At 70.1% G+C, this 57671-nt stretch carries 36 protein-coding genes; 14 read left to right on the forward strand and 22 right to left on the reverse strand.

Translation table 11 applies throughout. The features are described 5' to 3' along the window. The first annotated feature begins 530 nt into the window (after window positions 1-530). The 4 genes from HHX41_RS38195 (at window position 531) to gap (ending at window position 7135) form a co-directional block, all read left to right on the forward strand. A complete protein-coding gene (locus HHX41_RS38195) occupies window positions 531-4073 on the forward strand; it encodes a glycosyl hydrolase family 95 catalytic domain-containing protein (protein WP_259401645.1) in 3543 nt (1180 codons plus the stop codon). Between the two features lie 146 nt (window positions 4074-4219). Further along, window positions 4220-4846, forward strand: coding sequence for a hypothetical protein (locus HHX41_RS38200; protein WP_182909840.1), 627 nt, complete (start codon window positions 4220-4222; stop codon window positions 4844-4846). A 176-nt stretch (window positions 4847-5022) separates the two neighbouring features. Continuing rightward, entirely contained in the window at window positions 5023-5970 is a 948-nt protein-coding gene (locus tag HHX41_RS38205; RefSeq protein ID WP_182909841.1) for a GlxA family transcriptional regulator, read from the forward strand. A gap of 166 nt (window positions 5971-6136) precedes the next feature. Continuing rightward, on the forward strand, window positions 6137-7135 hold the full coding sequence (gene gap / locus HHX41_RS38210; protein ID WP_182909842.1) for a type I glyceraldehyde-3-phosphate dehydrogenase: 999 nt from the start codon (window positions 6137-6139) through the stop codon (window positions 7133-7135). A gap of 24 nt (window positions 7136-7159) precedes the next feature. On the opposite strand, the gene HHX41_RS38215 is transcribed toward gap, so the two are convergent. Further along, window positions 7160-7459, reverse strand: a complete 300-nt coding sequence (locus tag HHX41_RS38215; RefSeq protein ID WP_182909843.1) for a PP2C family protein-serine/threonine phosphatase — start codon at window positions 7457-7459, stop codon at window positions 7160-7162. Window positions 7460-7697: 238 nt separating this feature from the next. On the opposite strand from HHX41_RS38215, the gene HHX41_RS42130 reads away from it, so the two are divergent. Then, complete coding sequence (locus HHX41_RS42130) at window positions 7698-8312, forward strand: trimeric intracellular cation channel family protein (RefSeq protein WP_182909844.1); 615 nt, start codon at window positions 7698-7700, stop codon at window positions 8310-8312. Between the two features lie 25 nt (window positions 8313-8337). Here the strand turns inward: HHX41_RS42130 and HHX41_RS38225 are convergent, their stop codons facing one another. Continuing rightward, entirely contained in the window at window positions 8338-8913 is a 576-nt protein-coding gene (locus HHX41_RS38225; RefSeq protein WP_182909845.1) for a TetR/AcrR family transcriptional regulator, read from the reverse strand. A gap of 110 nt (window positions 8914-9023) precedes the next feature. On the opposite strand from HHX41_RS38225, the gene HHX41_RS38230 reads away from it, so the two are divergent. After that, window positions 9024-11231 (forward strand): beta-glucosidase, encoded by a 2208-nt coding sequence (locus HHX41_RS38230; protein WP_182909846.1) that lies wholly within the window; start codon window positions 9024-9026, stop codon window positions 11229-11231. A 92-nt stretch (window positions 11232-11323) separates the two neighbouring features. Here the strand turns inward: HHX41_RS38230 and HHX41_RS38235 are convergent, their stop codons facing one another. The 6 genes from HHX41_RS38235 to HHX41_RS38260 form a co-directional block, all read right to left on the reverse strand. Beyond that, window positions 11324-14881: a lectin gene (locus tag HHX41_RS38235; RefSeq protein WP_182909847.1), complete on the reverse strand. Its 3558-nt coding sequence runs from the start codon at window positions 14879-14881 to the stop codon at window positions 11324-11326. 76 nt (window positions 14882-14957) lie between these two features. Then, window positions 14958-15791, reverse strand: coding sequence for a sugar phosphate isomerase/epimerase (locus tag HHX41_RS38240; protein WP_182909848.1), 834 nt, complete (start codon window positions 15789-15791; stop codon window positions 14958-14960). Next, window positions 15788-16999, reverse strand: a complete 1212-nt coding sequence (locus HHX41_RS38245) for a substrate-binding domain-containing protein (RefSeq protein ID WP_182909849.1) — start codon at window positions 16997-16999, stop codon at window positions 15788-15790. Before HHX41_RS38245 ends, HHX41_RS38240 begins: the two co-directional genes overlap by 4 nt. Before the next feature lie 13 nt (window positions 17000-17012). Further along, window positions 17013-17945 (reverse strand): ABC transporter permease, encoded by a 933-nt coding sequence (locus HHX41_RS38250; RefSeq protein ID WP_169985047.1) that lies wholly within the window; start codon window positions 17943-17945, stop codon window positions 17013-17015. Beyond that, complete coding sequence (locus tag HHX41_RS38255) at window positions 17942-18943, reverse strand: ABC transporter permease (protein ID WP_182909850.1); 1002 nt, start codon at window positions 18941-18943, stop codon at window positions 17942-17944. Before HHX41_RS38255 ends, HHX41_RS38250 begins: the two co-directional genes overlap by 4 nt. Beyond that, on the reverse strand, window positions 18940-20364 hold the full coding sequence (locus tag HHX41_RS38260) for a sugar ABC transporter ATP-binding protein (RefSeq protein WP_220504815.1): 1425 nt from the start codon (window positions 20362-20364) through the stop codon (window positions 18940-18942). Before HHX41_RS38260 ends, HHX41_RS38255 begins: the two co-directional genes overlap by 4 nt. Before the next feature lie 903 nt (window positions 20365-21267). Between HHX41_RS38260 and HHX41_RS41505 the strand changes: the two genes are divergently transcribed. Further along, window positions 21268-23067 carry a ricin-type beta-trefoil lectin domain protein gene (locus HHX41_RS41505; protein WP_310742366.1) on the forward strand — a complete coding sequence of 600 codons (1800 nt, stop codon included), beginning with the start codon at window positions 21268-21270 and terminating at the stop codon, window positions 23065-23067. A 94-nt stretch (window positions 23068-23161) separates the two neighbouring features. Here the strand turns inward: HHX41_RS41505 and HHX41_RS38270 are convergent, their stop codons facing one another. The 4 genes from HHX41_RS38270 to HHX41_RS38285 all read right to left on the reverse strand — a co-directional run bounded on the left by HHX41_RS38270 (window position 23162) and on the right by HHX41_RS38285 (window position 28163). Beyond that, window positions 23162-24889 (reverse strand): amylo-alpha-1,6-glucosidase, encoded by a 1728-nt coding sequence (locus HHX41_RS38270; protein WP_182909852.1) that lies wholly within the window; start codon window positions 24887-24889, stop codon window positions 23162-23164. A 20-nt stretch (window positions 24890-24909) separates the two neighbouring features. Beyond that, window positions 24910-25728 carry a carbohydrate ABC transporter permease gene (locus HHX41_RS38275; RefSeq protein WP_182909853.1) on the reverse strand — a complete coding sequence of 273 codons (819 nt, stop codon included), beginning with the start codon at window positions 25726-25728 and terminating at the stop codon, window positions 24910-24912. Window positions 25729-25789: 61 nt separating this feature from the next. Then, entirely contained in the window at window positions 25790-26776 is a 987-nt protein-coding gene (locus HHX41_RS38280; protein ID WP_182909854.1) for a carbohydrate ABC transporter permease, read from the reverse strand. Window positions 26777-26867: 91 nt separating this feature from the next. Next, the gene (locus HHX41_RS38285; protein ID WP_182909855.1) at window positions 26868-28163 is read right to left on the reverse strand and encodes an extracellular solute-binding protein; all 1296 of its coding nucleotides are present in this window, start codon (window positions 28161-28163) and stop codon (window positions 26868-26870) included. Between the two features lie 171 nt (window positions 28164-28334). Between HHX41_RS38285 and HHX41_RS38290 the strand changes: the two genes are divergently transcribed. Continuing rightward, window positions 28335-29348, forward strand: a complete 1014-nt coding sequence (locus HHX41_RS38290) for a LacI family DNA-binding transcriptional regulator (protein ID WP_182909856.1) — start codon at window positions 28335-28337, stop codon at window positions 29346-29348. A 178-nt stretch (window positions 29349-29526) separates the two neighbouring features. On the opposite strand, the gene HHX41_RS38295 is transcribed toward HHX41_RS38290, so the two are convergent. From HHX41_RS38295 to HHX41_RS42135, 4 genes are all read right to left on the reverse strand, one after another. After that, a complete protein-coding gene (locus HHX41_RS38295) occupies window positions 29527-31362 on the reverse strand; it encodes a ThuA domain-containing protein (RefSeq protein ID WP_182909857.1) in 1836 nt (611 codons plus the stop codon). Between the two features lie 118 nt (window positions 31363-31480). After that, a complete protein-coding gene (locus HHX41_RS38300) occupies window positions 31481-34351 on the reverse strand; it encodes a lectin (RefSeq protein WP_182909858.1) in 2871 nt (956 codons plus the stop codon). Between the two features lie 115 nt (window positions 34352-34466). Then, the gene (locus HHX41_RS41510) at window positions 34467-35894 is read right to left on the reverse strand and encodes an RICIN domain-containing protein (protein WP_310742367.1); all 1428 of its coding nucleotides are present in this window, start codon (window positions 35892-35894) and stop codon (window positions 34467-34469) included. Window positions 35895-36080: 186 nt separating this feature from the next. Then, a complete protein-coding gene (locus tag HHX41_RS42135; RefSeq protein WP_182909859.1) occupies window positions 36081-38513 on the reverse strand; it encodes an RICIN domain-containing protein in 2433 nt (810 codons plus the stop codon). A 527-nt stretch (window positions 38514-39040) separates the two neighbouring features. On the opposite strand from HHX41_RS42135, the gene HHX41_RS38315 reads away from it, so the two are divergent. Both HHX41_RS38315 and HHX41_RS38320 read left to right on the forward strand, forming a co-directional pair. Then, on the forward strand, window positions 39041-39781 hold the full coding sequence (locus tag HHX41_RS38315) for a FadR/GntR family transcriptional regulator (protein ID WP_169985068.1): 741 nt from the start codon (window positions 39041-39043) through the stop codon (window positions 39779-39781). Between the two features lie 397 nt (window positions 39782-40178). Beyond that, window positions 40179-41726, forward strand: coding sequence for an arabinofuranosidase catalytic domain-containing protein (locus HHX41_RS38320; protein WP_182909860.1), 1548 nt, complete (start codon window positions 40179-40181; stop codon window positions 41724-41726). Window positions 41727-41872: 146 nt separating this feature from the next. Here the strand turns inward: HHX41_RS38320 and HHX41_RS38325 are convergent, their stop codons facing one another. The 5 genes from HHX41_RS38325 to HHX41_RS38345 all read right to left on the reverse strand — a co-directional run bounded on the left by HHX41_RS38325 (window position 41873) and on the right by HHX41_RS38345 (window position 49190). Continuing rightward, entirely contained in the window at window positions 41873-44752 is a 2880-nt protein-coding gene (locus HHX41_RS38325) for an NEW3 domain-containing protein (RefSeq protein ID WP_182909861.1), read from the reverse strand. 123 nt (window positions 44753-44875) lie between these two features. Beyond that, window positions 44876-46102, reverse strand: coding sequence for a mandelate racemase/muconate lactonizing enzyme family protein (locus tag HHX41_RS38330; protein WP_182909862.1), 1227 nt, complete (start codon window positions 46100-46102; stop codon window positions 44876-44878). A 1-nt stretch (window position 46103) separates the two neighbouring features. Further along, on the reverse strand, window positions 46104-46931 hold the full coding sequence (locus tag HHX41_RS38335) for a carbohydrate ABC transporter permease (protein ID WP_182909863.1): 828 nt from the start codon (window positions 46929-46931) through the stop codon (window positions 46104-46106). After that, entirely contained in the window at window positions 46931-47905 is a 975-nt protein-coding gene (locus HHX41_RS38340; RefSeq protein ID WP_169985079.1) for a carbohydrate ABC transporter permease, read from the reverse strand. The genes HHX41_RS38335 and HHX41_RS38340 overlap by 1 nt, the downstream gene beginning before the upstream one ends. A 4-nt stretch (window positions 47906-47909) precedes the next feature. Beyond that, window positions 47910-49190 carry an ABC transporter substrate-binding protein gene (locus HHX41_RS38345; RefSeq protein ID WP_182909864.1) on the reverse strand — a complete coding sequence of 427 codons (1281 nt, stop codon included), beginning with the start codon at window positions 49188-49190 and terminating at the stop codon, window positions 47910-47912. Window positions 49191-49323: 133 nt separating this feature from the next. Between HHX41_RS38345 and HHX41_RS38350 the strand changes: the two genes are divergently transcribed. From HHX41_RS38350 to HHX41_RS38365, 4 genes are all read left to right on the forward strand, one after another. Beyond that, the gene (locus HHX41_RS38350; protein ID WP_169985083.1) at window positions 49324-50094 is read left to right on the forward strand and encodes a FadR/GntR family transcriptional regulator; all 771 of its coding nucleotides are present in this window, start codon (window positions 49324-49326) and stop codon (window positions 50092-50094) included. 455 nt (window positions 50095-50549) lie between these two features. Further along, window positions 50550-51926: a lectin gene (locus HHX41_RS38355; RefSeq protein ID WP_182909865.1), complete on the forward strand. Its 1377-nt coding sequence runs from the start codon at window positions 50550-50552 to the stop codon at window positions 51924-51926. 244 nt (window positions 51927-52170) lie between these two features. Beyond that, window positions 52171-52875 carry an FCD domain-containing protein gene (locus HHX41_RS38360; RefSeq protein ID WP_182909866.1) on the forward strand — a complete coding sequence of 235 codons (705 nt, stop codon included), beginning with the start codon at window positions 52171-52173 and terminating at the stop codon, window positions 52873-52875. Window positions 52876-53364: 489 nt separating this feature from the next. Further along, window positions 53365-56193, forward strand: a complete 2829-nt coding sequence (locus HHX41_RS38365) for a glycosyl hydrolase family 95 catalytic domain-containing protein (RefSeq protein ID WP_220504811.1) — start codon at window positions 53365-53367, stop codon at window positions 56191-56193. A gap of 190 nt (window positions 56194-56383) precedes the next feature. Here HHX41_RS38365 and HHX41_RS38370 read toward each other — a convergent pair whose 3' ends face one another. Beyond that, window positions 56384-57424, reverse strand: a complete 1041-nt coding sequence (locus HHX41_RS38370; RefSeq protein ID WP_182909868.1) for a LacI family DNA-binding transcriptional regulator — start codon at window positions 57422-57424, stop codon at window positions 56384-56386. Between the last annotated feature and the right edge of the window lie 247 nt (window positions 57425-57671).

A 57671-nucleotide genomic window follows, 5' to 3' on the forward strand; every position in this document is an offset into this window, starting at 1 on the left:
GAGGTCCTTCTCGACGGGCAGGCGGTCACCGGGCCGCAGGACCCCGTCGAGGATCATCCGCTTGATGCTGTCTACTACGTCGTCTGTGCGTGACATGGCAGTGGGTGTCCTCGGTCCCGGCCGGAGCCTCATGCGGGGAGCGCCTTCCCGAGGCTCCGATTGTATTCCGCTCGGCCGTCAGCCCCGGGTAGCGGCGGACGCCGCCGAGGCAGGCGGCGCCATCAACCCAAAGATTAGATGTTTCCCGCTGCGAGCGAGCGAAGATGCGCATTTTCGGGCTGTTTGATACCAACCGTTGACGCATACATCAAATCTTTGTAGCTTTGCGGTCACTCCCCCCACATAGAGCCTCGTTGAGCCGCCGGCCCCCTCGCAACCCGCTCGTCTCGTCGTCCGCGAGCTCGTCGTCCATGCGCAGGTGCCGGTTGTCCGCAAGGCCGCGATGCGCTTGGAGAAGCGAGATGCCAGACCTGTCGCGCAGGCAATTGATGAAGATCGGTACGGTCGGAGCCGGAGCTCTGATGCTGCCGATGCAGTGGACAGCGGTCGCCCGGGCCGGATCGGTGGCGCCCTCGGAGGTACGCGCCGCCAACGACATGGCGCTGTGGTACGACAGGGGCGCCGGCACGGACTGGCTCCGTGCCCTTCCCATCGGCAACGGGCGCCTCGGCGCGATGGTGTTCGGCAACGTCGACGCCGAGCGGCTGCAGCTCAACGAGGACACCGTCTGGGGCGGCGGGCCGTACGACCAGAGCAACCCCAAGGGCGCGTCGGCACTGGCGGAGATCCGGCGCCTGGTCTTCGAGGACCAGTGGAGCCAGGCCCAGACCCTGATCGACCAGAACATGCTGGGCAAGCCCGCGGGCCAGCTCGCCTACCAGACCGTCGGCAACATCAGGCTGACCTTCCCCGGCACCAGCGGGTTCTCCGAGTACAACCGCCAGCTGGACCTCACCACCGCCACCACGTCCGTCACCTACCTCCTGAACGGCGTGCGGTACAAGCGCGAGGTGTTCGCCAGCGCGCCCGACCAGGTCATCGTCATCCGCCTGACCGCCGACAAGCCCGGCTCGATCACGTTCAGCGCGACGTTCGACAGCCCCCAGCGCACGACGCTCACCAGCCCGGACGGCACGACGGTGGCGCTCGACGGCGTCTCGGGCAACTTCGAGGGCATCACCGGCCAGGTCAAGTTCCTCGCGCTGGCCAAGGCCGTCGCCGAAGGCGGCACCGTCACCAGTTCCGGCGGAACGCTCCAAGTGTCCGCCGCCGACAGCGTGACGCTGCTGATCTCCATCGGCTCCAGCTACGTCAACTACAAGGACGTCAGCGGCGACTACCAGGGCATCGCGCGGCGGCACCTCGACGCCGCCCAGGGCAAGGCCTACGACGCGCTGCGCGACCGGCACGTGGCCGACTACCAGGCCCTGTTCAAGCGGACGACGCTCGAACTGGACCGCACCGACGCGGCCGACCAGCCGACCGACGTCCGGATCGCCCAGCACGGGGCCGTCGACGACCCGCAGTTCTCCGCGCTGCTGTTCCAGTTCGGCCGCTACCTGCTGATCAGCTGCTCGCGCCCCGGGACACAGCCGGCCAACCTGCAGGGCATCTGGAACGACTCCCTGAGCCCGTCGTGGGACTCGAAGTACACCATCAACGCCAACCTGCCGATGAACTACTGGCCCGCCGACACCACGAACCTGTCGGAGTGCTACGAGCCGGTGTTCGGCATGATCCAGGACCTCACGGTGACCGGCGCCCGCACGGCCGAGGTCCAGTACGGCGCCGGCGGCTGGGTCACCCACCACAACACCGACGCGTGGCGGGCGACCTCGGTCGTCGACGGCGCGTTCTGGGGCATGTGGCAGACCGGCGGCGCGTGGCTGGCCACCATGATCTGGGACCACTACCTGTTCACCGGCGACGTGGAGTTCCTCCGGAAGAACTACCCGGCGATGAAGGGCGCGGCCCAGTTCTTCCTCGACACGCTCGTGGAGGAGCCGAAGCTCGGATACCTGGTCACGAACCCGTCGAACTCGCCCGAGCTCAGCCACCACGCGAACGCCAGCGTCGCCGCCGGTCCCACCATGGACAACCAGATCCTGCGCGACCTGTTCGACGGCTGCGCCGAGGCGAGTGAGGTTCTCGGCGTGGACGCGAGCTTCCGGGAGAAGGTCCTGGCGGCCCGCGAGCGCCTGGCTCCGATGAAGATCGGCTCCCGCGGCAACATCCAGGAGTGGCTGTACGACTGGGTCGAGACCGAGCGGAACCACCGGCACGTCTCGCACCTGTACGGCCTGCACCCCAGCAACCAGATCACCAAGCGCGGCACCCCGGAGCTGTTCGAGGCCGCGCGGCGGACCCTCGAACTGCGCGGCGACGACGGCACGGGCTGGTCCCTCGCCTGGAAGATCAACTACTGGGCGCGGATGGAGGAGGGCAAGCGGGCGCACGACCTGGTCCGCCTCCTGGTGACGCCGGCCAGGCTCGCCCCGAACATGTTCGACCTGCACCCGCCGTTCCAGATCGACGGCAACTTCGGCGCCACGTCCGGCATCACCGAGATGCTGCTGCAGAGCCACACCGGCGAACTGAACGTGCTGCCGGCGCTTCCGGACGCCTGGCGGAACGGGAAGGTGCAGGGCCTGCGCGGCCGCGGCGGCCACACGATCGGCGCGGCGTGGAGCGACGGGCAGGCCGACGAGTACCTCGTCACGCCTGACCGCGACGGTGTCGTCAAGGTACGCGGCGGCATCTTCACCGGCCGCTACAAGATCCTCGACACCACCGGCGGCGGCACGGTCACGGTGGAGAAGGCCGAGTCCGGCGCCATCAAGATCACGGCGCAGGCCCGGCACACCTACCGGGCGTACGCGCTGCAGAAGGTCACGATGACCGCGCCCGTCGAGGTCTCGCCGGGTCAGGGGGCGAAGGCCACGGTCACCGTCCGGGCGGTGGAGGCGTCGCTGGCGTCGGCGACGGTGTCCCTCAAGGCGCCGGAGGGGTGGACCGTCACCCCCGCGCAGGCCAACGTGGGGCCCCTGGCGCCGGACGCGAAGGCCACGGTGGAGTTCACCGTCACTCCCGCCGCCGGCGCCGCGGCCGGCACCGCGGTCCTCACCGGCGTGGTGAGCGGCACCGAGGCGGGCGAGGACTGGACCGCGTCCGCGAAGGCCCCGGTGCAGGTGTGGGGCGGCGGGGAGAAGCCGCTTGAGGAGCTGTTCAGCAACGTCGGCGTCACCGACGACACCAACACCGCCCCCGGAAACTTCGACGGCAACAACGCCAGCATCTCCGCCCAGGCGCTGGCGTCGGTCGGTGTCACCCCCGGGGCCACCGTCACCAAGAACGGGCTGAACTTCAAGTGGCCCAACGTCGCGGTGGGCACCCCCGACAACGCCATCGCCTCCGGACAGTCCCTCAAGGTGACCGGCACCGGCAAGACGCTCGGCTTCCTGCTGACCGGCACCTACGGCGCGGTGTCCGGACCGGCCACCATCGTCTACAAGGACGGCACGAGGCAGACCTTCACCCTCAGCTCGCCCGACTGGTACGGCGCGCCGCGGCCGGAGGGCGACGCCGCCGTCGTGGCCCCGTACCAGAACCGGCCGAACAACCAGCGGCAGAACACCGCCGCGACCATCTACTACTCGGGCGTGGCACTGCAGAACAAGGAGATCTCCCGCGTCGACCTGCCCAACATCAGCGCGCGGGCGGCGAACGGGGTCGCGACGATGCACATCTTCGCGGTCGCGCTCGATGCCGTCACGCCCCCGCCGGCGGTCAAGCTGACCGTCACCGCCACCACCCGCTGCATCGGCACCTCGGCCTACCTGGCGGTCACGGCCGTCAACGACTCCGACGTGCCGGCCACGATCACGCTCACCACCCCGTACGGCACCAAGACGGTGGCCGACGTGGCCCCGGGCAAGCAGGCCTACCAGTCCTTCAACACCCGAGCTCCCCAGATCGACGCCGGCAAGGTCACCGTGACCGCGACCGCGACGATCGGCGGCAAGCAGGTCACCTCGACCTACGACGCGGCCTACACCGCGGCCAGCTGCGGCTGACCACACCTGGGGCGTCCCCGGCCGGCCGCCGGCCGCACCGGCGGTGACCACGATCCCCACGACGAGGACACCGCCGTAGCTCAACCGAGGCCGGCCGGCCGAACAGCCGGCCGGCCTCGCCCCCCATTTATGGAGCGAATGATCACATGAGAATCAACAGGATCACGCAGGTGCTCGCCGCGTCGGTGCTCGGCCTCACCCTCGCCGGCGTGGCCACTCCCGCGCTGGCCGACGACCCCGGCAGCGGCATCGACGTGTCGGTGAACATCGAGCCCACCACCACCCCCGGTCAGCTGTCGATGACCGTGGCCGACAACAACGGGGTGTCCCTGCAGGAGAACGGCTCCGACGCCGCCGCCCGCCAGTTCACCGGCACCCTGCCCACGGTCACGGTGACCGACACCCGCACCCCCGAGGAGATCCCCGCCGGCGAGTACTGGGCGGTCGTGGGCCAGGCGAGCCAGTTCGTCGCCTCCGACGACCCGGCCAAGACCATCGGCCCCGAATACCTCGGCTGGAAGCCGCGCCTGCTGAGCGACTCCTCCACCGGCGCGGTCTCAGCCGGTGAGCCGGTCTCCAGTGTCGTCTCCGACGGCACCGGAGCCCCCAACGTGGGTCTGGAGGGCCAGGAGCTGCTGGTCTCGACCGCCAACTCCGCCGACGAGATCGGCACCTCGCAGGTCAACGCCGACCTCGCCCTGCGCACCTCCGTCGACGTCGCCGCCGGCGAGTACCACTCCACCCTGACCCTTTCGCTGTTCAACCAGTCCTAACCCGCAGGCGGGGCGCCACCGCTGCTGTTCCGGGTGCGGTCCGGCCGGCGCGCCGGCGGCCCCTGGTGGCGCTGGGGGCTACTGGGGGCCGGTGGCAGGATGCTTGCGGCAGAGGTCGTCGCGGTCACGGCGCGGGGGGATCCCCGGTCGATCGCGGGAGCAGGCGAAGGAGGCCGATGAGCCCGAGGAAGCACCGCGTCGCCGTGCTCGTGCTGGAGGGCGCGAAGCCGCTCGACGTCGGCATCCCGGCGCAGGTGTTCTCCAACCGGCCGAGCATGCCGTACGAGGTCCGGGTGTGCGGCGCCACACCCGGGCTGGTGACCGGCGGCGACGGCCTCTCCTATCACGTGGCCGAGGGCCTGGACGCCTTCGAGCAGGCCGACACCGTCTTCATCCCCGGCTATCGGGAGCCGGCGACCACGGAACCGCCGGCGGCGGTGGTCGGCGCCCTGATGGCCGCCCACGAGCGCGGGACCAGGCTCGCGGCCATCTCGACGGGAGCGTTCGCGCTGGCGGCGACGGGCCTGCTCGACGGCAAACGGGCGACGACCCACTGGCACTACACGAAGGCCCTCGCCGACAAGCATCCGCTCGTGCGCGTGGACGAGAACGTGCTGTTCGTGGACGAGGGGAACGTGCTCACGTCGGCGGGCGCCGCGTCCGGCATCGACCTGTGCCTGCACCTGGTGCGGCGCGACCACGGCGTCGGGCTGTCCAACCACGTGGCGAGACGGCTGGTGGCGGCGCCCTACCGCAGCGGAGGCCAGGCGCAGTACGTCCCCCGGAGCGTGCCCGAACCGCTCGGCGACCTGTTCGCGAGCACGCGCGAGTGGGCCCTGGCGCACCTGTCCGAACGGCTGACCCTGGACACCCTCGCCCGCCACGCGAGGGTGTCGGCCCGCACCTTCTCGCGGCGGTTCGTGGAGGACACCGGTTACACGCCCATGCAGTGGGTGCTCCGGGCGCGCGTGGACCTGGCGCGCGAACTGCTCGAACGGAGCGATCTGGGCGTGGAACAGATCGCCGACCGGGTCGGGCTCGGCACCGGGGCGAACCTGCGCCTGCATTTCCAGCGGATCCTCGGCACCTCCCCGACGGACTACCGCCACACCTTCTCCGCCTGACCTCCCCGGCCGGACGAGCGGCCGCGCCGGTCCTCGGACGGGGTGGCGAGATCCTTGCGGACGGTGGCGAAACTTCTGGCGGGATCCTTGCGCACGGTGTCGTTCGGGCCACTGTCGGCCCGGCGACCACGCGCCGATCATGGAGCGCGGAACGAAAGGAGCCTCCATGACCCGCATCGCCGTCAACGGATTCGGTCGTATCGGGCGCAACACCCTCCGCGCCCTGCTCGAACGCGACAGTCACCTCGACGTGGTCGCCGTCAACGACCTCGCCGCCCCCGAGACCCTCGCGCACCTGCTCAAGTACGACAGCGCGCTCGGCCGCCTCGGCCGCTCCGTCGAGGTCGACGGAACCAGCCTCGTGGTCGACGGCCGCCGTATCGCGGTGCTCGCCGAACGCGAGCCCGCCAAGCTGCCGTGGGCCGATCTCGGCGTCGACATCGTGCTGGAGGCCACCGGCCGCTTCACCGCGGCGCGGGCCGCCCGCGCGCACATCGACGCCGGGGCCGGGCGGGTGCTGGTGAGCGCCCCCTCCGACGGCGCCGACGTGACGCTCGCCTACGGCGTGAACACGGAGGACTACGACCCCGCCGAGCACGTGATCGTCTCGAACGCCTCGTGCACCACGAACGCGCTGGCGCCACTCGCGTCCGTGCTGGACGACCTGGCCGGCATCGAGCACGCCTTCATGACCACCGTGCACGCGTACACGCAGGAGCAGAACCTCCAGGACGGCCCGCACCGCGACCTGCGCCGGGCCCGCGCCGCCGCCGTGAACATCGCACCCACCACCACCGGGGCCGCCAAGGCCATCGGCCTGGTGCTGCCGAACCTGGACGGCAAGCTGTCGGGCGACGCGATCCGCGTGCCGGTCCCGGTGGGTTCGCTCGTGGAGCTGAACACCACGGTCTCCCGCCGGGTCACCCGCGACGAGGTGCTCGCGGCCTACCGCGCCGCCGCCGACGGCCCGCTCAAGGGCATCCTCGAGTACGCCGACGAGCCGCTGGTCTCCAGCGACATCACCGGCCAGGCGGCGTCGTCGATCTTCGACGCCGCCCTCACCCGGGTCGAGGGCGCGCACGTCAAGGTGGTGGCCTGGTACGACAACGAGTGGGGCTTCGCGAACCGCGTCGTCGACACGCTCGAGCTGCTCGCCCGCGGCTGAACTCGGCCCGCGGGTGATGCCGCCTCACAGCACGAGCCGGCGGTGCCGCTCGGTGCGCCACTCGACCAGCATCACCGTGACGTCGTCCTGGAGCTGACCGCGCTGGTAGGAGAGGATCGAGTGGATCAGGCGGCGCAGGGTCTCCGGTGCGGAGACGCCGTCGGCCTCCCGCCGGATGACGAAGTCGGCGAAGCGGTCCAGCTCGAACCTCTCCCCGTCGGGAGTCAGCGCCTCGACGATGCCGTCGGTGTAGAGGAGCAGCCGGTCGCCGGGCTCGAGCTGACGGCGCGCGAGCACGGCGGCCGGGCCCAGGCGAAGACCCATCGTCGCTTGCTCACCACCAGCAGCGCGACCAGGCTGCCCAGCTCGGTCGCGATCCGCTCAATGGTCTCGTCGACCACGGGCACGGTCACCCCGAGCACGCGGTTCAGTCCACGCTGCCCTTGCCCGTGCCGTCCGGACTTCCGCGGCCGGCGGGCGGAGGGTGCGGCCCCCGGCGCGTAGACCTCCGCCGGGCCTGATCGCACGGCGATTTGCGCGGTATGTGGGAGAATGAGCGCCCGTGACCCCCGTGCTCGACCTTGTCGGAATCTTCGTCTTCGCCCTGTCCGGTGCGCTCCAGGGCGTACGCAAACGGCTCGACGTGGTCGGCATCGCGGTGCTCGCGTTCTTCACCGCGGTCGGCGGCGGCATCGTGCGTGACCTGTTCATCGGCGTGCAGCCCGCCGCGCTGCGGGACACCGCATATCTCCTCGTGCCGGTCGTGGCCACCGTCATCGCCTTCTTCTGGCATCCCCAGGTCGAGCGGGCGATGCCCGCGGTGCTCGTCTTCGACGCGGCGGGCCTCGGCCTGTTCTGCGCCGTCGGGACCGCCAAGGCGCTCCACTACGGCGTCGCGCCGATGCACGCCGTGTTCCTCGGGGTCTGTACGGCGGTCGGTGGCGGCGTCATCAGAGACGTCCTGTCCGGCGAGAGGCCGACCCTGCTCTACGACCGGGAGCTTTACGCCGTACCGGCGATGCTCGGCTCGACGGCGATGGTCGCGCTGCACGCGCTGGACGTGCGGGGGTTCGTCGCCACCCTGTCCTCTGCCGTGCTCGCCTTCACGTTCCGCATCCTCGCCATGCGGTATCGCTGGCGCGCGCCTCTGGCCAGGGGCGTCAGCAAGGCGCGGTGACCGGCCGGGTGCCCTCGCGCGGCGGTCAGGAGGCGAAGAACCGGTCGGCGAAGGCCTCCCACTGGGCGAGGAAGTCGATGTCGGCGTCACGCAGCCAGTTGAGCTGCAGGCCGTCGAGGAAGGCGAGCAGGTCCACCGCGGCCCGGTCCGGCCGGGGATGCCAGGCCAGCAGGTAGCGCTCGAGCATGGCGCGGCCCTCGATAAGCCGCGTCCGGAAGTAGGCGTGCGCGGGATGCGCGGGGTCCAGCGCCTCTGCCGACAGCATGGTGTACAGCTGCACGATTGAGCGTTGCGCGAGGTTGCGCCGGACGAATCCGGACATGACGGCGCGGGCGGTCGCCGGGTCGGGCGCCGGTTCGAACGTGTCGACGACGCTCGCGAGGTCGAGCGTGTCCCGGCGTTCGAGGACCGCGATGAGCAGGTCCTCCCGTGAGCGGAAGTGATGCAGCAACCCCGCCTTGGTCATGCCGCAGGCCGCCGCGAACGCCTCGAGGGTGACGCCCTTGAACCCGGAGGCGGCGATCAGCTCGGTGGCCGCCTGGAGGATCTCCTCCCGGCGTTCGGCGAGCGGCAGCCGGCGCCGTCCCGGTGCGGGGGTCATGCCGTCCTGGCTCCTGGGAGACGGGGGGTTGATTCGATCACGATACCAGCCTAGTTTATCTACCGTTTGGTAGATAGCGCTGTCGCGCCTGTTCAGAGAGTTGTGTGCGCATGTCGACGCCCTCCTCCCCGACCGCATTCTCCGCCGCCGTCGCCGCAGTGCGCGCCGGGCGGCCCCTCGACGAGGCGGCGGGCGAACTGCTGTCGCAGATGACCGGTGAAGAACGCCTGTGGCTGCTGGACGGAGACCTGCCGTTCTGGCAGGGCATGGCCGACATGATGACCAACGGGTACAACCTCACCCCTTACCCGATGGGCCGCGTCGAGCGGCTGGGCATCCCCGGCCTGCTGTTCTCCGACGGCCCGCGCGGTGTGGTGATGGGAAAGTCGACCGCTTTCCCGGTCTCCATGGCCCGCGGCGCCACCTGGGACGTCGAGCTCGAGGAGCGCGTCGGCACCGCGATCGGGCTCGAACTGCGCGCCCAGGGCGCCAACTTCTTCGGCGGCGTGTGCGTGAACCTGCCCCGCCACCCGTCGTGGGGCCGGGCCCAGGAGACGTACGGCGAGGACCCGGTCCTGCTCGGCGAGTTCGGTGCGGCGCTGACCCGCGGAGTGCAGCGCAACGCCATGGCCGTCGTCAAGCACTACGCGCTCAACAGCATGGAGAACGCCCGGTTCAAGGTCGACGTCACCGCCGACGACGCGGCGCTGCACGAGGTCTACCTGGCGCACTTCCGGCGGATCGTGGAAGAGGGCGTGTCGGGCGTCATGACCGCCTACAACTCCGTCAACGGAGAGTGGGCCGGGCAGAACGAGCACCTGATGGAAGGCGTGCTCCGCGGGATGTGGGGCTTCGAGGGCGTCACCGTCTCCGACTTCATCTGGGGCCTGCGCGACGCCGCCGCCTCGCTGCGCGCCGGGCTCGACGTGGAGGAGCCCTTCCGCCAGCAGCGCGCCGAGCATCTGCCCGCCGACCTGGAGGCGGGCCGGGCGAGCTGGGACGACGTCGACCGTGCGGCCCGCCGCATCCTCGCCACCCAGCTGCGCCACTACGCCGCCCTCAGCGAGCCCGAGCCCCCGCTCGACGTGGTGTTCGGCTCAGAGCACCGCGCGCTGGCGCGCGAGGTCGCCGCCCGCGGCATGGTGCTGCTCAAGAACGACCCGGTCGGCGACGCGCCCCTGCTGCCGCTGAACCAGGACGCCCTCGCCTCCCTGGCGGTCGTCGGGCGTCTGGCCGACGTGGCCAACACCGGCGACAACGGCTCCTCCGACGTACGCGCCCCGGAGGTGATCACCGCGCTGCGGGGGCTCACCGAGGCGCTCCCGGACACCCGGATCACCCACGTGGCCGACGACGACCCGGCCGCGGCCGCCGCCGCGGCCGCACAGGCCGACGTCGCCGTTGTCGTCGCCGGTTACACCGCGGCCGACGAGGGCGAGTGGATCGGAGGGGACGTGCTGGCCGATGCCGACCTGCTGGCGTTGTTCCCGCCGCCCGGCGACGACCCCGCCGGGCAGTCGTTCGCGGCCTTCCTGGCCGAGCCCGGCGCGGTGGACTCCATGAGCGGCGGAAGCGCCGGCGGCGACCGTGCCAGTCTGCGGCTCCGGCCCGTCGACGCCGAGATCATCCGGGCCGTGGCGGCGGCCAACCCGCGCACCGTCGTGGTGATCGTCACCGCCGGGGCCGTCATCACCGAGGAGTGGCGCGACGCCGTACCCGCCGTGCTTTTCTCCTGGTACTCGGGTTGCGAGGGCGGCCGGGCCCTGGCCGACGTGCTGCTCGGCGAGGTCGACGCGGCCGGGCGGCTGCCGTACTCGATCCCGGCCGCCGAGGAGCACCTGCCGTACTTCGACCGCGACGCCACCGCCATCACCTACGACAAGTGGTTCGGCCAGCGGCTGCTGGACCGGGACGGCCACGCGCCGGCCTTCCCGCTCGGGTTCGGGCTGTCCTACACCGGCTTCGCCCTCGCCGACCTCACCGTCGGCGCACCCGACGGCGACTCCTTCACGGGCGTCGTGACCGTGACCAACACCGGCTCACGCGCGGGCCGCCACGTCGTCCAGCTCTACGGGCGGCCCACCGGCATCGACGCGGCGGCCGACGACTTCCCCACCCGGGTCCTGCTCGGCTTCGCGACCGTCGAGCTTCCGGCCGGGCAATCGGCCCGGGTCACCGTGCCCGCCTCGACCCGGCCCCTGCGGAGGTGGACTCCCGGCGGGTTCGTCCCCGCCTCCCCGACGGCCGTGATCGAAGCCGCTTCCTACGCGGGCGACCCCGGCGCCGTCACCGCACCGGCCGAGCTCACGCTCGCCTGACAGCCGGAAGGTTTGCGCCGCATTCCCAAGTCGTGCGTCCGGAGCCGGTCCGCGGGGGCGGACCGGCTCCGGGGCCGGGCGTCACATCGAGGTCACACCCGGGTCCACTTCTGGTTGTTGCCGCCGGTGCAGGACCAGATCTGCACCTTGGTGCCGTTGGCGGTGCCGCTGCTCGCGACGTCCAGGCACTTGTTCGCCCCGACCGCGGCGATCGTGCCGTCGGAGTTCAGGCGCCACTTCTGGTTGTTCTGGCCGTTGCAGTCCCAGATGATGACCGCGGTGCCGTCCGCCGTGCCCGCGCCGTTCACGTCCAGGCACTTGTTGCCGTAGACGCGCAGCTCGGACGCGCTGGTGGAGGTCCACTTCTGGTTGTTCCCGCCGTTGCAGTCCCAGATCAGCACCGTCGCGCCGTTCGACTGCGACGCGCCGTTGACGTCTAGGCACCGGCCCGACCCCACACCCCGCAGCGCACTCGTGCTCCCCGTGCCGCCCGAGGGCGACGCAGAGGGCGAGGGAGAGGGAGAGGCCGGCGCGGAGGGGGACGGCGAGGGGGACGGCGAGGAGGAGCCGCCGCCCTGCCCGACGCCCCTGCCGCCGAAGGTGAACGAGTCGACGTCGAACGCGTTCGCCGACGGCGCCTTGAACACGACGTACACGTTGTGTGTGCCACCGGGGTCGGTGACCCGCACCGCGGGCAGGGACACGTAGTTGTTCCAGCCACCGGTCGACGGCACCGAGGCGGAGGCGATGAGCGCCCCGGTCGGCGAGTCGGCGTGCAGCTCGATGGACGCCCCGGTGGCGGACGGCGCCGAGACGCGGAAGGACACCGTGTCGATTCCGGAGAGGTTGAACGGGGTGAAGGAGAGCCAGTCGTTGTTGGAGATGTCGCCGATCCGCCTGCCGCCCTCGGCCCCGGCCTCGTCGACGATCCTGATGCCGGACGAGCCGGTGGCGTGCTCGGCCTGCTTGTGCTTGGGCTGCAGCGTGATACCGGCGCTGCCCTTCAGGCCGCCCTTGTCGGTGTAGTCCGCGCCCAGGACGTAGTAGACGTTGGAGGCCTCGTCATGGCCGGAGGCCGTGGTCGTGACCGTCCCCGAGCAGCCGGTGTACTGACCGGTGTCGTGGGCGTGCTGGTCGTGGCCGAGTGCGGTGAACACGTTGACCTTGGAGCAGTCGACGGTGCCGTCCTCGGGGTCGGTGACGTTCAGCGTGTAGGTCACCCGGTCGCCGAAGTCGATGAACCCGCCGTCGGGCGGAGCCGAGAAGACGACCGTGGGACGGGTGTTGCCGACGGCGATGGTCAGCGTGATGCTGCCCGTCTTCCCGCCCGAGTCCCGTACGGTCAGCTTGGCGGTGTAGGTGCCGTTGGCGTTGTAGGTCTTCGTCGGGTTGGCCGCGGTGGAGGTGGTGCCGTCGCCGAAGTCCCAGCTGTAGGTGATCGGGTCGCCGTCGGGGTCGGACGAGCCGGCCGAGGAGAACGCCACGGTCAGCGGCGCGGCGCCCGAGTCGGGGCTGGCGCTCGCCTTGGCGACGGGGGCGCGGTTCCCGACCACGTAGTCGATCCGGTAGATGCTGTCATCGGTGTTCGCGTGGCCGAAGCCGTTGCCCCAGTCGGCCATGTAGAGCGCGCCGTCGGGGCCGAACTTCATGTCGATCGGCGCGTGCGGGGCGATGTTCGCCACGAACGGGCTGATCTTCAGGAGGTTGCCGGAGGAGTCGAGGCGCATCTCCTTGACGAAGTTGCGGCTCCATTCGTACAGGAAGGTCGCGCCGTCGAAGTACTCGGGGAACTTCCGGTCGGAGGCGCTGGCCGCGTCGTAGCGGTAGAACGGGCCGCCCATGGGGGCCGCGCCGCCGCAGCAGTTGATCTCGGGGAACTCGGCCGAGGCGTGGTAGTTGTACCAGACGGTCGCGGGCTTGGCGGCCGGGAGGTTGGTCAGGCCGGTGTTGTTGGGCGAGTCGTTGACCGGCGCCGAGCAGTTGAACTTCGCCCCCGAGGTGTTGGTGGAGAAGTTGAAGTCGTTGAACGGCGTGTTGTTGCCGGTGCAGTACGGCCAGCCGTAGAACCCGGGCTGCTTGATCAGGTTCCACTCGACCGTGCCCTCGGGGCCGCGGTTGGCGTTGGCGCTGCCCGCGTCCGGCCCGTAGTCGCCCACGGAGATCCAGCCGGTGACCTTGTCGACCGAGAAGCGGAACGCGTTGCGGAAGCCCATCGCGTAGATCTCCGGCCGCGTCTTGGCCGTGCCCGGAGCGAACATGTTGCCGGACGGGATCGTGTAGGTGCCGTCGGGCTCGGGGTGGATGCGCAGGATCTTGCCGCGCAGGTCGTTGGTGTTGGCCGCGGACCGCTGGGCGTCGTAGTGCTCCCGGCCCGGCCGCTCGTCGATCGGGGCGTAGCCGCTGGAGGCGTTGGGGTTGGTGTCGTCACCGGGGGCGATGTAGAGGTTGCCGCCCGGGCCGAACGTGATGTAGCCGCCGGTGTGGCCCGGCTCGTCGACGTTGCGGAACGCCGGAACCTCGATGAGCTTCTTCTCGCTGCTCAGGTCGAGGCTGGTGCCGTTGAAGGTGAACCGGGACACCCGGTTCACCTCGCCGCCGTTGAGGGGCGAGTAGTTGATGTAGATCCAGCCGTTGGTGGCGAAGTTCGGGTCCAGCGCGATCCCGATACCGCCGTCCTCACCGCCGTCGTACACCGACAGGGTGCCGATGACGCGCGTGCTGCCGCCGCCCGCGGGGATCAGGTTGACCTTGCCCGAGCGCGAGATGTAGAAGACCCGGCCGTCGGCCGCCACGTCCAGCTCCATCGGCTGGTCCGGCGCGCCGTCGAGGGTCACCTTCTGGAAGCGGGCAGAGATCGTGCCGCCGCAGTCGCCGGGCTCCGCGCCCGCGGCCCACTTCACCGCGCCCAGCAGGTGCTGCTTGAACAGCGGCTCCGAGTAGGAGGACGCGTTGTGGCCCATGGCGGTGGCCCACACCCGGCCGCCCTCCGGGTTGTGGCACCAGGAGATCGGGTGGTCGGCGCCCATCTTGTTCGCGCCCGCGTCATAGGTGGTCTCGTCCGCGGTCACCAGCACGTGCACCGAGCCGCGCATGTTCTTGTCGAAGTTGTACCACTCCTCCGTACGGGTCCACCGGTCCGGCAGGCCCTTCGTCGAGGGGTGGACCTTGTCGGCGACCTTGGCGGTGCCCTGCACGATCGACGAGTGCTGCGTCATGTGCGCGCCGGCCAGCACGGTCTGGTCCCACCAGGGGAACTGCGACTCGATGTTCATGTCGACGGCGTTGTGGATCGCCACGACGCCGCGGCCGCTGCGCACGTATGCCTGCATGGCCTGGCGCTGCGCGTCGTTGTCCCACACCATGCCCGACGTCTGGAGCATGATCACCGCGTCGTAGTTGTTGAGGTTCGACGTGGTGAAGACGGAGGAGTTCTCGCTCGCGTCGAGCTGGAAGTTGTTGTCGGTCGCCAGCTGCTGGAACATCGCGATGCCGGCGGAGATGGAGTCGTGCCGGTAGGCGCCGCTCGCTGTCTTGCTGAACAGCAGCACCTTGAACTGCGGAGCGGCCGCGTGCGCCACCAACGGCACAGCGGACAGCAACAGCCCTAACAGGGCCGCGGCCAGGGCGGGGAGCAATCGTGATCTTCGCATTAGGGATCTCCTGGGGGGGTTACCGGTGACGGCCGGAGTTACGGGGTGCGAAGGGAAGGCATGGGTGATCGGCCGGTCAGGCCATGAGGGTGCGGAGGAAGGCGAGTCCTTCGGTGGCGAGGGCGTCCTGGCTCGGGGCGAGGGGACGCCAGATGGACGCCGCGGTGGCGATGGTCATGTTGTCGGCGGTGAAGGACTCGATCACGAGCGGGCCGCGGTAGCCCACGTCGCGTACGGCCGCGGCGAAGCCCGGCCAGTCGAAGTGGTCGGCGCCCGGGGCGCCGCGGTCGGTCCCGCACACCTGGATGTGCGCGATCCTGTCGCCCGCCAGGCGGACGGCCCGGAGGGGATCCTTCTCCTCGATGTTCATGTGGTAGGTGTCAAGGGCGAGTCCGCACTCCTCGGGGAGGGCGTCGAGCGCCTGCTCGACGGTGTTGACGACGCTGGTCTCGTACCGGTTGAGCGGTTCGACGCCGATCCTGATCCCGCGTTCGGCCGCGTAGGCGACGACCGGTTTCAGGTTCTCCCCCAGCTCGGCGTAGACCTCGCGCCGCTCGTCCGGGCTCATCCGCCAGGCCCGCCCGACGGAGGCGTACGCCGGGCCGCTGACCGCCGGCGCGCCGACGGTCACCGCCACGTCCACGCAGTGCCGCAGGTAGTCCTGGGTCTCCTGCACACATTGGGGCGAGGCGCCGACGAGCTCGCGTCCCGGTGGCATCGTGAGCACGACCGACGCGCCGAGCCCGAGCCCGTCCAGGAGGGCCGCCGCCCTCCCCGGTTCCCAGTCGCCGGGGTGCTCGACCGGCAGTTCGACGACGTCGAAGCCCCATTCCGCGATCCGCGGCGCGAGGGCGGCCAGGGACTCGTCGGTGAGCGGCGAGACCCAGACCCACGTGTTGACGCCGATCACGACGTGCCTCCCCACTTCCCGGGGTAGCCGGGCAGGTCCTCGCACCCGCACAGGGCGTAGTGCAGCGGCGGCATGCCGGGCTTGAGGTAGGTGGCGAGGTTCTCCTGCGTGATCGCCGGTTGCGGGAGGTTCCAGACCTTCGGCACCTGCTCGCCCTTCAGGATCTTGAGCGCCGCGATGATCGGGGTGCGCCACTGGTAGGTCGGATAGGTCGGGGCGATCGCGGTCAGCTTCGCGTCGCTCCACTTCCTCAGGAAGTCCTGCTGATCCTCGCCGTTGATCGGCGGCACGGGCTGGCCCGCGTCCTCGAACGCCTCGACGGCCGCGACGGCGGTGGCGCCCGCGTCCATCCAGACTCCGTCGATCTTGCCGTAGCGCTGGATGTAGTCACTGACGATGCTCTTGGTCTTCGCGGCGTCGCCGTCGGTGAACTCCACGCCGACGACATCGAGGTCGCTCTTGTCGAACGCGACCTTCGCCGCCGACCACCGGGTCTCCAGCACGTCCACACCGGGCAGGATGCGCAGCGCCAGGATCTTCCCGCCGGGCTGCACCTTTTCGACGAGGAACTCGGCCGCCTCGGCGCCGAAGGCGTAGCCGCCGATCGGCTTGATGAAGGTGACCGGGCAGTCGGTCTGGACCCCCCGGTCGAACACGATGACCGGCACCTTCGGGCACGCCCCGGCCACCGCGGGAGTCAGCGTGGCCGTGGTGTTGGGCGAGACGATCAGCGCGTCGCAGCCCTTGCCCTGCAGTTCCGCGATGTCGGAGATCTGCTTGTCGTCCTTGCCCTCGGCGTCCAGGGCGGTGAAGCGCGTGATCTCCTTGTGCAGGGCGACCTCCGCCTGCATGGTCTTCCAGCCGACCTGGCGCCAGGGGTTGTTGACCGCGGCGTTGGAGAAGCACAGGTGGTACGGCCCCGCCTTCTTGTACTCGGCGGTGTCGACGAGCTGCGGGTCGATGCTCTGCTCCCACGGCTTGTCCGGCGAGCCGGTCGGCTGCGCCTGGCGCATCGCCATCTGGGCGTCGTAGTCGGCCTGCACGAAGAACTTCGACTGCGCGCCGGTGCCCTTGTCCTCCTGAGCGGCGGACCCGGCCGGCGCGGCGGACGCGGAGGACACGGGTTTGTCGCTGGTGCACGCGGCCGCCGGCAGCGTCAGCGCGGCCAGCGCGGCGGAGGCGAGGAGCCGCCGCGAATATGAACGCATCGTCTTCCTTCCGTCACGAGACCGCCGCGGCTCTTCTGCGCGGGAGGTTCACGGCCCCCAGCGCCACCGCGGCGATGATGATCACGCCCTGTACGGCCGGCTCCAGCGCCCCCGAGATGCCGTACAGGTTGAGCAGGGTGAACAGCGCCTCCAGGGTGAAGGCGCCCGCCATGGCGGCGACCACGGAGCCGCGGCCGCCCCCGAGGGCCACGCCACCGAGCACGACAGCGGTGATGGCCTGGAACTCCAGGCCCTGGCCGACCTGCGCGGACACCCCGGCGAAGCCGCCGAGCAGGATCGCGGCGACCGCCGCGGACAGCCCGGAGATCATGAACGCCACCGTCCGCACGCGGGCGACGCGGACGCCGGACAGAGCCGCGGCCCGGTCGTTGTCGCCGGCCGCGATCAGCGTGTGGCCAAAACCCGCGCGCATCGCCCAGATCGCGGCCGCCGCCACCGCGACGAGGATGAGGACCGACCAGGGCACCGGGCCCAGGCTCCCCCGCCCCAGCTCGCGGAACTCCGGGGACAGGGCGCCCCGGGGCGCGCCGCCCGTCCAGAGGAAGACCGCCCCGGACAGGATCAGCAGCATGCCGAGTGTCGTGATGAACGAAGGGACCCGGAGCAGGGTGGTGACGATCCCGTTGACCAGCCCGGTGAGCGGCCCGATGACGATCAGCAGGGCCAGCACGGGCCAGGTCGCCTCCGCCGAGCCGTCGATGAGCCGGGCGGCGATCACCACCTCGGCGGTGACGAGCGAGCCGACCGACAGGTCGAACTCGCCGGACACGATGACGAAGTACTGCCCCGCCGCGAGGATCACCAGCGGCGCGGCCCGTTTGACGAAGGCGAGGAAGGCGGGCGGCTCCAGGAAGTACGGGTTGACGACCGCGATGGCGACCAGCAGCCCGGCCAGCACCACGAAGATCGGCAGCGCGCGTCTCATGTGGTCCGCCTCCTGCGGGCGTAGATCGCCAGGGCGGCCACCAGGACCACACCCCGTACGACGTCCTTGGCGAAGGAGTCGACCTCCAGCTGGTTGAAAATGCTGTCGAGGACGGCCAGGAGCAGGACTCCGCCGACGGTCCCGGCGACCCCGCCGCGGCCGCCGGCCAGAGCCGTCCCGCCGAGCACGACCGCGGCGATCGACTCCAGGTCGTACCCGCCGTCGGTTCCCACCGTCGGCGCGCCGGCCCCGAGGCGGGAGGCGAGCAGCAGCCCGGCGATCCCGGCGCAGACCGAGCAGAGCACGTGGGCGGCGACCACGACCCGACCGGTGCGGATACCCGACAGGCGTGCGACCTCGGCGTCCCCGCCCACGGCGTAGATCCGGTATCCCAGCCGCGTCCGGCTGAGCATGAGCCATGCGGACGCCGCCACCGCGGCCCACAGCAGCGCCGACACCGGCAGCGGCCCGATGCGGTCGTACCCGAGATGCTGGAAGGACTCGGGCACGCTGCCCGCGGGCCCGTCGTACCGCTCGTCGAGCAACCCTCGCAGGATCAGCGCGACCCCGAGCGTGGCGATGAAGGCGTGCACCCGGAGCCTGGTGACGATCAGGCCGTTCACCAGCCCGGCCGTCGCGCTGACCGCCAGCACCGCGGCGACCGCGGCCGGCACGCCGCCGTCGGCGCCCGCCATGATCTCGGCCGCGACCAGCGAGGTCAGGCTGATCAGATAGGCCACCGAGAGATCCAAGCTCCCGGCCAGGATCACCAGGGTCTGACCGACCGCGACGATGCCGAGGGCCGCCGATCGCTGCTGGATGCCGACGATGTTCTCCTGGCTGAGGAACTGCCCGCCGTCCAGGGCGAACAGCAGCCAGCCCACCACGACGAGCAGGGCGAGCGCCACGTAGACGGCACGCGCGGGCCGGTCGGCCGACAGCCGGCGGAGGAACGAGCCCCCGACCGCGACGCGCCGGAGCTTCAGCTGCTGGGTCATGACGCGGCCGCCAGGTGCATCACGGCCTCCTCGGAGGAACCGGCGGGCAGTTCCCCCGCGATGCGGCCGTCCCGCAGCACCACGATGCGATCGCTCATGCCGATGAGCTCGGGGAGCTCGGAGGAGATCATCAAGACGGCCACGCCGTCGCCTGCGAGTTCGCGCATCAGCTCGTGGATGGCGGCCTTGGCGCCGACGTCGACACCGCGGGTGGGCTCGTCGAACAGCAGGACGCGCGGCGCGACCGTCATCCACTTGGCCAGCACGACCTTCTGCTGGTTGCCGCCGGACAGCAGCCGGACCTCCTGGGTGGGCCTGGGCGGGTTGAGCCGCACCCGCTCGAGCAGCCGCTCGATCCCGGGCCGGCGCATCCCGGCGGCCCGGGCGACGAGCAGGGCGTTGTCGCGCACCCGCTGGTTCAGCAGGAGCCCTTCGGCCTTGCGGTCCTCGGTGACCAGGCCGATCCCCGCGGCGATACCCTCGCGGACCGAGCGGGGACGGCAGGGCGTCATCTCGCCTCCGGTGAACGGCTCGGCGCCGAACAGCGCCTTGGCCAGCTCGGTGCGGCCCGAGCCCTGCAGCCCGGCCACCCCGACGATCTCCCCCGCGCGCAGGTCGAGGTCGATGCCGTGCAGCCGGGCGTTGCCGCCGCCGCGCACGCTCAGCATCACCTCCCCGGGCGGTTCCGCCGCCCGGGGCGGGTAGTAGAAGTCGAGATCCCGGCCGACCATCAGGCGGACCAGAGCCGCCGTGTCCAGGCTCGACGCCTCCGCGGTGGCGACCCGGGCGCCGTCCTTGAGCACGGTGATCCGGTCGGCGAGATCGAAGATCTCGCGGAGCCGGTGCGAGATGTACAGGACCGCGATGCCACGCCCGGTGAGCCGCCGCACCAGCGCGTAGAGCAGCTCGACCTCGTGGTCGGCCAGAGCGGCGGTCGGCTCGTCCATCACCACGATCCGGGCGTTCAGCGACAACGCCTTGGCGATTTCGACGACCTGTTGCTGCGCCACAGAGAGCCGCCGGACGAGATCGCGCGGCCCGAACGCCTCCTCGCCGAGGGACTCCAGCAGCTCGCCGGTCGCGGACTCCATCGCGGCCCGGTCGACCAGCCCCCGCCGGACGGGTTCCCGGCCGAGGAAGACGTTCTCGGCCACCGTCCGCTCCGGCAGCAGGGTGAGCTCCTGATGGATGATCGCCACCCCGGCCCGCTGCGCCTCGATCGGGTGCCCGAACGCCACGCTCCGGCCGTCGATCTCGATGGTCCCCTCGTCCGGGGTGTGCACGCCGGCCAGGATCTTCATCAACGTCGACTTGCCCGCGCCGTTCTCCCCCACCACCGCGTGGACCTCACCGGCCGCCGCCTCCAGATCGACCCCGCCGAGGACCCGCACGCCCAGGAAGCTCTTGCCGATACCGGTCATCCTCAGCACGCGGCCCACCTGTCGGGGCTTACGGCCGCGCCGGCCATGCCGGGAGCGGCAGGCGGCATCGCAACCGGGAGACCGGCCGGGGCACGTCTCCGCGCCGTCCGGGATGACCAGTCATGCACGGGATCTCCTTGCGGGGGTGGGAGTCGTGCTGCGCCCGATGTCTCGTTCGCCGAACCGGTCGCCGGCGAGGACGCCACAGCGCCGGGCCGACGCAGCCGGAACGGTCTCGACGGTGCCGGAGCGACGGACACCAGGCCTGACCTGCGACAATCTGTCGAATCGATTCGGAACGACGATAGGTCTGCGCCTCATGCCTGTCAAGCATGCTTATCAGCGATCCATTGGATGTCTGTTCACACACAATGGGCATGGCGTCGCCGCCTATATCGAGAATCACCATTTCAGCGTGACATCGATGATGCCGCGCCCTCCTCACTCGATGCCAGCAGAGCGGGAATCAGTAGTACCTTTCAACTGCTCAGCCGGAGATAGGTCTGAAACTTTCACGTTCTGCGCTCACCGTGGCCCGCGTCGCGCGGTGAGTGGACCAACCCGGGCACCCTGAGCTTGTCCACCCATGCTTGACACATGCCGTTGACATCCCTCGCCGACGAGACCTAGGCTGCCAGCGAATCGATTCGATAGTCCCACAACCGGGATCGCGGGCCGGCCGCACCGCCGACTCGATCCCCTCGACGCGTACGGCACCTCAACCAGGCGGGCGGAGTGAGCGATCACCGTGCTGGGATCACCGTTCGGTGGGATCACCGCCGTGCCGGGGTGTGCCGTGCGGCAGCGTCTCGCACGCCCGCGGCGGCAGTCGGGCGCCCTCCCGGGAGACGGCCGCCGGTGGACGGCGTCACTCCCCACCCCCCTCTGTCCAAGGAGTCTTACGTGGACGCGAAAGGCAGAAAGCGGCGAACAGGCCGCCGCGGGATCGCGGCCCTGTTCGCCGTCGGCGCGCTCGTCGCCGGATCCCTCTTCACGACGGCGGCGCCGGCCCAGGCCGCGGACGAGTCGATCACCGTCGACTTCTCGGTCGCCGGCGGCTCTCCGACGTACCGGGCCTCCGGATGGATCTACGGCATGACGGAGGACGGCGCCAATCCCCCGGACCACTTCTTCACCGATGTCAGGTTCCGGTACATGCGGGCCGGCGGCGCCCAGCTCGACGGCCCGGGCGGCTGGGTGTCGGGCAAGTACGACCGCAGGTGGAACGCCACCCGCGCGCAGCTGCTGCGCACCCGGTCGCTGGGCGGTGAGTTCGTCCTGCTGGTGCACGACCTGTGGGGCGCCGACGGTTACCCGATCTCCCGCTTCCCCGGCGACAACGGCAACTGGACCGACTACGACGCCTTCCTCACCCGCCTGATCGCCGACGTGCGGGCCACCGGCGTCCCGGTCCAGTGGGACCTGTGGAACGAGCCCAACATCACCCTGTTCTGGAACCGTCCCATCTCGCAGTACTTCGAGATGTGGAAGCGCGCCTACCAGCGCATCCGCGCCGCCTTCCCGTCCCACCTGATCGTCGGCCCCAGCTGCGCCTGCGTGCCGTCCTCCGGCGGCTTCTGGACCCAGTACCTCGACTACGTGAAGGCCAACAACGTCGTCCCCGACATCGTCAGCTGGCACTCCCTGCCCGGCGACCCGGTGGCCAACGTCGCGACCGCCGACTCCACCCTCGGCTCCCGGGGCATCCCCCACCCCCGCCCGTACCAGATCAACGAGTACGGGGCGTCGAACGAACAGAACCCCGGGGACGGGTCCTGGTACATCGCCCGGCTGGAGCGGGCCGGCGCGGACGGCCTGCGGGCCAACTGGGCCGGCGGCGGCAACCTGCACAACGACCTGGGCAACCTGCTCGTCCGCAACTCCTCCGGGCAGTACCAGCCCAAGGGCGAGTGGTGGGTCTACCGCTTCTACGGCTCGCAGACCGGCCAGATCGTCTCTGTCACGCCCAGCACCTCCTACGACGCGTTCGCGACGAAGGCGAACGGGGAGGCGAAGGTCCTGGTCGGCGGGGGCCGCACGACGGGCGACATCGCGGTCGGCCTGCAGCGGCTGGACGCCACCAGCGGCATCGTGCAGAACAACCAGGTCCGGGTGGTGGCCGAGCGCATCCCGTACAACGGCGGGGGCGCCGTCGCCGGTCCGGTGACCGTGCAGAACACGGTGGTGACGTTGTCGGGCAACGGCACGACGGTGCATCTGCCGCATACCAACGCCGACGAGACCTTCACGATCACGCTGCTGCCCCCCGGCACTCCGGGGCCGTCACCGTCCGCGAGTCCCACGGGCGGCACGAGCGGCACGAGCGCGCTGAAGGGCGTGGGGTCGGGCAGGTGCCTGGACGTGAACGGCGCGTCGCAGGCCAACGGCGCGCAGGCGCAGATCTGGGACTGCAACGGGCAGGCCAACCAGCAGTGGACCACGACCAGCGCCGGTGAGCTGCGCGTCTACGGCAACAAGTGCCTGGACGTGAACGGCGGCGGCACGGCCGACGGCAGCGCAGTGATCATCTGGGACTGCAACGGCCAGAACAACCAGAAGTGGCGGCTCAACTCCGACGGCAGCATCACCGCGGTCGGCGCGAACAAGTGCCTGGACGTGTCGAACTACGGCACGGCCAACGGCAGCAAGGTGCACATCTGGACCTGCCACGGCGGCACCAACCAGCAGTGGACCCGCGTCTGACCCGATGAACCCCCCTCGCCGGGCGGCCGACCCCGCGCCCGGCGAGGGCCCTCGACAGCCGGTCACCTCCCGCGTGTCAGCGCCCAGCCCTCCGTCACGCCATCAGTCCCCGCGGACCGGCGAGCGTGAGCCGGTGTTCGTGGGCGGCGGCGAGGATGAGGTAGGCGCTGGCGGTCCAGGTGTAGGCGCGGTCGCGCAGGCCCGCACCGCTGCGGGCGTCGAAGTTCTCCGCGAACCCGGACTTCTCGCACAGGGCACGGAAGCGAGCGCTGATCTCGTCGGCCAGGTCCGGGTAGCCGGCGCGGCGCAGACCGTCCTCGATGAGGACCGTTGAGGGCGCCCAGATCGGGCCGCGCCAGTAGCCGTCATCCCGGTAGTCGGGTGAGCCGGGCAGCTCGGTGGCCAGCCCGAACTCGGTCAGGTGGGTCTCGATGCGGGCCGCCAGCGACGCCCGGACGGGCTCTGGCAGCTCCTCCCCCAAGACGATCGGCATCAGGTCGAGCAGGCTCGAACTGGACCACGTGCGCCCGCTGTGGGCGCTGCGCGCCACGAACCGGTCGCCGTCCCACAGCTCGGCCAGCAGCGCCTCGCGCATGCGACCGGCTTCGCGGCTCCAGGCGGCGGCCGCGTCCATGAGTCCGAGCTCGGCGGCCAGGCGGGCGAGCTCCCGCATCTGCAGCACGAGGAAGGCCGCCAGGTCCGCGGTCTCGACGACGCGCTCCGGGTCGAAGGTGGTGGCGTTGTCCCAGCCGCTGTCGTTGCCGTGCTGGTAGTGGGCGAACTCGTGACCGGGAACGCGCCGCCGGGTCAGCCAGAAGGAGGTCCACCGCTCCAGCAGCCGGTACACCTCGGCGGCCTCGCCGTCCTGCAGCGGGCGCAGCCGCGCCAGGGCCCAGCCGTGGATGGGCGGCTTGACGAAGTTGTACAGGACCTCCGAGTGCGTGACCGAGTCGGGCAGCGCGCCGGCGGCGTCCTGGTGGTCGAACACCAGCCGGAACTGGTCCCGGGCGAGCTCCGGCAGCCCATCGGCGAGGGCGATGGCGTTGAAGCAGTGGTCCCAGCTCCAGACCTTGTCCATCCAGTGCTTGGACATCAGCACCGCGGGGCGGGCGACGAACCCGGCCGGACGGACCGTGGCCGACCACAGGACGTAGGCGGCCAGCTCCGCGCCGGGCGTCCGGTCGCTGCGCCAGGGCGTCACCGCGTCCCGGAACGACTCGAAGCCGGCCCGCGCGGCCGTGAGCACCTGCTCGAAGCCGCTCTCGCTCCGGTAGGGGGCCCGGGCGGTCTCGTACTCTTCGACGGCGATCTCCCACGGCTCGTCGCCGGGGAGTGCGATGCCGCGTACGGCGGCGCCGAGCGCCTGCTCGCCCCAGGACTCGGCATGCCCGGCGAGAAGGGTGACGCGGTAACGGCGGCCGGTCTGGTACACGGTGAAGACCCACGAGCCGTCGCCGGGATCGGCGTAGAAGTACGGGCCGCTGAACGGTGTCAGGACCGAATCGGCCGCCACCAGCCGCAGCCCCAGGCCCTCACCCCGCATCCGTACGGTGTCGGGGGTCTCGTAGGCGAGGTCGATGCGCCGGTCGTCGCAGGTCCAGGTGAGCTCGTGCGGGGTCGCGGACAGGATCGTCTCGGCGCGGGCTCCGGCGGCGGTGGGGATCAACCGCAGGATCGGATGCATGCCGGTCTGGTGCGACACCAGATGGACGTCCGGGGCGTAGGTGTTCTCCGCGATCACCGGGGAGAAGCCGAACCACGATCCGCGGAAGCTGAACGGGATCTCCCGGGGGGAGAAAACCGGGCCTGCGGCGACGGTCATGAAAGAAGGGTCCCTTCTGGCTAGTGCTTAACCGCGCCCGAGGTGACGCCCGCGGCGACGTAACGCTGGGCGATGACGAGCAGCACGGCGGCGGGGATGGAGGCGATCACGGCGGTGGCCATGATGGCGTTCCACTGCTGGTTGTTGTTGCCGATGTAGTGGTAGATGCCGAGCGTGATCGGCTGGTGGGCGCCGCCCTGGTCGAGGGTGGAGGCGAAGACGAAGTCCGACCACGCCCACAGGAACGCGAACAGCGACACCGTGATGACCGAGTTGCGGCTGACCGGCAGGACCACCGACCAGAAGGTCCGCAGCACGCCCGCGCCGTCCACCCGGGCCGCCTGCAGCAACTCCTCGGGGATGCCCGACATGAACGCCGTGAGGATCAGCACCGCGAACGGCACCGCCAGTGTCGAGTCCGCCACGATCAGCCCGGGGATCGTGTTGAGCACGCCCACGTTGAGGAAGACGGCGTAGAACCCCATCGCCATGATGATCCCCGGGATCATCTGGGCGATCAGCAGCAGGAAGCTCAGCAGCCCGCCGCCTCTCGGGTGCAGCTTCCCCAGCGCGTAGCCGGCCGGCGTCGCGACCAGCAGGGTGAGGGCGACCGTGCCCAGCCCCACGATCACGCTGACCCCCAGGTAGGGCAGCTGCTGGTCGAGCACCGACCGGTAGCCGTCCAGCGTGCCGTCCAGGGGGAGCAGGGAGGGCGGGCTCCTGCGCATGTCCTGTTCGCGGGTGAAGGACACGTTGACCATCCAGTAGACCGGGAAGAGCATCACGCCGGTCAGCACCAGCCCGGCCGCGGTCCTCCACCGGCTGCGCGTGGCCCTCATGACGCCCTCCCGCCCGGCCGCTCGTGTGCGGGGCGCGCGCCGTGCCTGCCCGTCCGCCCGTTCACGCGAGGGCCTGCCGTCGCTGTACGCGGATGTAGATCAGCCCGAAGACCAGGGCCGCCACGATCAGCAGGTTGCCGACCGCCGCCCCGCGGCCGAACTCCGGCAGCAGGTTGCCGAACCCCAGCCGGTATGACCAGGTGGCGAACGTGGTGGAGGACTCGCTCGGCCCGCCCCTGGTCATGATCCAGATGATGTCGAACACCTTCAGCGTGTAGACCAGCCCGAGCAGCAGCGTGATCGCCGAGACCGGCCGCAGCAGCGGGAAGGTCACGTACCGGAACCGCCGCCAGCCGGTCGCGCCGTCCAGTTCGGCCGCCTCGTAGACGGCGGGATCGATCGCCTGGAGGCCCGAGTAGAGAACGACCAGGTTGAAGGGGATGCCGATCCAGACGTTGGCGATGATCACCGACCACAGCGACCAGTCCGGCGAGGTCAGCCAGTGGACGGGCTCGACACCGAAGACGGCGAGCGCCGCGTTGACGACGCCGGACTCACTGTCGAGCATCCACGACCACGTCGAGGACGACACGATCAGCGGTAGCAGCCACGGCACCAGGAACAGGGCCCGCAACGTGGCCGACAGCGGGAAGTTCTTGACGAAGAACACGGCCAGCGCGAGCCCGATGGTGAACTGGAGGACCAGGGACGCCAGCGTGAACACCACCGTGTGCCACAGCGCGGGACCGAACGTCGGGTCGCCGAGGACCTTGGCGTAGTTGGCCACTCCGGTGAAGGGCGCGTCGCCTCGGACGAACGAGCGCACGGTGTAGTCGCGCAGGCTCAGCTCGACGTTGCGGTACAGCGGATAGGCGTAGAACACCAGCAAGTAGACGACGACGGGGGCCAGGAAGGCCCAGGCCGCCCACTGACCGGCCGCGGTACGGCGGAGCGACGCCCGCCGGCCGCCGGGGCGCGGCCGGGCCGGAGCCGGTCTCCGCCCCTCTGCCGGCGGCGGCGCGACCGATGCGTGTGTCGCGTGGTCCATGCTGTCCCCTCGTCCGGCGGACGTCCGGCGCCGGATCCGGCATCCGGCGCGACGTCGCCCCCGGACCCCTCCCCCGCCGCACGCGCCGCTGCTACTGTGTGGCGCTCGCGGCCGCGGCCTGCGCGTCGCCCATCGCCTGCTGCGGGCTCTTCGACCCGCTCAGCGCCGCCTGCACCGCGCCCCACATCGGCTCGGAGATCTTCGGATACTTGGTGCCGAGATCGTCGCTGGTGCGGCCCTTGGCGGCCTTGACCGCCTCCACCCAGACCGCCAGGTCGGGGTTCTCGGCCACCTGCTTGGCCTGCACCTGCTCCGTCGGCGCGACGTACGACAGGGCGGTGGTCGTGGTCAGGGAGTTGTCCGTGCCGGTCAGGCAGGTCACCAGCTTCCGCGAGGTGGCGTAGCGCCCGGTGTCCTGCTGCACGGGGATGCCGACGAACTCGCCGCCGGTCGGCGCGGGAGCCGTCCCGCCGTCCTTGGCGGGGATCGGGATGATGCCGTAGGCGAAGCCGGCCTTCTCGGCGGCGGCCAGCTGCCAGGTCCCGTTCTCCGCGAAGGCGAAGTCGCCGGAGGCGAACTCCTGCCAGCTTGTGGTCTGCGTGTTGTTGATGACCGAGTTGGGGGCGTACCCCTTCTTCAGCCAGTCGGTCCACAAGGCGACCGCCGAGACGCCCTCGGGCGAGTCGAGCGTGGTGAGCCGCGCGCCCGACCCCCAGAACCAGGGCAGGAACTGGAAGCTGCCCTCCTCGGTGCCGATCGCCGAGAACGTGATGCCCTTCTTGCCGGCCGCCTTGACCTTCTCCAGCGCGGCGGTGAGCGAGGCCCAGTCCCGCACCGAGGCGATGTCCACCCCGGCCTTCTTGAGCACGTCCTCGTTGTAGTAGAGGGCCAGCGTGTTGGCCCCGATCGGCACGCCGTACGACTTGCCGCCGATCTGCCCCGCCGCGAGCAGGTTCGGCGCGACGGCCGAGGTGTCGAGCCTGTTCTCCTCCGTCGTCGTCAGCACCCCCGCCTCGGCCAGCGTGGAGACCACCGGGTTGTCGACGACGAGCACGTCCGGCGCGTTGCCCTGCTGCGCGGCCAGCAGCGTCTTGTTCGTCAGGTCGGTGGTGTCGTAGGCGGTGCGCTCGACCGCGACCCCCGCCTGGGCGCCGCACGTCTCCAGCAGTTTCACCCACTCGGAGCCCTTGTCGTGCTGCGGGTACGGGTCCCAGATCGTGTAGGTCCCGCCGCCGGCCGCCCGGCCCGCCCCCGTCGTGGCCTCACCGCCGGACGATCCGCCGGACGACCCGCCGGACGACGAGGAGCACGCGACGAGACCGCCCGCGGCCGCCAGCGCCACCAGACCCAGACCGGCCGCCCGCCGGCCCGTTGCCGCTGATCCCATGATCTGACCTCCGCTGCGTTCCGCGGCTGGTAGTACTATCGAATCGGTTCGCATGAAGATAGGCCCGCTCATCGCGTACGTCAATGGGGTCCTGCGGATACAGCCGGATTCGTCGGCTCTATCGATTCGACCTACGATGGTGGGGCCGGGGACGAGCGGTTGAGGAGCGGGATGAACATCGGGGAGATCGCCAGGCGATCGGGCGTGTCGCGCAGCACCGTCTCCTACGCTCTGAGCGGCAAGCGCCCGGTGTCGGAGACCACCCGGCGGCGCATCCAGGCGGTCATCGACGAGCTGGGCTACCGTCCCAACGCCACCGCGAGGGCGCTCAAGGAGGGCAGGACCCGCACGATCGGCCTGGTCATCCCCCCGGCCAGCCAGCGCCTCACCGAGATGCAGCTCGGCTTCGTCGCCAGCGTCGTGGACGCCGCCGCGCGCGCCGACCTCGACGTCCTGCTGTCGCCCTCGGGGGGCGAGCACGATCGCTCATTCGAGCGGGTGGTCGGCGGCAGACGCGTCGACGGCGTGATCCTCATGGAGATCCGGATGGAGGACGACCGGGTCAGCCGCCTGCGGCAGACCGGCCTGCCGTTCGTCGGCATCGGCCGCACCAGCCGTCCCGACGAGATGTCCTGGGTGGACATCGACTACGAGACGCTGATCTCCCAATGTGTGCACCATCTGGCCGACCTGGGCCATCGTCGCATCGCCCTGGTCAACCGCTCCACCGAGCTGATGGCCGCCGGATACGGCCCGGCCCATCGGGCCCAGGCCGGTTTCAGCCAGGCCGTGGCGGAACGCGGCCTGGAGGGCGTGCAGACGTGCTGCGCCGACGACGCCCGCGCCGGCGTGTCCTGCGTGGGGCGGCTTCTCGCCGAACACCCCGATCTCACGGCCATCGCGACCATCAACGAGACCGCCATGCCCGGCATGTACCGCGCGATCGAGCGTGCGGGCCTGACCGTGCCGCGCGACTTCTCCATCGCCGGCGTCGCGGGCCGGCACTGGGCCGAGAACCTGCATCCGCCGCTCACCGCCGCCGACGTGCCCGCCGACGAACTCGGCGCCCAGGCCGTCGACCTGCTCATCCGGCAGATCTCCGACCCCGCCACGCCTCATCGCGGGGCCCTCGTCGCCCCGCCCATCTCCCTGCGCGGGACGACCGGGCCCGCACGCCCGCGCTGACCGGGGATCGACGAGGTGACGCCCGGCGCCGCGCCGATCGGGGCGGCGCCGGGCGTCATGTCGCACCGTGTTGTCACACGGACACGTCCCACGGTGCTGTCACACCGTCATGTCACACCTGTCATGCCACATAGGTGCCTGACGGAGCCTCATGACCTCTCGGGATGAGCGGGTGATCTCATACCCGGGTCCACTTCTGGTTGTTCTGGCCGTTACATGTATAGATCTGCGCCTTTGTGCCGTTGGCGGTGCCGCTGACATCCAGGCACTTGTTCGCCCCGACGGCGGTGATGCTGCCGTCGGAGTTGAAGCGCCACTTCTGGTTGTTCTGGCCGTTGCAGTCCCAGATGATGACCGCGGTGCCGTTGGCGGTGCCGCCACCATTGACGTCCAGGCACTTGTTGCCGTAGACGCGCAGCTCACTGGCGCTGGTGGAGGTCCACTTCTGGTTGTTCCCGCCGTTGCAGTCCCAGATCAGCACCTGCGCGCCGTTCGACTGCGAAGCGCCGTTGACGTCCAGGCAGCGGTTCGACGCCACACCCCGCAGCGCGCTCGTCCCGCCGGCGGGCGGGGTCGGCGACGCGGACGGAGAAGCGGACGGCGACGCCGGCGGAGAAGGCGACGGGGACGGAGAGGGCGAGGACGACGGGCCGCTCAGTTCCTTGATGCGGATGTTCCGGAAGGACACCACGTCGCCGGACCCGTGGTTCTGGATGCCGATGTAGCCCTGCTGCAGGGACCGCACCGGGTCCGAGTTGGTGAAGTCGTTGATCTTGGTGCCGTTGAGGAACACCTGCAGCCGCTCGCCCTCGACGAGCAGTTCGTAGGTGTTCCACTGACCCGGCGGGTTCAGCGCCGCGTCACGTGCGGTGAGGTCGGCCGACTTGAAGCCGTAGATCGCCCCGGTCGTCTTGTCCGCGGTGTCGGTGGCGTCGATCTGGACCTCGTACCCGGTGTCGAGGGCCGTCTGGGGGTCGCTGGTGGCCGGGAAGCCGACGACCACGCCGGAGTTGGAGTCGCCGGTCATCCTCCAGTCGAGCTTGAGGGAGTAGGAGCCGAGCTCCTTGGCGTTGTACCACAGCATGCCCATGCCGCCCTGGGAGGTCAGCGTGGCGTCGCTGTTGGCGAACGAGCCGGGCCCGGCCTGCGTCCAGCCGGTGGTCGACCCGTTGTACAGGGTCGTGTAGCCGTTCTCGGGACGGCAGTCGGCGTTCGTGGCCTTAGCCGCGTAGCGGATGCCGCCGAGAAGCAGGGTGCGGAAGTTGGAATCGGAGTACGACTCCTGGGTGTGCCCGAGCCCTGTGTAGAACGACCGGCCCGCCGCCTGCGGGTGGCACCAGGTGATCGGGTGGTCGCCCATGTTCCCGCCGCTGTAGCTGCTCTCGTTCAGGCTCTGCAGCACGTGCACGTTGGCTCGCGGGTTGGTGCGGTAGTTGTACCACTCGTCGGTGCGCGTCCAGGTCTGGCCGAGATGGGCGGTGGCCGCGTGCGCGCGGTCCTCCTCCTTGAGGGTGGCCTGCTGGATCGCCGGGTGGTCTTTGAACCAGGCGCCCATCAGCTGCCCGTAGTAGGGCCAGTCGTACTCGGTGTCGGACGCCGAGTGCACGCCCACGTAACCGCCGCCGCCGTCCACGTACGACTGGAAGGCGGTCTGCTGGGAGGCGTTCAGCACGTCACCGGTGGTGCTGAGGAAGATCACGGCCTTGTACTGCGCGAGGTTGCCCGTGGTGAACGCGTTCGCGTCCTCCGTGGCGTCCACGGTGAAGTCGTTGGCGGAGCCGAGCGAGCGAATGGCCTGGATTCCGGCGGGGATGGAGTCGTGCCGGAACGCGGCCGTCTTGGAGAACACCAGCACCTTGAAGGCGGCGGCCTGGGCGTGCGTGGCGGGGACCACCATCGCGGCGGCGGCGGTGGTGAACGCCACCGCGGTCGCCGACAGGCGTCGCAGCACCGATGTCTTCCGGTCGCTCCCCGCGCCGCGCCCGGAGGCTGCGGGGGTCAGATGTCGCAGCATGGATTTCCTTTCGTCGCGGCGCCCGGCGCGGTCCCCGTCTCGTCGTCGAGGGCGGGGCCGTGCCGGGCGCCGCATCAGGTGGTCGGTCGGATGGTGGGGAGTGGTCTGCGGGACGGCGTCAGACGCGTGTCCACTTCTGGTTGTTGCCGCCGGTGCACGACCAGATCTGCACCTTGGTGCCGTTGGCCGTGCCGCTGCTCGCCACGTCCAGGCACTTGTTGGCCCCGACCGCGGTGATCGTGCCGTCGGAGTTGAAGCGCCACTTCTGGTTGCTCTGGCCGTTGCAGTCCCAGATGATCACCGCGGTGCCGTCCGCCGTGCCTCCGCCGTTCACGTCGAGGCACTTGCTGCCGTAGACCCGCAGCTCACTGGCGCTGGTGGAGGTCCACTTCTGGTTGTTCTGGCCGTTGCAGTCCCAGATCAGCACCGTCGCGCCGTTGGTCTGGGAGGCGCCGTTGACGTCCAGGCACCGGCCCGACGGCACGCCCTTGATCGAGGTCGTGCTCCCCGCGGGAGGAGTGGGCGAGGCCGACGGCGACGGAGACGGAGACGGAGAGCTGGAGGTGCCGGTGTCGAGGGTGAAGGCGTCCAGATCGAACAGGTATCCCTGCCCGGTCGCCCCGCGGAACACCAGATACAGCGTGGTCGTCCCCGCCGGCGCTCCGCTGAGGTTCGCCGAGACGTCGGCGAAGGTCTCCCAGCCGCCGGTGGCCGCAACGGTCACCGTGCCCAGCAGCGTGCCGGTCGCCGAGCCCGCCCGCACCTCCAGCCGGCCGCCCACGCCGCCGGACGACACCCGCGCGGTGATGCGCGTGGCGTTGGCGAGGTTGTAGGGGGTGAAGGAGATCCAGTCGCCGTCGTCGGTGTAGCCGACGGTCTTGCCGCCCTCGGCGGTGGTGTGGTCGGCCGTCTGCAGGCCCTGCTGCGCGCCGAAGTGCTCGGCCTGGCGGTGCCGCGGCTGCAGCGTCCGGACGACGGTGGTGGTCAGGCCGCCCTTGTCGGTGTAGGACGCCTGCAGCACCCCGTAGATGTTGGCCGCCGAGTCGTGCTCACCATCCACCGGCACCGCGATCGACCCCGAACACCCACTCTTGGAGGTGATCTGGTGGGCGTGGCTGTCATGCCCCAGCAGGTAGGTGACCGACACCGCCGAGCAGTCGATCGTCCCGTCCTCCGGATCGGACACATTCACCTGGAAGGGCACCGTGTCGCCGAAGGAGAACAACTGCCCCTCCACCGGCGAGACGAACGCCACCGACGGCGCGGTGTTGCCCACGTTCACCGTCACACTCGCCGTCCCGGTCAGCCCCTGCGGGTCACGGACGGTGAGCGTCGCGGTGTAGGTGCCGTTGGTGGTGTAGGTCTTGGCCGGGTTGGCCGACGTGGAGGTGGTCCCGTCGCCGAAGTTCCACGAGTACGACAGTGTGCCGCCCTCGGGGTCGGAGCTGCCCGCGGAGGAGAAGTTCACCGTCAGCGGCGCCGCCCCGGAGGTCTTGTCCGCGCTGGCTTTGGCGATCGGGTTGCGGTTGGCCTTGCCGACGTACTCGATCCGGTACAGCGCCTGGTTGTTGCTGCCAGTGCCGTAGTCCAGGACGTACAGCGCGCCGTCGGGGCCGAAGGCCATGTCCATCACCTGCGTCCCCGACCAGGGGAACGCGCTGATCTCGCCGTACCCGCCGTCCGAGCGGACCTCGATCGCCTTGATCCACTTGCGGCCGTACTCCCCGGCGAAGAACCGCCCGTCCAGCGCCTGGGGGAACTTCACTGAGGAGTTCAGGTTCGGGTCGTACCGGTAGACCGGCCCGCCCATCGGCGATTCGGACCCGCCGCCGAACTCCGGCGGCGACCCGGCGTCCCCGCCGTAGCGGATCCAGGCCGGCTTGGCCGCCGGGAGCGTGGACAGCCCGGTGTTGCGGAAGGAGGCGTTGGTCGCCCCGCCCGAGCAGTTGAACTTTGGCCCGGTGCTGTTGGTCGCGAAGTTCCACCGGTTGTAGGTCTCGTTGCTGCTGTTGGACCCGGTGCAGTACGGCCACCCGTAGAACCCCGCGCTGGTGATCCGGTTGAACTCCACCTGCCCGTTCGGCCCCCGGCTGGAGTTGGTCGACCCCGCGTCCGGCCCGTAGTCGCCCAGGTAGACGACCCCGGTGGCCTTGTCCACGCTCATCCGGAACGGGTTACGCAACCCCATCGCGTAGATCTCCGGCCGGGTCTTGGCCGTCCCCGGCGGGAACAGGTTCCCGCTCGGGATCGTGTACGACCCGTCCGGCTGCGGCGTGATCCGCAGCAGCTTGCCCCGCAGGTCGTTGGTGTTGGCCGCGGTGCGCTGCGCGTCGTACTGCGGGTTGCGGTCGGTCCGCTCGTCCACCGGCGAGTATCCGGCCGACTCGAACGGGTTGCTGTCATCACCCGTGGTCAGATACAGGTTCCCCGCCGCGTCGAAGTCGATGTCACCCCCCACGTGGCAGCACATGCCCCGGTCGTTGGCCACCTCCAGCACGACCTTCTCACTGTTCAAATCCAGCGTGTCGTCGGACTTGAGCGTGAACCGGGACAGGTTCAAATGCCCCTTCCACTGGTCGAACTGCGACTGCGACCCACTCGACGGGGCGTCCCCGTTCGGGGTGCTCAACCGCGGCGAGTAGTACAGCCACACATACCGGTTGGTCGCGAAGTTCGGGTCGACCGCGACCCCCTGCAACCCCTCCTCGTCATGGGTGTAGACGTTCAGCTTCGCCGCCACCTTCGTCCCCCCTGTAGGGGAGGTGATCCGCAGCGTGCCATCCCGCGCGGTGTGCAGCACCGACCGGTTCGGCAACACCGCAAGCGACATCGCCTCCCCCAGATTCCCCCCACCGGTCGCCATCGCGACCTGCTGGTAATCGGACGCCGGGATCGTCAACGCGTTCGCCGCCGGAACATTCAGCGCCATCGGCACAGGAGCCAGCAGCGCCAGCGTGGCCAGCATCACCGGCCACGGACGTCGGGACATAAGAGAGATTCCTTCCTGACATGAGCAATTAGTCAGGGCAATGGCGCGCGCCGCCGCGCTGTTGCCGGTGGACGAGGTTTCCGGGAGGGGTGCCGCCTCCCGGTTCGGTTCGTTGTCAGACGCGGGTCCAGCGCTGGTTCGTGCCGCCGTGGCAGGACCAGATCTGCACCTTGCTGCCGTTGGCCGTGCCGCTGCCGGACACGTCCAGGCACTTGTTCGCCCCGACCGCGGTGATGCTGCCGTCGGAGTTGAAGCGCCACTTCTGGTTGTTCTGGCCGTTGCAGTCCCAGATGATCACCGCGCTGCCGTCGGCGGTGCCGCCGCCGTTGACGTCCAGGCACTTGTTGCCGTACACCCGCAACTCGCCCGCGCTGGTGGAGGTCCACTTCTGGTTGTTCTGGCCGTTGCAGTCCCAGATCAGCACCGTCGCGCCGTTGGCCTGGGAAGCGCCGTTGACGTCCAGGCACTGGCCCGACGCCACACCCCGGAGCGCGCTCGTGCTCCCGGCGGGCGGAGTGCCCGTCGGAGTGGAGGTCGGCGTGGAGGTGGGTGTCGAGGTCGGGGTCGAGGTCGGGCTGGCCGTCGGACCGCCGCCAGGCGGGTCGAGCGGGCAGCTGGCCATGTACTTGGAGATGCCGTTCGCGTTGGTCAGCGACGGGCACAGGAACGGCGCGTAGCGGGTGTCCCTGTCGACGAACAGCTTCAGCCAGACCATCATGGTGCGAGCGAAGGCGCCCGAGTTGCCGCCGCCGCCACCGGCGGGGAAGCCGTGGCCCTCGTTCGCGATCTCGACGAACGCGCGCTCGACGCTGCCGGGAATCGTGTTGTACGCGTTCTGGGCGTACTGCGGGGTCACCGTTCCGTCGGTCTGGCCGGCGAAGATGATCGTTGGGCTCTTGATGCCCGAGAGGCTGCCGTCGGGCACGTACGGCGCCTGCCCGACCGCGGTCAGCAGCGAGGGCCGCTGGTCGGCCGCGAGGATGGCCCCGCCGCCGCCCATCGAGTGGCCGCCCACCGCCAGCCGGTTGCGGTCGACCCGGTCCCGTACGGAACTGCTGTTGACCAGGTAGTCCAGCGCGGCGAGCAACTGCGCGGCCCGGGCGTCGGCGTAGTCGTTGAGGGTGTTGGTCTCGATCCCGATCACGACGAACCCGAACGAGGCGAGCCTCGGGCCCTGCCAGGCGTAGTAGCTCCAGGCGGTGCCGAAGCCGGGGGCGATCGCGATCGCGCCGAAGGTGCCCTGGCTGGTGTCGGTCGGGTAGTAGATGACCCCGCCGCCGAATCCGTTGCCCCTGGGAACGGTCACCTGGGCGGTGGCGAAGGGACCGCGGTCCGCGGCGATGCTCGCCGCGGTGGGCGCGGGCCCGCGCTGGTAGGGGTTGTCGGCGGCTGACGCGGCGGACGGCCATCCCGCCGCGCCGGCCATCGCCAGGAGAACGGCCACGATCCCGGCGAGGACGGCGGCTCCGAAGCGCCGCGGTCCGATGTCGTACTCGGGGAGCGCCCTGCGGGAGGCCGGCTCCGGGACTTGCGGTGAGGACACTACTGCTCCTGCGGGATGGGGGACTCGCGTTCGAGGGGTGCGGCCGAGGCGGCCGGCGCGGACGAGAGCGGCTCTACAGGTGTCCGGAACCGGAAGGGCGCGGCGTGCCGCCGGATCCGCCGATCCGGCGGCGGCCGCCGCACCGTGCTCCGCCGGGGCGAGGGGTCGCCCCGGCGGAGCCTTGTGTCAGATGCGGGTCCACTTCTGGTTGTTCTGGCCGGTGCACGACCAGATCTGCACCTTGGTGCCGTTGGCGGTGCCGTTCCCGGACACGTCCAGGCACTTGTTCGCCCCGACCGCGGTGATCGTGCCGTCGGAGTTCAGGCGCCACTTCTGGTTGTTCTGGCCGTTGCAGTCCCAGATGATCACCGCGCTGCCGTCGGCGGTGCCGCCGCCGTTCACGTCCAGGCACTTGTTGCCGTACACCCGCAACTCGCCCGCGCTGGTGGAGGTCCACTTCTGGTTGTTCTGGCCGTTGCAGTCCCAGATCAGCACCGTCGCGCCGTTGCTCTGCGACGCGCCGTTCACGTCCAGGCACCGGCCCGACGCCACACCCCGGAGCGCGCTTGTGCTCCCGGCGGGCGGAGTGGGCGACGCGGACGGCGAGGCCGAGGGCGACGACGTGCCGCCGCTCTGGGGCCCGGCGGCCGCCATCACGGCCTGCGCGCCGGACGGCCAGTTGTTGTTGGAGACGACGACGTTGTTGTTGACGACGTTGCCGCGGTCGCCGTTCGTGATGTTGGTGCTGCTGTTGGTCGACCAGTTGCCGGTGACGGTGAAGTTGCCCATGTTCTCACCGCCCCAGTAGTTGGCCGTGGCCCAGGTGCCGGTGTTCGACAGGACGTTGTTCCTGACGGTGTAGTACTTCGAGCCCTCGTCGAAGTAGACGCCGAACCAGCCGTTGGTCCGCAGGCAGTAGTTGTCGCTGATCACGGCGCCGGGGTTCCAGGACAGCGTGTAGATGCACCCGCCGTCCGTCATCTGCTGCATGACGTCGTGCACGTAGTTGCCGACGAGCTTGTTGCCGGACGCGGTGGTGGCGGTGGTGTACCGCGGCTGGTAGTTGTACAGCCCGCGGTTGGCGTAGTTGGTGCTGCCGCCGGGCTCGTTGGCGCCCCACCCGTAGCCGATCGACATGCCGGTGTACGGCAGGTTGTAGACCTCGTTGTGCGAGACGTTCGAGGTGGTGACGTAGGTGGTCAGGACCGAGACGATGCCCCGGTAGTCCAGGCCGAGGTCGTGGATCCGGTTGTTGCTGACCGTGATGTTCCGGTTGACCATCCGCTGGTCGCTCGGGTGGTGCGCGTCGGCGCGCACCCCGCCGGCCACGACCCCGCCGGCCGAGTTGCGGGCGATCTCGGACCGGGTGACCGTGATGTCGCTCGCGCCCAGGCCCACACCGCTGGCGTGCGCGTTCGCGTCGTTGCCGATGCCGATGGCCGTCTGGCCCAGGTTGACGAACTGCGAGTCGGTGAAGGTGATGTTGTTCGCGGCGGAGACCTGGACCGCGGCGGGCATCTGGTACCAGTTCGGCCGCGTGGACTCGAACGCCTGGCAGCCCTCCTGGCAGGAGGTCAGCCGGTCGCCGGGCCAGTTGTAGTTGCCCGCGATGTAGGCGCCGGTCTGCTGGTCCACGAAGCCCTGGTTGCTGCTGGGGCCGAGCCACGTCGTGCCGGTGAACGTGATGCCGCTGAAGGTGATGTGGTGCGCGGGCGAGTCGTAGGTGCCCCCGACGTCGACCAGCGACTGCAGCACCGGCAGCTCGACGGCGACGTTGTTGATGTTCTGCCCCGACGCCGGGATGTAGTACAGGACGCCGGTCCCGGGGTTGATGTACCACTCACCCGGGGAGTCCAGGAACTCGTACGCGTTCTCCAGGTACAGCGCGCCCGCCCGGTGCGGCTGGCTGAAGGTGTCGTACCCGAAAGTGTTGTTGTTCCAGCCGGGCTGCTGCATCGTGATGAAGTTGCCGCTGATGCTCTGCACCGTCACGTACCGGTCGGTGAACGAGCCCACGCTCTCCATCTCGACCCGGTTCTGGTTGGCGAGATTGTTCAGGTAGCTCAGCGCGCTGCTGCTGAACCTCATCCCGGTGGTGGTCGCGGTGAAGTCGTTCCGGTTCACCTGGGTGCGGGCGCGCGTGGCGAGGGCGCCGTTGACGTACAGCTGCCGGGTGTCGATCCCCGTGCCGACATCGGCGCGCCAGATGTTCTTCCCGGAGTCGGCCAGCGACCACCCGGTGACCGCCCGGGCTCCGCTGATCACCGGGCGGGCGCCCTGCGCGGCCTGCCACTTGACGCTGTAGCCGTTGGTGCCGGAGTCCGCGGCGGTGAATCTCAACGGCGAGGTCTGCCGGTACACGCCGTCGGCGAGCTCGACGACGATGTCACCGGACATGGCGCTGTTCTGCGACCGCACCGCCGTCTGCGCCGCCGGCAGCGAGCAGGGCTGGGCGGAGGTGCAGGCGGTGCCGGTTCCGGAGGGGGACGCGTACAGGGTCGTGGTGGCCGCGAGAGCCGGAGTGGCCGAGGCGACGAGGGCGGACGCCACGGCCAGCGCCGCGGCGACGATGCCGGCCAGGACCGGTCTCGGCGCCGTGACGAGCGAAGGTGACTGCACGGTGGTTCCTTTGGGGGGGTAGGGGGGTGGTCAGGTCACGCCCTCCTCAGGCAGGTCACTCCCTCCCGAGGTGGAGGCCGTCGCCGAACGGTGAGGGGTACGACGGCGGCCGGCTGCCTCACCGGCGGCACCACGAGGGGACGCCTGGTGAAGCGGGGCTGTGGACGTCGACGTGGCCGGCCGGGGTGCGGAGGGCCGCGCAGCGCCTCCACACCCCGCCCATGTGATCCAGCCGCGGAGATTCCGGAACGAGCTCTCCCACCGGGATCTCGCTACCAATTACGATCGGAGCGCTGATGCCCGTCAAGACCTTAAGCCCACTTATTTCATCGTGCGCACATCGGCGCCCGGGCCACAGTTATCCTTTTCTCGTCGTTCACCTGTGGTTACGTCCGCCGGCGTATTCGCCGGTGCCGACCATCCCGAATGAATCGTTCAGATGTGTCGTACTGATCGGACGTACGTGCCCCACGGAAAGACAACTCCGATCAGTCATACTCTGCAGGGAACGGCGAGGAGGGAGCACGGTGACCGACACCCCCCGTGAGAGCGGATACCGGCCGGGCTACGAGGTGGCCGCGGAGCAGGTGCTCGAGTTGATCGTCCGGCTGGGCCTGCGTCCGGGGGACCGCATGCCGACCGAGAACGACCTGGCCCGGGAGCTGGGCACCAGCCGCACCGTCGTCCGCGAGGCGGTGAAGATACTCTCCGCGCTCGGACGGGTGCGCGCCCAGAAGGGGCGCGGCCTCTACGTGGCCGACGACGAGGGGATGCTCGGCACCGGGCGCCGGGCGGCCTTCTTCCTCCCGACCGACCTGGACCACGTCTACATGCTGTTCGAGTTCCGCCGGACGCAGGAGATGGAGACCAGCCGGCTGGCCGCCCGGCGCGCCACCCCTGCCGAGCTGCGGGCCATCGAGGAGGCGGCCGGCATGTGCCGGCACGGCTTCGAGACCGGACGCGAGGACCTGTTCAACGAGGGCGACGACACCTTCCACACCGCCATCGCCACCGCCTCCCACAACATGTTCCTTCAGATCGCGGTGCGGGAGGCCCGGCGCCTGCAGGCCCAGTCGAGCCTCATCGGGCTGCGGGGCTCGGTGGGCGGGCACGCCGCCAAGGCCGTCGAGGAGCACGACGCCATCTCCCAGGCCATCCGCGCCGGCGACCCGGAAGCGGCCGCCCAGGCCGCCGCCACGCACATCGACAACACTCTCGACGACTATCGCAGGGAGATCCAGCAGCGCCTCTTCTCCTCCGACCGGTGACGGCCGGGCCGCGAGGCACCAGAACCGGTTCGACGACAGCGGCGCGGCCGGGACGTGAACCGCGCGTCGGGCGGATGAAAGTTTCATCGAGCACGGCGGCCGTAAACGCAGGGCATCCGGATCGGAGAGGGCTTTCGGCAGGCAGCCGGGTGACACAGAGCCTTGACAGGGAGTCCGCCCGTCGTATGTGCTACACGGTGCACCGCCGTCTTCCCCGTCTCCAGCTCGCTCGCTTGGTATCGAATCGATTCGCCTCTCCAGCGGCGACCGGCTTCGATCGGCTTTTCCGCCGTTCACGCCGGTCCTGAACAGCCGCCGGGCCGCGCGCGCCTTCCTCAGCGCGCCTCTTTCCCGAGCGAGCCTGTCCCCGCGACGCCCTACCCCAAGGAGTACGACAATGCGACCTCCATCCGTTCCCCCACCGGGCCGCGCGACGCGTGGGCGGCGCTCCCGGGCGGCCGTCGTCGTGTCCGCCGTCGCGGTGCCGGCGACCCTCGTGGCCACCGCCCTGACATGGGCGGCGCCGGCCTCCGCGGCCACCACGCCGCTGGTCGGCGTGGGGTCGGGGCGGTGCCTGGACGTCAGCGGCGCGTCCCAGGCCAACGGCGCGCAGGTGAACATCTGGGACTGCAACGGGCAGGCCAACCAGCAGTGGACCACGACCAGCGCCGGTGAGCTGCGCGTCTACGGCAACAAGTGCCTGGACGTCTACGGAGGCGGCACGGCCGACGGCACCGCGGTCATCATCTGGGACTGCAACGGCCAGAACAACCAGAAGTGGCGCCTCAACGCCGACGGCACCATCACCGCCGTCGGCGCGAACAAGTGCCTGGACGTGTCGAACTACGGCACGGCCAACGGCAGCAAGGTGCACATCTGGACCTGCCACGGCGGCACCAACCAGCAGTGGACCACCGGAGCCCAGCCCAGCCAGACGCCGACCACGTCGCCGACCTCGTCACCGACCCCGCCGCCGCCCGGCGCGCGCCCGTGCGACATCTACGCCTCGGGCGGCACAGCGTGCGTGGCCGCGCACAGCACGACGCGGGCGCTCTACGGCTCCTACGCGGGCAACCTGTACCAGGTCAGGCGCTCCTCCGACAACACGACCCGCAACATCGCCGTCCTGACCGCGGGCGGTGTCGCCGACGCCGCTGCTCAGGACTCGTTCTGTGCCGGCACCACCTGTGTCATCACGGTCGTGTACGACCAGTCGGGGCGGGGCAACGACCTGTGGTACCAGGGCTCCAGCGTGGTTCCCGGATCCCCCCAGAGCAAACCCGCGGTCGCGACCACCGAGTCCCTCACCGTCGGCGGCAACAAGGCCTACTCCCTCTACATCAACCCCGGCAACAGCTACTGGAGGGACGGTCACCTGACCGGCGTGCCCACGGGCAGCGCGCCCGAGGGCATGTATATGGTCACCAGCGGCACCCACGTCAACAGCGGCTGCTGCTTCGACTACGGCAACAGCGAGACCACCCGCAAGGCCGACGCCGCCGGAGCCATGGACGCCATCAACTTCAGCAAGCAGTGCTGGTTCGGCGGCTGCTCCGGAAGCGGCCCCTGGGTCCAGGCCGACCTCGAATGGGGCCTGTATCCCGGCGGCAGCCAATCCTGGAACCCCAACCAGCGCGCCTTCACCAGCAAGTTCGTCACCGCCACGCTGAAGAACAACGGCACCTCCCGCTTCGCCATGAAGGGCAGCAACGCCCAGTCCGGCACCCTCTACACCCTCTACGACGGCGCGCTGCCCGGCGGCTACAGCCCGATGAAGAAGCAGGGCGCGATCATCCTCGGCAGCGGCGGCGACTGCTGCAAGCCCGACGGCGGCGCCAACCTCAGCGCCGGCACCTTCTACGAAGGCGCCATGGTCGCCGGCTATCCCTCCGACGCCACCGAGAACGCCGTCCAGGCCGAGATCGTGGCCGCCGGCTACCGCTGACCCGCTCCCGGGACAGGAGCCTCACCGAACCCGGACGCCGGCCACTCGGTGGAAGTAGGACAGTCCCGGAGCACGGCCGATGACCAAGGGGCCGGCCGCCACCGCGGCCGGCCCCCGGTCATGGTCCGGGCTCGGATGTGCCCGGATCAGCTCACGCCGAAGTCGGCGAAGCCGAACTGACCCGTCACGCCCGCGGCGTGGGACGTGGCGATCAGTCCCGCGTCCTGCCTGTCGGCGATGCCGGGCAGGGTCGCGGTCGGGCCGACCTTGGTCCAGGCGGTGCCGTTGGTGGAGTAGTAGCCGCTCACCTGCTCGCCGGAGCGGACGAGGCGGACCCAGGCGGGCGCCCTGATTCCCGAGACCCCGCTGAACGAGTCGAGGTAGCCGTTGCCGTCGGAGTCCCACTGGAAGGCGACCCCGTTGCCCGGCGTGACCACCATGACGGCGTACCCGGGCGACGAGCCCGTGCCGGTGACGTCGTTGCGGAGCACGACCCCCGCCTTGGCCCAGGCGTTGGTGTTGTCCATCTGGGTGACCCGCGCGGTCACGGTCGACGTGCTCCCGGCCGCGTCGTCCCGGTAGACGACGCCGTACTCGTCGAAGGACCCGGCGGCGTCCTGCCAGATGTCGGTTCCCTCGGTGAGGATGGCGTACTCGGATCCGGCCTCCGCGAACCGGCTCGGCACCGAGCCGTGGGCCTTCAGGGAGGTCAGCGGGTTGATCGCGGTCAGGGTCAGCGACCTGTCCACCGTGTAGCCGGTCTTGCCGGCGCTGAAGCTCACCGACGCCTTGACCGCCGCACGGCTGACCGGTGTCGTGAACGAGCCGGGTGCGGTGATCTTCCACGTCTCGGTGGCCGAGGCGCCGGCGGCGAGCCCGCGCTTCACCGGCTTGCCGATGCGTTCGGCCTGCCAGCCCTCGGGAACGGTGATCGAGACGGCCAGGTCGGCGGCCCGGCCGTCACTCACGTTCGCGATCGTGGCGGTGACGGTGGCCGAACCACCGGCGCTCACACCGGCCGGGTCGGCCGTCAGAGAGACGCCGAGCGGGGGGCGCTGCGGGTCGGGTTCGCCGCGGTACTTCCCGGTGGGACCAGCCTCGTAGACGATCCGGGCGGCCTCGGCGGGAATGTTGCCGGCGCTGATGGTCACGTTGTCCCTGACGACGTTCCCGCGCTGGCCGTTCACCAGGCCGGTGATCGCGGGGTTGGTGGAGAAGTTGCCGATCAGCGTGAGGTCACCGGTGTGGTTGCCGTTCTGGTTGTTGGCGTGCGCCCACTGCGCGGCGGTGCCGACGAACACGTTGTGGCTCGCGCTCAGATACCGGGAACCCTCGTCGAAGTACAGACCGAGCTGTCCGCTGCTCTCGCAGTAGTTCTCGTCGATCGTGCTGCGGGGTATCGCCGAGAGCGTGTAGATGCAGCCGGCGTCGAACATGGTCTGCACGACCTTGCGCACGTGGTTGCCCACCACGCGGACGTCGCTAAGAGTCGTCGGCGTGTCGTAGAGCGGCTGGAAGTCGTACAGCCCGCGGTTGATGTACTCCGGGCTGCCGCCCGGGTCGTTGGCACCCCAGCCGTAGCCGATGCCGATGCCGGTGTACGGCATGTCGGAGACGTAGTTGTGCTCGATGGCCAGCCGGGTGACGTAGCTGGCGAAGATCCCGTCCTGGTCCAGGTATTCGAGGGCGGTCGCGTAGACGCGGTTGTCACGCAGGAGGATGTCGCTGTTGACCATGCGGGGATCGGACGGGTGGTGCGCGTCCGGGCGTATGCCGCCGACCACGATGCCACCTCCGGCGCTCGCGGTGAACGTGCTCCCCACGACCGACACCTTGTGCGCGCCGAGTCCCACGCCGGTGGCGTGGGCGTTGGCGTCGTTGCCGATGCCGAGCCCGACGGAACCGAGGTTCACGAAGGTGCTGTCCACGAAGGCGATGTCCTCCGCGGCCGACACCTGCACCGCCGCGGCCGCCTGCGCCCAGTTGTTACGGGCCGCCTCGAATCCCTTGCAGCCGGAGGAGCACGAGGTGAACGCGTCCGGCGGCCGATGGGGCTGGACGCCGCTTATGAAGGCGCCGGTCTGCTGGTTCGCGTAGCCGTCGGAGGTGCCGGGGTGCAGCCAGGTGGTGCCGGTGAAGGTCAGGCCCTCGAACCGGAGGTTGCGGGCCGGTTCGTCGTAGGTGCCGCCGACCTGGACCAGCGACTCCAGCCGGGGCAGCTCGGCCCGCACCTGCGAGATGTCCTGCCCGGGGAGCGGTTTGTAGTACAGCGTTCCAGCGGTGGTATCCAGATACCACTCGCCGGGCTCATCCAGGAATTTCCTGGAATTGAGCAGGAAGAACTTCGGCGTCCGGAACGGAGCCTGGATGGCGTCGTACCCGTAGGTGTTGTTGTCCCAGGCCGGCTGCTGCATGACGACGGTGGAACCGGAGATGCTCTCCACCGGCGCGAACCGGTTGGTGAACGAGAGCATCGCCTGGAAGTCGATGCGCTTCTGGTCGGGAAGCGTGGCGAGATAGGCGAGATCCGGGTTCCTGATGGTGAAGCCGGTGGGAGTCAGGGTGATGTCGGACCGTGCCACGCTGATCCGTGCGCGCTGCGCGGGTTTCCCGTCCACGTAGAGCTGGCGGGTGTCGAACCCGGTGCCGACGTGGGCCTTGTAGACACCGGTGGCGGCGTCGTCGACCTCCCAACCGGTGACGGGCGTGGCACCGCTCAGCACGGGCGTGGCCCCGCGCGCGGCCGTCCAGGTGACGGTGTGCCCGTTCAGGCCGGAGTCGGCGGCGTCGAAACGCAGCGGCGAGGTCAGCCGGTAGGTCCCGTCCAGGAGTTCGACCGTGACGTCGCGCTTCCCCTCGGCCGCCGCGACACGGGCCCGTCGTTGTGCCTCCCCGAGGGTGGCCAGCGGCCGGCCCCTGTTGCCCGGGCCGTTGTCGTCGGCGTTCTTGGCTCCGGCGGGCGCCACCACGATCCTGTCGGCGGCCCCGGCCGCTTCCGCCCGGGCGGCGCCCGGCCCGGCGAACATTCCGGCGGTGATGAGTACGGCGGCGGACGCCGCGGCCGTTGTTCTTCCTTGTGGTCGTCTTCGCGGCACAGGTGACGGACGCAAGTTTCTTCCTTTCTTCCGGCACTGCGTGCGCAGGGACGGTCAGCGCCGGACGGTGTGAGACACATCGTCGGCCGGCCGCGTGCGAGGGGTGAGCTGGTGTGGCTGTGCGGGGTGACCGTGGTCGGCCACGGAAAGCAGCCGCCGACCGGCGTGCTCCGGCCGGATGTGGGGGCCGTCGGCGGCCCTGGCGTCCGGCCGGCGGGTGAACGCACTGATCGCCCGCTCGTCGATCGTGATACCGAGACCCGGCGCGTCTCCGAGGACGAAGGCGCCGTCCTCGACGTACAGGTCGAGCGACACGCCGAGCGGCGGGTGCAGGTCCTGCAACTCGCTGGCCATGTGGTTGGGCACCGACGTCGCGGCGTGCAGCAGCCCGACCGGCGTGTTGCCGATCGGGCTGACCGGCAGGTCGTGGGCGTGCGCCAGGGCGGCAACCCGGAGGAAGTGGGACACCCCCCAGACGGCGGCCGTCTGGACGATGTCGACCGCCCCCGCGGCCAGCAGCGGACGGAACTGCTCGAGCCCGGTGAGGTTCTCCCCCGTGGCGACGGAGGCGCGGACGCCACGGCCGACGACGGACAGCCCTTCGGCGTCCCACCGCCGGACCGGTTCTTCGATCCAGGTGAGATCCAGCGTGCGCTCGAGCTCACAGACGTGCCGGACCGCCTGCTTGCGCGTCCAGGCCTCGTTCACGTCGAGCATCAGGCCCGGCCGCGATCCGTGCCCGGCCTCGGTCAGGACGTCCCGTACCAGGGTCAGGCGGTGCCGGTCGCGTTCGATGTCGAGGCCGCCCTTGATCTTGGCGGCGCGCAGGCCGTGCTGGGCGTAGACCTGGTAGGCCGAGACGAGCTCGTCATCGGTCAGGCCGATGTCCAGGCCGGAGGCGTAGGCGGGAACCCGCCTGTCGAGTCCGCCCAGCAGACGCCAGAGCGGTTCGCCGGCCGCCTGCGCCTTGATGTCCCACAGGGCGGTGTCGAGCGCGCCGATCGTGCCGAACACGGCGCCCGCGTGCCCCGCCTTGAAGGTCTGCCGCAGCATGCGGTCGTAGAGCGCCGTGACGCCGCGCGGATCCTCGCCCTCGATCGCGGCGAACACGGCGTCGATGTTCACGTGCGGCCCGAGGCCGACGCCGGTGATCCCCTCGTCGGTGTCCACCATGACGATCGGCACCGAGACGACCCCGTCGGCGAAGACGCCGTTGGCGTCGCCGACGGGACGACCCCATTCCTGGACCGTCGTCGTGGTCCGATACCCCGTGATCCTCATGTCAGCCCTTCGTGGAACCTGCGGTGACGCCGTCGGCGATCCGCCGCTGCAGAAACAGATAGATCATCAGTACGGGTACCGCGGCGATCAGGACTCCCGAGGCGAAGGTGGGGATGTCGTCCGAGTACTGTCCACGCAGCGAGTTGACCCCGATCATGAGGGTGCGATGCTCCGGCGACGGCATCATCAGCAGGGAGATGAGCACGTCGTTCCAGCAGAACAGGGTGTCGAGGATGCCGACGGACAGCAGCGCGGGAACGCCCAGCGGGAGCATGATCCGCCGGTAGACCCCGTACACCGTGTTCCCGTCGATCCTGGCCGCGTCGACGATCTCCGCCGGAACGGTCCTGTAGTGGCTCGTCATCAGGAAGACGGTGAACGGGAGGAACTGCGCGACGTAGGCCAGGATCAGTCCCGGATAGGTGTCGACGAGCCCGCTGTCCGCCATGACCCTGGTGAGCGGCACCATGATCACCTGGAAGGGGACGAACAGCCCCGCGAGACACCCCAGGAAGATGACGGTCGAGCCGCGGAACCGCAGCCGGCTCAGCGCGAAGCCCGCCATCGACCCCAGCAGCAGAAGAAGGAGCACCGACAAGGTCACCACGATGAACGAGTTGGCGAAGTACCGCGCCATCCCGGCGCCGGCCCACGCCTCGGCGATGTTGTCCCAGCGCGGGGAGCCCGCCGGGGAGAACCGGTCGAGGACGTAGTCGCGGCGGGTCTTCATCGCGACGTTGGCGGTGAACACGAGGGGATAGATCGTCGCCAGCGCGAGGGCGGCCATCGGAACGGCGGCCGCCCACCTGGCCAGGCGCATACCGCGCATCAGTCCTGCCTCCCCGCGCGGCGGAGCAGGCTGATCTGCAGGAGCCCCACCACGAGCATGACGACGAAGAGAACCGTCGACGCGGCCGAGGCGAGCGCCGGCCGGTTCATCTGCCCCTGCTCGTGCCAGATGTAGTACTCCGGCAGGTAGGTCGACCCTTCCGGGCCCCCGCTGGTCATGACGAAGAGCAGGCCGAACATGGACGTCAGCATCCCGATCATCGTGGTCACGAAGACGAACTGGATGGTGCGCGTCAGGCTCGGGATGATCACGTGCCAGATGACGCGGCCGAGCGACGCGCCGTCCACCCGGGCGGCGTCCAGCAGCGAGGCGTCAAGAGTGCTGAATCCGGCGAGGAACACGACCAGCGACATCCCGAAGGTCGCCCATATGTGCACGCCGACCACCGTGAACATGGCGATGTCCGGATCGCCGAGCCAATCGACCGGTCCCAGGCCGATCGCCCCGAGAGCGGCGTTCACCGGGCCGTCGTACCCCAGCATGAGGTTGAAGATCGCCCCGACGATCACCGGCGAGAGCACGGCAGGGAAGAAGTACACGCTGCGGTAGACCCGGTTGCCCGGCACGCGCAGATAGATGAAGGTCGCGAGCAGGCCCGGGATCGCCACCGCCACGGGAAGCAGCAGCACCAGCAGCCCGACGTTGCCCAGCGCGGTGCGGAACAACGGGTCGTCGGCCAGCTCCAGGTAGTTGCCCAGGCCTACGGGGGTCCCGTTGAGCTCGCCGTCACCGGTGAAGGAGAAGTTGACGCCAAGGACGAGCGGCCACAGCCGCAGCACCACGATGATCAGTACGGCCGGGGCCACCAGGACGTAGGGCGCGAGGCGCTCGGCGAGCGCCCCGCGGGTGGGCGTGCGGGCGTTCCCGCGGCGCCCCCGCCGCTCCGTCGTCGCCGCGTCGGTGCGCCCGGAGCCGGCCGGGCGCACCGACGGCGGCGAACCTTTGACCGGCACGCGATCAGCCCGCCCGGTCGGAGGCGGCCAGCTGCTCCACGACCTCGTCCACCGTGGCCGACCCGCTCAGGAGCTGCTGGGACAGTCTTCCCATCAGGTCCAGGGTCTTGGAGGACAGCGCGACGTGCAGGGCGGGCTTGCCGGTCTTGATCTCCTGCACGATCCCGCCGACGGCCGGACCGGCCTGGGAGACGTCGATGGTCGTGTCGGACGCGATCGCGCCGGCCTTGGCGTAGAACGCGGTCAGCGCCTCGGTCGAGGTCAGGGATCGCACCAGGTCGGCGGCCAGTTGCGGGTCCTTCGTCCACTTCGCGACCGCGTAGCCGATGCCGCCGTCGTACGGCAGGCTCGGGGTGGCCCCTTCCGAGGCGACCGGGGCCTGCATGACGCCGAGCTTGTCGGGCGGCAGGAACTCGGAGAAGTCCTTCCAGTGTCCGATGTCCGACATCAGCCCGATGATGTGCGCGGCCTTGCCGGTCTCGAAGACCGTGAAGATGTCGGTGAACATCGCCGTGGAATTGGCGCCCTTGTTGTTCAGCCCCTTGTCCTGGGCCTCCTTCCACAGCTCGAAGATCCGCCGTACGTGCGGTGAGGACCAGTCGCGCTTCCCGGCGATCCAGTCGTCGTACTCCTGAGGCGTCAGGATGCCGGATCCGAGGCCCGACATCCAGAACTGGATTCCGGCGCCTTCCTTGTTGCCCAGCGCGAAGCACGTGGCCCCGGTCGCCTTCTTGATGGCCGCGCAGGAGTCGAGGAGCTCGTCCCAGGTCGCGGGCGGTTTCGCCGGGTCGAGTCCGGCCTTCTCGTAGAGCGCCTTGTTGTAGTAGATGGGGTGTCCCTGCAGGGTCACCGGCGCGGCGTAGATCTTGCCGTCCTTGCCGAACGCCTCCCAGCCCGCCAGCCGGCTCTTGTCCTCGGCCACGTACTGGTCCAGCGGCAGGAGCGCGTCGGTCCGGTCGCGGATCTGCCCGCCGCCGTTGAAGAGCATGACGTCGGGCCCCTTGCCGGACTGGATCGCCGTGCCGAGCAGGGTGTAGTACTGGTCGAACGGCTGGGCCACGAACTCCACCGTGACGCCGGGATGCCGCGCGGCGAAGTCGGCCTTCGCCTTCTCGATATAGGTCGCGGCCGCCGGTTCACTGGACTTCCAGTCCCAGACCACGAGCTTCTGCTGCTGCTTCTGCGGCGACTCTCCGGACGGAGACTCCGTTCTCGCCGCGCTCCCACAGCCGGTCACGGCCAGTCCCGCGACCATCAGGACCGCCCACCACCGCTGCTGTCTCATCGCTGCTCGCTTTCAGGAGCGGCCGACCTGCCCGGCCGATCTGGCGAAACGTAACTCGTATGACGTATTACGTCAATAGTGGTCACCTATACTGGCGCGGTGGCGCTGTTCGTTGGGCCACACGGAGGGGGATATGACGGCATCGCAGGACACCGCCGGGGGCGTGCCGGCATCCCCCGCGTGGGTACGGCGCCCGGCCAGCCTCGCCCGGGCGGTGACGGCCGAGCTGGTGGAACGCATCGTCCGCGGCGTGCACCCGCCGGGAACGCCGCTGCCTCCCGAGCCCGCGCTGTGCGAGGCGTTCTCCGTGAGCCGCACGGTCGTCCGCGAGGCCGTGAAAGTCCTGCAGGAGAAGGGGCTCGTGCAGGTCCGCCAGGGCGCCGGCACCATGGTGACGCCCCCGGCGATGTGGGACATGCTCGACGAGCTCGTCCTCGCCGCGACCATCGCCGAGGACGAGACCCTGGCGATACTCGACGACGTCGTCGTCACACGGCGCGTGCTGGAGTCCGACATGGCGAACGTCGCCGCCCGCCTGGCCGGGCCGGACACGATCGAGCGGTTGCGCGCGCTGGTGGACCGGATGGACGAGCTCGTGGACGACCACGTCACCTACGCGGACAGCGACCGCGCCTTCCACGACACGATCATGCAGGCGTCCGGGAACCGCATCGCCCGCGGCGTCGTACGGGCGCTGGAGAAGCAGGTCATCCACACCGCCCGGTACACGGGCCGGACCGAGCGGGCCCTGTGCGTGGCGTCGAACCTCGGTCACCGCCGCATCTACGAACGCATCGCCGCCCACGATCCCGACGGCGCCGCCGAGGCGATGTTCAACCACATCACCGAGGCCTGGGTCGTCCGCCGCAGCGGACCCGCCGACCCCGTACGGCTGCGGCGCTGACGCCGGAGTTCACGTCCTCGCAAACGATTCGACCCCGGGGGAGTGAAAGTTTCAGCGCGGCCCGTCGGCGGCGACCACGGCCGCTTCCCCTGGCCAGACGCGGGAGCGGCCGGTCGTCCGGGGCGGGAACCCCGTGACGCCTGGCAGTCCGAGCCTTGACAGGTCCGGTCACGGTCATATTTGCTCCGCTGCACCATCGCCTCCGTCCCCGCCGTCCGGAAGAAAGGAAATCCGATCGGGGCGTTGGGTGAGCGCTAACACCGGATGCTTCGACCGGCCGGCACACGCGTGGACCGGCGATCCGATCGCGCACGGGACGCCGGCGACGGCGGACCGGAATTCGCCGGGCCAGAGACCGGACACGCCGGTCCGGCCGGGCCCTCTCACCTCAGGAAAACGCCGGAACGAACGGCTACCTCATTTACGTATGTCTCCATGAGAAAGGAGCTTGCGTGATGCCGGGGCACAGATCCCTCTTCACCGTCATCGCGACCACGGCACTGCTCCTCCTGTCCACGGCGCAGGCCGCGCTGGGCGACAGTGCCGTCAAATCCGCCACCGCGAAGAGCGCCCTCGCGGCCACCGCGGGATGCGGCAAGACTCCGACGCTGAGAAGCGGTACGCAGTCGATCACGACCAGCGGGAAGAATCGCAGCTACATCCTGAGAATTCCTGACAACTACAACAACAACACCCCTTATCGCTTGATCTTCGGATTCCACTGGAACGGCGGCACCGCCAATGACGTCGACTCGGGCGGAACCAGTGGATACCCCTGGTCCTACTACGGGCTCAGGGCGTTGTCGAACAACAGCACCATCTTCGTCGCGCCCCAGGGCTTCAACAACGGCTGGGCCAATTCCGGCGGCGAGGACATCACCTTCGTCGACGACATGATCCGGCGGATCGAGGGGGACCTCTGTGTCGACACCTCTCAGCGCTTCGCCATGGGCTTCAGCTACGGCGGTGGCATGAGCTACGCGCTCGCGTGTGCCCGGGCGTCGGTCTTCCGCGCGGTGGCGGTCTACTCCGGCGGGCAGCTCAGCGGGTGCAGCGGGGGCACCGAGCCCGTCGCCTACATCGGGTTGCACGGCCTCAGGGACCCGGTCCTCAACATCTCCGCGGGCCGCTCGCTGCGTGACAGGTTCGTCAGGAACAACGGCTGCACGGCTCAGAACCCACCGGAGCCGGCGCAGGGCAGCCTGACGCACATCGTCACCTACTACTCGGGCTGCAGGGCCGGGTATCCGGTCGCGTGGGCGGCGTTCGACGCGGGCCACACCCCCGGTCCCGTGGACGGCAAGTCCGGCGACTTCGAACCTGGCGAGAACTCCTGGACCAGGCCCGTGGTGTGGAGCTTCTTCACGCAGTTCGGCAGCGGCGGCACCCCGTCGCCGTCCCCGTCACCCTCGGCCTCTCCGTCGTCCTCTCCGTCGTCCCCGGGGAGCACGAGCGCGCTCAGGGGTGTGGCGTCGGGCCGGTGCCTGGACGTCAACGGCGCTTCCCAGGCCAACGGCGCGACGGTGCTGATCTGGGACTGCAACGGCCAGAACAACCAGAAGTGGACCTCCACCAGCGCCAGTGAGCTGCGCGTGTACGGCAACAAGTGCCTGGACGTCAACGGCGGCGGCACCGCCGACGGCAGCGCGGTGATCATCTGGGACTGCAACGGCCAGAACAACCAGAAGTGGCGCTTCAACTCCGACGGCAGCATCACCGCCGTCGGCGCGAACAAGTGCCTGGACGTGTCCGGGAACGGCACCGCCAACGGCACCAGGGTCCAGATCTGGTCCTGCACCGGCGGCGCCAACCAGAAGTGGACCCGCGTCTGAGACGCATCGACCACAAGCACCGGGGCCACGCCCTTCTTCTGTCAGGGGCGTCCTCGGGGCAGGGACCGGCGCGGGTCTGTCACCCCAGGTGGCAGACCCGCGTCGCCGTTTCCCCCGGGATCCGCTGCTCCAATCCACCGCGGCCGCTACTCGCCGCCCCGCCGGCCCGGCTACAGCGCCCGGACGCACCCTGGCACGATCCAGACCTACCGCTACCCTGATGGCCACCGTTGGGGAGGCTGACGTGGGCGTCATCGAGACCGCGATCGACACGATCAAACAGATGATCATCGATGGCCGCTTGCGACCCGGGCAGAAACTGCCCGTGGAAAAGGACCTCGCCGAACAGCTCGGCGTCGCCCGCAACACCCTGCGTGAGGCCGTACGCGCGCTGGTCGCGATGCGGGTCCTGCAGACGCGCCAGGGCGACGGCACCTACGTCACCAGCCTCTCCCCCGGCCTTCTCCTCGACGGGATGAGCTTCGTCGCCGACATCCACCTGGACGCCGGCGCCGGGCAGTTCCTGCACGTCCGCAGGATCCTCGAGGCGGAGGCCACGGCGCTGGCGGCCACCCGCATCCCCGACACCGACCTGACCCACCTGGGCGACCTGCTCGACCACGCCGAGACGATCGCCGCGCACACCACGATCGACCACGAGAAACTCGTCGCCCTCGACCAGGACTTCCACGCCCTCATCACCTCCCACTGCGGCAACGCCGTCCTGGCCGCGGTCATCCACAACATGTCCGGCCGGACCGTACGCGCCCGCGTCTGGCGCGGCATGAGCGACCCCGAGGCCATCCACCGGACCCTCCGCGAACACCGCGCCGTCCACCGCGCCCTGCTGGCACGCGATCCCGACCGCGCCCGGCTCCACGCCGCCCTGCACGTCCTCGGCGTCGAGGAGAGCCTCACCGGCCCACACACCTACGAGAACCCCCGATGACCGACCCCGCACCTCACCCGGACCGGACGAGGGCGGACGCGGCCCGCGCGGGCACGGCGGCCAGGTCGCCCGGCGGGGCGCCGCGGCGCTCGTACGGCGCGGCTCGCGGTCGCCGTGAAAGATTCATGGCGGCCCCGCGGCTCACGGCGACACCCACGTCGCACGACGGCTGACCGAGAACGCGGCCGGCTCCGCTTCCCGAGGCTAGGACCAGCCAGCATTCGACGATGACGACGGGATGAGCAGGCGTACAGAGATCCCATCTCTCGTTCGGCCTCGGCACCGGTATGCGCGGATTTCGGCGAGTCCGGCATACCCATTGACTGGATTGATCACATGTTCGTAGCCTTGCGCGGAGCCTCTTGATCCAGCCGCAGCGAACACCCGCCGTGTCTCGTCGACACCCGAGGTTGCGGTCGAAACGATTCGAAACGTCCGCGCCTTCCTCGGACTTGGAGGACCGAATTGTCTGAGTTATCGCGAAGGCAAATGCTCAAGCTCGGCGCGGTGGGAACCGGAGCCGCGCTCCTGCCGCTGCAATGGACGGCTGCCGCGCGGGCCGCGTCGGCGCCGCCCCCGGAAGTACGCGCCGCGAACGATCTGGCGCTGTGGTACGACGGGAGTGCCGGCACGGAATGGCTGCGTGCGCTTCCCATCGGCAACGGGCGCCTCGGCGCCATGGTGTTCGGCAACGTCGACACCGAGCGGTTGCAGCTCAACGAGGACACGATCTGGGCCGGCGGGCCGTACGACCAGAGCAACACGAGGGGCGCGGGGGCCCTGGGGCAGATCCGGCAGCTGGTCTTCCAGAACCAGTGGAGCCAGGCCCAGAGCCTGATCGACCAGAACATGCTGGGCAACCCCTCGGCCCAGCTGGCGTACCAGACCGTCGGCAATCTGCGGCTCGCCTTCGGCAGCAACAGCGGGGTTTCCGAGTACACCCGGTTCCTGGACCTGACCACGGCCACCACGACGGTGTCGTACCTGCAGAACGGCGTGCGGTACAAGCGCGAGGTGCTCGCGAGCGCGCCCGACCAGGTCATCGCCATTCGCCTGACCGCCGACAGGGCCGGCTCGATCACGTTCTCCGCGACGTTCGACAGCCCTCAACGGACCACGCGCTCCAGCCCGGACGGCACGACGGTGGCGCTCGACGGCGTCTCCGGCGACCAGCGGGGCCTGTCCGGCAAGGTGAGGTTCCTCGCGCTGGCCCGGGCCGTCGCCGACGGCGGCACCGTCAGCAGCTCCGGCGGCACCCTGCAGGTGAGGGGCGCCAACAGCGTGACGGTGCTGATCTCCATCGGCTCCAGCTACGTGAACTACAAGGACGTCAGCGGCGACTACCAGGGCATCGCGCGGCGGTACCTCGACGCCGCCGACGACAGGACCTACGACGACCTGCGCTCCAGGCACGTCGCCGACTACCAGCGGCTGTTCGGGCGCACGACGCTCGACCTCGGGCGCACGGCGGCGGCCGACCAGCCGACCGACGTCCGGATCGCGCAGCACGCCAACACCAACGACCCGCAGTTGTCCGTGCTGCTGTTCCAGTTCGGCCGCTACCTGCTGATCTCGTCCTCGCGTCCGGGCACCCAGCCGGCCAACCTGCAGGGCATCTGGAACGACTCCCTGTCCCCGTCGTGGGATTCCAAGTACACCCTCAACGCGAACCTGCCGATGAACTACTGGCCCGCCGACACCACGAACCTGTCGGAGTGCTACGAGCCGGTGTTCCGGATGATCAACGACCTCACGGTCACCGGCGCCCGCACCGCCCGGGTGCAGTACAACGCCGGCGGCTGGGTGACCCACCACAACACCGACGGGTGGCGGGGCAGCTCGGTCGTCGACGGCGCGACCTGGGGCATGTGGCAGACCGGCGGCGCGTGGCTGGCCACCATGATCTGGGAACACTACCTGTTCACCGGCGACGTCGAGTTCCTCCGGCAGTACTACCCCGCGATGAAGGGCGCGGCGCAGTTCTTCCTGGAGACCCTCGTGCAGGAGCCGAGCCTGGGCTATCTGGTCACGAACCCGTCGAACTCCCCGGAGCTCACCCATCACTCCGGTGTCAGCGTGTGCGCCGGCCCGACGATGGACAACCAGATCCTGCGTGACCTGTTCAACGGCTGCGCCAAGGCCAGCGAGGTCCTCGGCACCGACGCGAGCTTCCGGACGCAGGTCCTGGCCGCCCGGGACCGGCTCCCGCCGATGAAGGTCGGTTCGCGCGGCAACATCCAGGAGTGGCTGTACGACTGGGTCGAGACCGAGCCGAACCACCGGCACGTCTCGCATCTGTACGGCCTGCACCCCAGCAACCAGATCACCAAGCGCGGCACACCCTCCCTGTACACCGCCGCGCGGCGGACCCTCGAACTGCGCGGTGACGACGGTACCGGCTGGTCGCTCGCCTGGAAGATCAACTACTGGGCGCGGATGGAGGAAGGCGACAAGGCGCGCAGCCTCATCGGCCTGCTGGTGAGGACGGACCGGCTCGCGCCGAACATGTTCGACCTGCACCCGCCGTTCCAGATCGACGGCAACTTCGGCGCCACGTCCGGCATCGCCGAGATGCTGCTGCAGAGCCACAACGGCGAACTGCACGTGCTGCCCGCGGTGCCGTCGGCCTGGCCGAGCGGGAAGGTGCAGGGCCTGCGGGGGCGTGGTGGCTACACCGTGGACGCGACGTGGAACTCCGGCGGGAACACCGAGATCCTCGTCAAGTTCGACCGCGCCGGCACGGTCAACGTGCGCAGCCGGATCTTCACCGGCACCTACCAGGTGGTCGATGCCGAGACCGGCGGCGCCGTCACCGTCACCAAACCCGAGGCCGACGTCATCGCGCTGCCCGGCCAGGCAGGGCGCACCTACCGCCTGACCGGGTCCGGCGGCGGCTCCACACCGTCGACCTACGTGCGGATCACCAACGTCACCACCGGCCTAGTGCTGGACAGCGGCGGCAACGTGGCGTCGGGGTCGAACCTCAAGCAGTGGAACTGGGACGGCAGCACCAACCTGCAGTGGCAGCTCGTCGACCTGGGCGGTGGGTGGTACCGCATCGTCAACCGCACCAACGGCATGGTCGCCGACAGCTGGGGCAACACCGCCAACGGCGCCAACGCCAGGCAGTCGGCCTGGAACGGCGGCAACAATCAGCAGTGGCGCCTCAACAACGTGGGCAACGGCCGCTACCAGATCATCAACCGCGGCACCGGTACGGCCCTCGACGGCATGGGCAACAGCTCCGCCGGCTCCACCGTGGGCATGTGGGCGCCGAACAACAACACCAACAACCAGTGGACCATCACGAACGTCTGACGGCAGGCAGCCCGTAGAAGGCCGGCTCATCTCCGCGCCTCTCCACGCCTCTCCACGCCTCTCCACGCCTCTCCACGCCTCTCCACGCCTCTCCGCGACCGGCCCTCGGTGGCGGAGAGGCGCCGTCCCCTCATCCCCGCCGCTCCGGGCGGCCACCCGGAGAACAAGGATGAGCCCGCGACGACCGCGCTCAGGCCGATCTCGGCGGGGCCGTGCTGTCGCGGACCACGAGGGCGGCGCCGAGCTCGACAGGTGGCCGGGACGGCCTGTCCCCGTCGGCGAGCGCCAGCGCGATGCGCGCGGCGGTGGCGCCTATCTCGAGGAACGGCTGGCGTACGGTGGTCAACGCCGGTGCGACCCACTCGCAGTGCTCGATGTCGTCGAACCCGACCACGCTGAGGTCGTCGGGAATGCGCAGGCCGAGGAGCCGAGCGGCCTCGTAGACGCCGAACGCCTGCAGGTCGTTACCGCACACGACGGCCGTCGGCGGGTCGGGCAGGGTCAGCAGCTGCGATCCGAGATCCCGGCCGTGCTCGAACAGGAACGGCCCGCTGCGCATGAGACGCTCGTCGAACGGGACGCCGGCGGTGTCCAGAGCGGCCCGGAACCCGTCCAGCCGCGCCCGCGTGGCCAGGAATCCGGCCGGCCCCGTGATCAGGCCGATACGCCGGTGCCCCAGCTCCAGCAGGTGCCGCGTGGCCGCGAGAGCACCACTCCAGCTGGTCGACCCCACCGACGGCGTGGGGTGCACGTCCCCCGTCGGGTCCAGCGCCACGAGAGGCACACCGCTCGCCTCGAACAGCTCGCGGTGCTCGGTGGTGACTTCGGAGACGACGGCGATCACTCCCACCGGCTGCCGCAGCAACAGCGGCTCCACCCAGGGCAGGCCCGCCGTCACGAGCGAGCGCACGTCGGTGAAGCCGACGCCCAGCTGACGGGTGGCCGCGACCTGCTCGACGCCCCGCATGATTTCGATCGCGATGGAGCCCAGCATGTTGCTGAACACCACTTCGAGGCCGCGTGCCGACCCGGCGGGGACCGGCCTGCGGTACCCGTGCTCACGCAGGAGCGCCTCCACCCGCTTACGGGTGCTCTCCCCCACCCCGGCCCGGCCGTGGAGCACCTTCGACACCGTCGGCGGTGAGACCCCGGCGAGCTGGGCGATCGCGGCGACGGTGAGGTCACCGCGCCGCAGTCCTCGACGCCCCTGCAACCGGCCTCCCCCCAACATGCGGGGAGTCTACGTGACTCGGGCGCAATCGACCGCGAACGTCAACCCCGGCCGCAGCGCCGGCGAACAGTGGCCGGCCGCGCGACGCCACAGAAAGTAGCAGCCAAAAAGGATAGACGGCACTTTCGGGATATCTATCAGGCAGTGGCACACCGTTCGCATACTCGGACAGCGGCCCGGCCGGGCCGCACGCCGCCTGAAAATTTCACTAGGACCCCATGCTTGTGACTTCGTCACTGACGGGATT

The sequence above is a fragment of the Microbispora sp. H13382 genome (assembly GCF_014161445.1).
Classification (GTDB): domain Bacteria; phylum Actinomycetota; class Actinomycetes; order Streptosporangiales; family Streptosporangiaceae; genus Microbispora.

Bases quoted from the DNA above. Each gene is read 5' to 3' on its own strand.
- HHX41_RS38195 (WP_259401645.1), top strand. From the start codon at position 531: ATGCAGTGGACAGCGGTCGCCCGGGCCGGATCGGTGGCGCCCTCGGAG.
- HHX41_RS38200 (WP_182909840.1), top strand. From the start codon at position 4,220: ATGAGAATCAACAGGATCACGCAGGTGCTCGCCGCGTCGGTGCTCGGC.
- HHX41_RS38205 (WP_182909841.1), top strand. From the start codon at position 5,023: ATGAGCCCGAGGAAGCACCGCGTCGCCGTGCTCGTGCTGGAGGGCGCG.
- gap (WP_182909842.1), top strand. From the start codon at position 6,137: ATGACCCGCATCGCCGTCAACGGATTCGGTCGTATCGGGCGCAACACC.
- HHX41_RS38215 (WP_182909843.1), bottom strand. From the start codon at position 7,459: ATGGGTCTTCGCCTGGGCCCGGCCGCCGTGCTCGCGCGCCGTCAGCTC.
- HHX41_RS38225 (WP_182909845.1), bottom strand. From the start codon at position 8,913: ATGACCCCCGCACCGGGACGGCGCCGGCTGCCGCTCGCCGAACGCCGG.
- HHX41_RS38230 (WP_182909846.1), top strand. From the start codon at position 9,024: ATGTCGACGCCCTCCTCCCCGACCGCATTCTCCGCCGCCGTCGCCGCA.
- HHX41_RS38235 (WP_182909847.1), bottom strand. From the start codon at position 14,881: ATGCGAAGATCACGATTGCTCCCCGCCCTGGCCGCGGCCCTGTTAGGG.
- HHX41_RS38245 (WP_182909849.1), bottom strand. From the start codon at position 16,999: ATGCGTTCATATTCGCGGCGGCTCCTCGCCTCCGCCGCGCTGGCCGCG.
- HHX41_RS38250 (WP_169985047.1), bottom strand. From the start codon at position 17,945: ATGAGACGCGCGCTGCCGATCTTCGTGGTGCTGGCCGGGCTGCTGGTC.
- HHX41_RS38255 (WP_182909850.1), bottom strand. From the start codon at position 18,943: ATGACCCAGCAGCTGAAGCTCCGGCGCGTCGCGGTCGGGGGCTCGTTC.
- HHX41_RS38260 (WP_220504815.1), bottom strand. From the start codon at position 20,364: ATGACCGGTATCGGCAAGAGCTTCCTGGGCGTGCGGGTCCTCGGCGGG.
- HHX41_RS38270 (WP_182909852.1), bottom strand. From the start codon at position 24,889: ATGACCGTCGCCGCAGGCCCGGTTTTCTCCCCCCGGGAGATCCCGTTC.
- HHX41_RS38275 (WP_182909853.1), bottom strand. From the start codon at position 25,728: ATGAGGGCCACGCGCAGCCGGTGGAGGACCGCGGCCGGGCTGGTGCTG.
- HHX41_RS38280 (WP_182909854.1), bottom strand. From the start codon at position 26,776: ATGGACCACGCGACACACGCATCGGTCGCGCCGCCGCCGGCAGAGGGG.
- HHX41_RS38285 (WP_182909855.1), bottom strand. From the start codon at position 28,163: ATGGGATCAGCGGCAACGGGCCGGCGGGCGGCCGGTCTGGGTCTGGTG.
- HHX41_RS38290 (WP_182909856.1), top strand. From the start codon at position 28,335: ATGAACATCGGGGAGATCGCCAGGCGATCGGGCGTGTCGCGCAGCACC.
- HHX41_RS38295 (WP_182909857.1), bottom strand. From the start codon at position 31,362: ATGCTGCGACATCTGACCCCCGCAGCCTCCGGGCGCGGCGCGGGGAGC.
- HHX41_RS38300 (WP_182909858.1), bottom strand. From the start codon at position 34,351: ATGTCCCGACGTCCGTGGCCGGTGATGCTGGCCACGCTGGCGCTGCTG.
- HHX41_RS38320 (WP_182909860.1), top strand. From the start codon at position 40,179: ATGCGACCTCCATCCGTTCCCCCACCGGGCCGCGCGACGCGTGGGCGG.
- HHX41_RS38325 (WP_182909861.1), bottom strand. From the start codon at position 44,752: ATGTTCGCCGGGCCGGGCGCCGCCCGGGCGGAAGCGGCCGGGGCCGCC.
- HHX41_RS38330 (WP_182909862.1), bottom strand. From the start codon at position 46,102: ATGAGGATCACGGGGTATCGGACCACGACGACGGTCCAGGAATGGGGT.
- HHX41_RS38335 (WP_182909863.1), bottom strand. From the start codon at position 46,931: ATGCGCGGTATGCGCCTGGCCAGGTGGGCGGCCGCCGTTCCGATGGCC.
- HHX41_RS38345 (WP_182909864.1), bottom strand. From the start codon at position 49,190: ATGAGACAGCAGCGGTGGTGGGCGGTCCTGATGGTCGCGGGACTGGCC.
- HHX41_RS38350 (WP_169985083.1), top strand. From the start codon at position 49,324: ATGACGGCATCGCAGGACACCGCCGGGGGCGTGCCGGCATCCCCCGCG.
- HHX41_RS38355 (WP_182909865.1), top strand. From the start codon at position 50,550: ATGCCGGGGCACAGATCCCTCTTCACCGTCATCGCGACCACGGCACTG.
- HHX41_RS38365 (WP_220504811.1), top strand. From the start codon at position 53,365: ATGCTCAAGCTCGGCGCGGTGGGAACCGGAGCCGCGCTCCTGCCGCTG.
- HHX41_RS38370 (WP_182909868.1), bottom strand. From the start codon at position 57,424: ATGTTGGGGGGAGGCCGGTTGCAGGGGCGTCGAGGACTGCGGCGCGGT.